The following is a 57,671-nucleotide window of genomic DNA, read 5'->3' as shown; positions in this document are numbered from 1 at the left end:
CCAGGCTGCGGGAGCGGGCCAGGATCGCCCGCGACATGCACGACTCGCTCGGCCACGACCTGGCACTGATCGCGGTCAGGGCCGCCGGGCTCGAGCTGTCGCCCGGGCTGGACGAATCCCAGGTCAGGGCCGCGGGACAGCTACGCGAGGCCGCCTCGGACGCCACCGAGCGGCTGCGCCAGATCATCGGCCTGCTCAGCGAGGGACCGGCCCCGCTGACGCCGCCGGACGAGGACGTGCGCGCGCTGGTGGAGCGGGCCCGCGGCTCGGGCATGTCCATCGCGCTCGAGGTGACCGAGCCCGTACCCGCCCTTGCCCACGGGGTGGTCCAGGAGGCTCTCACCAACGTCGCCAAGCACGCCCCGGGCGCTCCGGTGACCGTCGAGATCGCGCCGCGCCGCATCGCGATCCGCAACGGCCCGCCCACCCGCCGTCCTGGCAGGCCGGGTGGCGGCCTCGGGCTCGCGGGCCTGCGCGAGAGGGTACGGCTGGCCGGCGGAACCCTGGCCGCGGGCCCCGCCGAGGGCGGCTACGCGCTAACCGTCGAACTGCCGGACGATCTTCCTTAGCCCCTCCACCACGTCCGCGCCCGACGGGGCGCGCTCGGGGTCGTTGAGCCACTGGGACATCACGCCGAACAGCAACGCGAGCTGCACGGAGCCGACCTGGTGGCCCTGCTCCATGCCCAGGCCCTCGCGCGCCTCACGCTGGCCCGCGACGAGCTGCTCGCGCAGCTCGGGGGAGTGCTCGGCCTGGACCATGGCCTCCACGCTGGCCGCCCACAGCGTCCTGTGCTCGTTGAGAGACTTGATCATCTGCGTCCACATGGTCTCGTAGCGCTGCGCGGGTGACGCGTCCGGGTCGTCCATGGCCCGCAGCGCCGCGTTGACCTCGTCGCTCCACTCCCGCATGCCCTCCACCAGCGCCATGTTGAGCAGCGCCTCACGGGAGCCGAAGTGGTAGCCGATGGCCGCCATGCTCACGCCCGCCGCCGCCGAGATGTCCCTGACGGTCGTGCGGGCCCAGCCCTTCTCCTCCAGGCAGCGGCGTGCCCCGGCGATCAGATCCTCGCGATTTCCCACGTCGGAACCTTAGCACGCACGCCTCAGACAAGCGTCTTGCGCATATGCGCAAATCGCGTCTATGGTGATCCCATCACCGACTTCGAGAGGACATGTCATGCGCATCCTGATTTCCGGAGGCAGCGTCGCCGGCCCCGCCCTGGCCTACTGGCTCAACCGCCACGGGCACGAGACCACGCTGGTCGAGCGGGCTCCCGGCGTCCGCGACGGCGGCGCCGCCATCGACTTCCGCGGCACGGCGCTCGACGTGCTCGAGCGGATGGACCTGCTCGGCACCATGCGCGAGCACCAGACCCGGATGGACTCGATGTCGCTGGTCGACGACTCGGGCAAGGTCGTCGCCACGCTCCCCGACGAGGCCATCTCCGGCGACCTGGAGGTGCTCAAGGCCGACGTGACCCGCATCCTGTACGAGGCGACCCGGTCGCAGACGGCCTACCTCTTCGACAACACCGTGACCAGGCTCGACCAGACCGACTCCGGCGTGACGGCCGGCTTCGAGAGCGGGCCTTCGCGCGAGTTCGACCTGGTGGTCGGCGCCGACGGGCTGCACTCGGCGGTGCGCCGCCTGGCCTTCGGCCCCGAGTCGGACTACCTGCGCCACCTGGGCATCTACGGCGCGCTGTTCACCACCGGCAACTTCCTCGACCTCGACCACGCCGGGCTGATGTACAACACGCCGGGCCGCAGCGCGCTGGCCTTCGCCGCCCGCGGCAACACCGAGCTGCGGGTCGGGCTGTCGTTCGTCGCCGACGGCCTGGCCTATGACCGGCGCGACAGGGAGCAGCAGAACGACCTGGTCGCCAAGGCCTACGCCGACGCGGGCTGGGAGGTGCCGCGGCTGCTCGAGGCGATGCGCGGGGCGAAGGAGTTCTTCTTCGACTCCTCCAGCCAGGTCGTCATGGACCGCTGGTCGGCCGGGCGGGTCGCGCTGCTCGGCGACGCCGCCTACTGCGCCGCCCCCACCTCGGGCCGCGGCACCTCCCAGGCGTTGATCGGGGCCTACGTGCTGGCCGGCGAGCTGGCCGCCGGCGACGGCCACGCCGCCGCCTTCGACCGCTACGAGCAGGTCATGCGGCCCTACGTCGAGCGCAACCAGGCGCACGGGCGGGCCGCGGCGCGCTTCTTCTTCCAGCAGCCCGACGACGACACCGTCGAGGCGCTGGGCGAGGAGGTCGACGACACGGTGGACCTCCCGGACTACCTCGGCACCACCGCCCGCCGGGCGTAGGCGGTGAAGGCCCCGTCGCTAGCGACAGGGGGCGACCGGAGGGCCGATCTCCCCGTCGGGGGAGAAGAGGCGCTCGTCCAGGTGGTCGAGGGCCAGGCAGGCCGCGCCGAGGACGACGCAGTCCGCGCCGAGCGCCGACGTGCGGATGTCGGGGACGTGCAGGCAGTGCGGTTCGAGGGCCCGCCTGAGCGGGCCGAGCAGCACGTCGGCGGAGCGGGAGAAGCCGCCGCCGAGCACGACGAGCTCCGGGTCCAGGGTGAGCACCATGGCGGCCGTGCCGATCGCCAGGTCGCCGGCGTACCGCTCGACCGCCGCCAGGGCCCGAGGGTCGCCCCTGCGCGCGGCGGCGAAGACCACGGCGGCGGCGTCCTGCGCGGGTGTGTCCACGGCGACCGGGCAGCTTTCGAGGTGCTCGCCCATCGTGCGCCAGCCGGTCACGTCCAGCAGCCCGACCTCGCCCGTGGCGCCGGTGAATCCGTGGTGGAGCGTTCCGTTGATGATCAGTGCGGCGCCGGGGCGGCGGCCCGCGTGCAGGTAGACCAGGTCGCGCACCCCTGAGGCCACGCCGAGGCGCTGCTCGGCCAGCGCGGCCAGCTTGCTGTCGTTCTCCAGCAGTACCGGGCAGGAGAAGTCCGCGCACAGGTAGCCGATCAGGTCCACGCCCGCCCAGTCGGGCAGCGTCTCCACCTGCGTGATCCTGCCCTCGCGGTCCACCACGCCGACCGTGCCCACGGCCACCGCCCAGATGTCGGCGTAGGTGAGCCCGGCGGCCAGCAGGGCGGCCTCGACCGCCCGGGTGACGGCGGCCAGGCGGGCGTCCTTGGTGGTCCCGGCGCCGGCCGAGGTGCGGCCGCTGGCCACGGCGTGCCCGTCGAGGTCGGCGACGGTCGCCAGGATCTTGTGCACGCCGATGTCGAGGCCGAGCACGTGCCCGGTGTCGGCGCGGAAGCGGTAGCGGCGGGCGGGACGGCCCATGACGCCCGGCGCGGGCTCGACCTCGGCCACCCAGCCGCGCTCGCGCAGGTCGGTGACGACGTCGCCCATGGAGGCGCGGGACAGCCCGGTCAGCCCGGCCAGCTCGGTCAGCGTGAGTGGCTGCGGGGCCGAGCGCAGGGCGCGGATGCCGCCCAGCGCGTTCAGCCGGCGCAGCCGCTGCAAGTCCCCGCCCTGCACTCGTCCTCCACTAATCATGGGCTCCACAGTATGTCTGCGATCTGTTCGCAAATCTAGGCATTGACCCCGAGGCCCAGAAGATGCTTATTTATGGAATCCAACATAAGTAAGTCGGAGTTGATCGCATGCCAGTCAGCATCGCCGTCGTGGGGGCGGGTATGCGCGGCCAGATCTACGCCAGGAACGCCGTCGTGGACGGCAGGGCGCGGATCGTGGCCGTCGCGGAACCGGATCCGGCCAGGAGGGCGGCCTTCGCCGCCGAGTTCGACGTGCCCGCCGAGGGATTGTTCGAGGGATGGGCGGAGCTCGCCGCGGTGCCCAGGCTCGCGGACGCCGTGGTCATCGCCACGCAGGACCGCCTGCACGAAGGGCCCGCGGTGGCCTTCGCCGACCTGGGATACGACCTGCTGCTTGAGAAGCCGCTGGCGCCCACGGAGGCGGAGGCCAGGCGGATCGTGGCCGCCGTCGAGCGCAACGGCGTCGTGTTCGCCGTCGGCCACGTGCTGCGCTACACGCCCTATACCAAGCTGCTGAAGTCCGTCGTGGACGGCGGCAGGCTCGGCTCGGTCGCCAGCGTGCAGCATCTGGAGCCGGTCGGCTGGTGGCACCAGGCGCACTCGTTCGTGCGCGGCCAGTGGCGCAGGGCCGACGAGTCGGGGCCGATGCTGCTGACCAAGTCCTGCCACGACATCGACTGGCTGCTGTACGTCCTCGGGCAGAAGCCGCAGCGGGTCGCCTCGTTCGGCGGCCTCGTCCACTTCCGCCAGGAGAACAAGCCGCAGGGCGCGGGGGAGCGCTGCGTGTCGTGCGCGGTCGAGCCCGGCTGCCCGTACTCGGCCAAGCGCCTCTACCTCGGTTGCCTGGGCGACCCACGCAAGGAGTTCTGGCCGCTGGCGGCCGTCACCGCCGACGCGACCGAGCGGGGCGTGCTCGCGGCGCTCGAGAGCGGACCGTACGGCAAGTGCGTCTACACGACCGACAACGACGTGGTCGACCAGCAGGTCGTGATCATGGAGTTCGCCGGGGGAGCGACCGTGTCGTTCACGATGACGGCCTTCACCCCGCTCGAGCACCGCAGGACCCGCGTCTTCGGCAGCCACGGCTACGCCGAGGGTGACGGCAGGACGGTCAGGGTCGTCGACTTCCGCGACGGGTCGGAGGAGGTGCTCGACTCGCGGACGGTCATGGGCGCCTCGGCCGCCGACGGGCACGGCGGCGGCGACGGCGGGCTGACCGCGGCCTTCCTCGACGCGGTCGAGGCCCGCGACCAGCGCGTCCTCGGCGGCGACGCGGCCGACGCGCTGGCCGGGCACCTGGTCGTCTGGGCCGCCGAGCGCGCCCGCGCGACAGGGACGGTGCAGGCCCTGTGACCCCCGGCGCGCCCAAGCTCCCTCACCCGCGGGCGGCGACAGACGCCCGGCTCCCGGCCCGGATGGCCAACCTCAGGAGGGCACCATGAGAAAGTTACCGTTACTCGCCCTGCTCACGGCGGCGCTGGTCGCCGGGTGCTCCGACGGCGGCCAGAGCGGTCCGCCGAAGGCGACGGGCTCCTTCGACCCCGCCAAGCCCGTCACGCTCACCTGGTGGACCGGCCAGATCGAGGACGGCGAGAAGCTGCTCGAGGGGCTCGCGGCCGAGTTCCACGCCAAGCACCCGAACGTGACGATCACCACCTCCTCCGGCGCGCCCAGCACCGACAAGCTGCTGGAGAAGCTGAGCGCGGGCTTCGCGGCCGGCGACTACCCGGACATCTCCTACGCCTTCGGCGCGTGGGCCACCAAGCTCGCCGCCAGCGGCAAGGCGCTGGACATCACCGACAAGGTCCGGCAGCCCGACGTGAAGTGGGACGACATCCCACAGGCCGCCCAGAAGACGGTCACGATCAAGGGCAAGGTCATCGGCTTCCCCGCCCTGATCGACGACATCGGCATCCTCTACAACAAGAAGCTGTTCGACCGGGCCAAGGTGGCCTACCCGACCAACGACTGGACCTGGGAGCAGTTCGCCGACGCCGCCAGGAAGCTCACCGATCCGGCCAAGAAGCAGTACGGCACGGCCTGGCCGGTCGACGGCGGCGAGGGCACGGTGTACCCGTTCTGGCCGCTGCTGTGGCAGCACGGCGGCGACATCCTCGACGCGGAGGCCACCAAGGCCACCTTCGACTCCGACGCCGCCGTGCAGGCGGCCACGATCCTGAAGACGATGGCCGTCACGGACAAGAGCGTCTACCTCGACCAGACCGCCACCAAGATCCAGCCCCTGTTCAACTCGGGCAACATCGCGATGTTCCTCACCGGCCCCTGGTCGAGCAACCCGAGCAAGAAGGCGGGGATCGACATCGGCGTGTCGTTCCTGCCGGGCGTCAACGGCGACCACCAGACCATCGCCGGGCCCGACTTCTGGGCCCTGCTCGACCACCAGGACCCCGCTCGGGCCCACTGGGCCTACGAGTTCGTCAAGTGGGTGACCGAGCCCGAGCAGGACTCGCGCTTCAGCGCGATCGCCGGGTCGCTGCCGCTGCGTGTCTCCGAAGGCGAGACCGCGGCGTTCAAGCAGCGGCTGCAGGACGACCCGACGCTGCAGGTCTATTTCGACAACCTGAAGAACGCCAGGAACCTGCGCCCGTCCATCGGCAGCTACACCGAGGTCTCCCAGGAGGCGGCCAACGGGCTGATCAAGGTGCTGGTGCAGGGCGCGGACCCGAAGCAGGCGCTGACCGAGGCCGCGCAGAAGGCCACCTCCGCGCTGGACGAATGATGTTCAGGAAAGGGCTCATCGGGTGGGGGTTCGTCCTGCCGGGGTTGCTGGTGATCGCCGCGATGCACCTGTTCCCCGCGGCCTGGGCGTTCCTCATCTCCCGCCAGAAGACCGACAACATCACCCCGGCCACCGACGTCGGATGGCGCAACTACGAAAAGATGATCAACGACCCGTCGGTGTGGGCGGCCGTGCGGCACACGCTGTTCTACACCGTGCTCTACGTGCCGGGGTCGATCGTCATCGGGCTGCTGCTCGCGGTGGCGCTGAACAGGAAGATCCGCTTCATCGGCTTCTACCGGACGTGCGTCTTCATCCCGTTCGTCGCCTCCACGGCCGCGCAGGGGATCCTGGCCGACTATGTCTTCGATCCCGCCTTCGGCGGTGCCAACAACGTGCTGCGGTTGCTCGGACTGCCGCAGCAGCAGTTCATGGAGAGCCCCTCGCAGGCCATGATCGTGCTGTGCGCGGTCGGCCTGTGGAGCTCGGCCGCCTTCAACGTCGTGATCTACCTGGCGGCGCTGCAGGACGTGCCGAAGTCGCTGACCGAGGCGGCCATGATCGACGGCGCCGGGCGCTGGCGGGCCTTCCGCAGCGTCGTGGTGCCGCACCTGGCGCCGGTGACGGTCTTCGTGGCCGTGTGGCAGACGATCCAGTCGCTTCAGCTGTTCGACCTGGTCTTCGTCACGACCAAGGGGCAGCCCGCCGACTCCACGACCACGATCGTCTACTACATCTACCGCGTCGCCTTCGAGCGGCTGCGCTACGGGTACGGCTCGGCGCTGGCCTACGGGCTGTTCGCCGGGACGTTCCTGGTGACGCTGGCCATCGTGGTCTACTCGCGCCGGCGCAGGGAGGCGTTCTGATGACCGCCGTGCGGACCAGGTCCGCCGTCGTGACGGTCCCCGCGGCCACGAAGACGAAGTGGCGGCTGCCGTTCAGCCCGTGGCACCTGCTGCTCATGCCGACCGCGCTGGTCTTCGTGCTGCCGCTGGTGTGGATGGTGCTGACCTCGCTGATGTCGCCCGGGCAGATCCAGCGGTACCCGCCGCCGTTCCTGCCCGACGGGATCCACCTCGACGGATACGTCAGGCTCTTCTCCGAGCAGCCCGTGCTCATCTGGGTGCGCAACTCGCTGATCGTGGTGGGCTGCGCGCTGGTCGGGCAGCTCGTGCTCTGCTCGCTGGCCGGGTACGGCTTCGCCAGGCTGAGGTTCCCCGGGCGCGGCGTGTCGTTCATGCTGCTGCTCGGCACGATCATGATCCCGGTCCAGCTGCTGATGATCCCGGCCTTCATCATGTTCTCCCGCGTCGGGATCGCCAACACGCTGGGCGCGGCCATCGTCCCGTGGCTGTGCTCGGTGTTCGGGATCTTCCTGATGCGGCAGTTCTTCCTCTCGCTTCCCGCCGAGCTGGAGGAGGCCGCGATGATCGACGGCTGCGGGCGGGTACGGGCGTTCGTCCGGGTCGTGCTGCCGTCGGCCAGGCCCGCGCTGGCCACGCTCGCCGTGTTCGCGCTGCTCGGTTCGTGGAACGACCTGATCTGGCCGCTCATCGGGATCAACAACCCGGCCTGGTACACGCTGCAACTGGGCATCGCCCAGTTCTCCGGCACCCACCGCACCGACTGGTCGCTGCTCATGGCCGGCAACGTGGTGGCGACCCTGCCGATGGCGCTCGGCTTCCTGTTCGCCCAGCGCCACTTCGTGGCCACCATGTCCTTCTCCGCGATCAAGGGCTGAGCCATGGCCGACTACAGAACCGCGGTCCCGTCCGACGAATCCGGCATCCTTTCCGTCTGGGCCGAGTCCTTCCCCGGCGCGCTCGAGGCGGTGCGCGCCGACTGGGAGGCGGTGCCGGAACGTGACTCGCGCACGTTCGTGGCCGCCGACCCCTCGGGCGTGCTCGCCGTGGTCCTCTACGTCCCCCGCCTGCTGCGCTCCTCCTCCGGGGCGCCGGTGCGGGTGGGCGGCGTGGGCGCGGTCGCCACCCGTACGGACGCGCGCCGGCGCGGACACGCGCGACGGCTGCTCGAACTGGCCCTGGAGGCGATGGCCCGTGACGGGTGCGCCTGGTCGTTGCTGTTCACCGGCAGCCCGCAGGTCTACACCTCGCTGGGCTGGCGCACGTTCCCGCTGCGCGAGCGTACGGCGGAGCCGCCCCACCCGGCGCCACCCGCCGACGGGGTGCGCCCGGTTCCGATCGTGCGGTGGCGGACCCTGGCGCCGATCCACGCGGCCTTCAACGCCCACCGGCCGCTGACCGCGGTGCGCGGCCCGGTGGACTGGACCCGCGGCGTCGGCCGCCGCCTGGGCCCGCCCGCCCGGCTGTTCGCCTACGCCGACCGCGGCTACGTCGCGCTGGCCGACCGCGGCGAACGGCTGGAGCTGACCGAACTGGCGGTCCTCGACGAGGAGGCCGCCTGGGCGCTGGCCCGGCACGCCGCGTCGCTGGCCGGCGGCCGCCCGGTCACGATCCGCTGCCCCAGGGACCCACTGACCGAGCCCGCTCTCCGCCGTGCCTTCGGAGCCCTGCGCCCAGGAAGGGACGAAGGCATGGCCAGACCCGTGCACGCCGGAGCCGCCGAGATCGACGCCCTGGTCCGCGCGCCAGAGGCCACGTTCTGGCTCGCCGACGGCTTCTGACCGTGATCGTTCATGCCGCGGCGGCTGATCGCCGGGGTGGCGTTCACCGGCCCGAAGGGCTGACCCACAAGGCTTTCCTCCCGAAATATCCCCCTATTTAGGAGTCTGTGTGCATTCCGCCCGCAAGTGGATCACTGTCGCCTTAGGAGTCACTCTGGCCACGGTGGCCTCACCCGCCGCCCAGGCCAAGCCGGAGCCCGTGGACGTCCAACTGCTGTCGATCACCGACTTCCACGGCTACATCACCCCGCAGAACAACGTGGCCGACGGCACGATCAAGGACCCGTCGGGCACGAACCTCGTCGTCGGCGGCGCGCCGTACCTCGCGACCCATCTCGCCAAGTTGAGGGAGGGGCACGAGAACACGGTCACCTTCTCCGCCGGTGACAACTTCAGCGGCTGGCCCACCGAGGTCTCTTTCCACGCCGACGAGCCCACGATCGAGTTCCTCAACAAGATCAAGCTCGACTTCACGACTGTGGGCAACCACGAGCTCGACCGGTCGCTGGAGTTCCTGCGCGACCACATGGGCAAGGGGCAGTGCTTCGGCGAGATCGGCGTCGACAGCTGCTTCACCGATTCGGACGGGCGGCGCTTCCACGGCGCCGACTTCGAGATCTCCACGGCCAACATCACCAGGAAGGGCGAGACGCGCCCGGTGCTCAAGCCGTACGTGATCAAGTACTTCCGCGGGATCCCCGTCGGGTTCATCAACCTGACCACCCCGACCACGGTCGGCGGCTCCACCTCCTACCAGCCGTCGCTGGACAACCTGCCGCTGGTGGAGACCGCGAATCACTACGTCGACGTGCTCAAGCGGCGCGGCGTGAAGGCGATCGTCGTCAATGTCCACGAGGGCGGCACGACCAAGGACGACCTGTACGACCGCTGCGTGAACCCGAGCGGGCCGGTCATCGACTTCGCCAAGCAGGTCTCGCCCGAGGTCGACGCGATCGTCACCGGGCACTGGCACGCACCGTTCAACTGCATGGTGCCCGACCCTGACGGCAACCCCCGCCCGGTCGTCGAGGCCGCCTACCACGGCAAGCTGATCAACGAGATCAACCTGAAGCTCGACCCGCGCACCCGCGACGTCATCCGCTCGGCCACCACCTCGGTGAACCACCCCGTCACCCGGGACGTCGTCCCCGACCCGGCCATGGTCCACCTGGTCGACTACTGGAACGCCAAGAAGAACGAGACCTACGCCAAGCCGTACGGCACGATCACCGGCGACCTGACCAGGACGCGGGACGCGACGGGACAGAGCACGCTCGGCAACACCGTGGCGGACGCGGAGTACGCCGACTCGCAGCGGACGCCCGGCGGCCAGGCCGACCTGGCCATGGTGGCCGTCGCCCCGGCCAAGGGCTCCAACTCCCTGCGCGGCGACCTGCTGTTCGCCAAGGGCGCCAACCCCGCCGACAGCGACGGCACCGTGCTCATGGGCGAGTCGTGGGCGGCCTGGGGCTACGCCAACCCGGTGCTCACCGTCACCGTCAAGGGCTCGCAGCTCGAGCAGGCCCTGGAGCAGCAGTGGCAGACGCAGGCCAACGGCACCGTGAAGTTCGCGCCGCTGGCCGTGTCCAAGAACGTCCGCTTCTCCTTCGACGCGACCAGGCCCGTCGGCGACAGGATCAACCCCGCGGATGTGATCATCAACGGGCAGCCGCTCGACACCGGCAAGGACTACCGGCTCGCCGCACTGGCCTACACGCTGCTCGGCGCCGACGGCTACGCCGCCTTCGCCGGGTACACCGACGCGGTGCGCGGCAACCGCGACTACGAGGCGATGCGGGAGTACCTGCGCCAGGGCACGGTGACCCCGCCCGCCCTGGACCGCGCGGTGCCGCTGTCCTAGCTCCCTCGCACGGGGGATGAGGTTCCCCTGACGGCGGGAGGGTCTCGCGGGCGCCGGGGAGCACGCTCGGAACATGACGACACCTCCCAAAGCCGGAATCGGCCGGGTCACGGCGGCGATCGTGGCGATCGCCGCCATGCTCCCCTACCTCACCCTCAAGATCCTCTGGATGACGGGCAGTTCGATCGGCGTCTCCGACCCGGCGCTGATGGGCTCCTCGACGATGCTCGGGATGAACGCCATGACGTTCGGCATGGACGCCGTCGCCCTGGTGCTCGCGCTCGGGTTCACCATGCGCTGGGGCATGCGGCTGCCCGGCTGGCTGGTGCTGCTGCCGCTGTGGGTGGGGATCGGGCTGCTGGCCAACATCCTGGCCAGCGCGCCGATCAGCATCCTCGTCGAGGGCTCGGCGATCTTCGCCGGCGGCGGGCCCATCGCGCCGTGGATCTACATGATGGTGTACGGCGGATTCATCGGGCAGGGCATCGGGCTCATGGTGGCGTTCGCCCTCTACGCCCGCGACCGGTGGCCGAACCTCTCGCTGCGGATCCAGCCCTTCCACCACGTCGTCGGCTGGGGTGCGCTCGTGGTGGCCTGCGCGGTCGGCGGGACCCGCGTCTCCTGGGCGCTGTCGGGGGAGCGGTTCGTGACCGCGATGCAGGACGGGGTCCAGGGCGTGCTCGGCATCGCCGGGGCCGTCTGCCTGGTGGTGCTCTTCCGCGGCGGCCGGCCGTACTGGTGGCTGCTCGTCGTGGCCTGGCTGGGGTCGGGGATCATGTTCGCCAACAGCCTCTACGCCGAGATCGTGGGCGCGGTCGGCGGGCCGTTCGGCTCGGGGTCGGCGAGCACGACGGCACGGCTGGTGGAGCTGTTCGCCCTGCTCACCGGCCTGGTGATGGGCCTGGCGGGCGCGTTCGCGCTAGGCGTGCGCGATGTGCAGGCGGTGCAGCAGCCGCTTGAAGGCGAAGATGGAGAACGTGATCGCCAGCCCGCTCATCACGGCCACCGCTGAGGTCCGCAGCAGCATGAACGTGCCGAGCGACTCGTGCAGCGCCAGCCAGATGCTCACCGTCGAGTTGGCCAGCAGCACGAACGCCCACAACAGCGTGATCCGCGCGAAGAACCTGCGCACCCGCTCGTGCCGGAGCACCGCCGACGGCAGGTGGATGTAGTCGAGCGTGAGCTTCTGCACGAGCGGCCTGTTGAACCGGACGCTGGCCAGGAACGCCATGCTGATGCAGATCGTGCCCAGCTCCGGCTGGATGAAGTAGATCACCCAGCTTCCGGTCCAGAACCCCACCGCGGCCCGCGCCGTGATCGCGATCGCCGCCAGGATCATCGTCGCGGGAATCCTGATCCGCCTGACCAGCCGGTAGATCAACCCCAGATAGACATACCCCACCGCCGCCGCCAGGGCCCCCTTGAGCCCCAGCACCGTGAGCGCCGCGTAGAAGACCGCGAGCGGGGCGACCACGCCTTCGAGCAGCTTCGGTACGGCCTGCCGCGCGAGAGCGGCGAGCCGGGGCAGTTGTATCGGGGGATGGTTCAAGACAGCTCCGCAGTCAACTAACCAGGCATGCGGGGATACGTACCGGTGGCCTACCGTACCCGACACCCGAACATGCGACTGCCCCTTTTGACGCGCTCCAAGCGGTGAAAGTTGCACATTCTTCCCTTTTGCGGATCATCCGGCCGGTGACAGAGCTGCCTGACAGCCATAATCTTTGCGAGTCAAAGCAGATACACTCCGTGGTCAAACAACAGCGAAGGGTGAGGTGTCCGTGGCTGGCGAAGGCATTCTCCGCTTCGGCTCCATCCACTGCGCCACCAACGTCCTGCGCACGGCCCCCACCGGCGTGCGCTGGTGGCGCTGATCTTGTCGTAGGTGTGCGCTACCTTCACGGCTGCCGGCTTGATCATCACGCCACGCTGGTGGCCGTGGAAAGGGGACTGCGCATGACTGAGGCACTCGAGCTGCACGTGTCGAGCAGCCGCGGCCGCTATGACCTGACGGCGGCCGCCGCCGGCGACGGTGTGCTCGAGGTCGAGGTGCTGTGCGGCAACGGCAACGGCGAGCTCGTCGCGCAGCTGAGCGGCACCGTCCCCGCCGCCGACCTGGCCGTGCTCGGCCGCCTGTTCAGCGCGGCCGCGGTGGCCGCCAAGGCCGACTCGCCGTTCTCGTCGCTGGAGGAGCTGCGCGCCAGGCCCGCCTGACAGGTCGCTGCCAGGCGACTGCCAGGCGGCTTCGGGAGCGTAGGGGGCATGACCTACGCGATCGAAGCCGAAGGGCTTGTGAAGCGGTACGGCGACAAGGCCGCGCTGGACGGGGTCGACCTGCGGGTCCGGGCGGGCACCGTGCTGGGGGTCCTGGGGCCGAATGGCGCGGGCAAGACCACGGCGGTGCGGATCCTGGCGACGCTGGCCGCCCCTGACGAGGGCCGCGCCCTGGTGGGCGGGTTCGACGTGACCCGGCAGGCCGCCAAGGTGCGGCGGCTGATCGGGCTGACCGGGCAGTACGCCTCGGTGGACGAGAAGCTCACCGGCACCCAGAACCTGGTGATGATCGGGCGGCTGCTCGGCCTGTCCCGCGCCGCCGCGAGAAGCCGGGCGGCCGAGCTGCTCGAGCGCTTCTCCCTGACCGAGGCGGCCGCCAAGCAGGCCGGCGCGTACTCGGGCGGCATGCGCAGAAGGCTCGACCTGGCCGTCAGTCTGGTGAGCCGGCCCCGGATCCTGTTCCTCGACGAGCCGACCACCGGACTGGACCCGCACGCGCGCAACGAGCTGTGGGACGTCGTCAGGGAACGGGTCGCCGACGGCGTGACCGTGCTGCTGACCACCCAGTACCTGGAGGAGGCCGACCAGCTGGCCGACGACCTGCTGGTCATCGACAACGGCAGGGTGGCCGCCAGCGGCAGGCCGGACGAGCTCAAGGCGCTGGCCGGCGGCCACCGCCTCGACGTCAAGCCCCTCAGGCAGGACGACGTCCGGCGGGCCGCCGCGATCCTCGGCGTCGAACCCGCCGACGACGGGCTGCTGACCATTCCTGTCCACGACCTCGCGGTGCCGCCCGCCGTACTCAGGAAGCTGGACGAGGCCGGGATCGTGCTCGCCGAGCACGCGCTGCGCCTGCCCTCGCTCGACGACGTGTTCCTCACGCTCACGGGGACGAGCAAGACCCTGACAGGAGCCGACAAGTGATCACCCAGAGCCTCACCCTTGCCTGGCGCAGCCTGATCCCGCTGAAGAACAGCCCGGGACAGCTGATCGGCCTGCTGATGCAGCCCGTGTTCATGATCGTGGTGTTCGTGTACCTGTTCGGCGGCTCGGGCGGCGACCGGGAGGGCGCCGTCATGTACATGCTGCCCGGCGTGCTGACCCAGGTGGCGCTGATCTCCACGATCGGCACCGGCATGAACCTGGCCACCGACATCGGCAACGGCGTTTTCGACCGGTTCAGGACGATGCCGATCGCCAGGATGGCGCCGCTGGCCGGGCGGATCCTGGCCGACCTGCTGACCCTGCTGATCACGATCACAACGTCGCTGATCATTGGTTATGTCGTCGGATTCCGGATCCAGACGGATCCGGTGCAGGCGCTGGCGGGGATCGGGCTGCTGGTGCTGTTCGCGATGGCGCTCAGCTGGGGCTCGGCCTGGATCGGGCTGAAGGCCAAGTCGGTCACCTCGATGCAGGGCATGGCCACCGCGGTGATCCTGCCGCTCACGTTCGGCAGCAGCGCCTTCATCCCCGCCACGCAGATGCCCGGCTGGCTGGCCTGGTGGATGGGCGTCAACCCCATCTCGCACCTGGCGGGCGCGCTGCGCGGGGCCATGGTGGGCGGCCCGTACGCCGTCGACGCCTGGATCACGCTCGGCTGGACAGCCGCCCTCGTCGCCGTCTTCGCCCCCCTCGCCCTTCGCGCCTACAACAGGAGAGTCAAGTGATCACCTCTGCCGAGACCATGACCACCCGCGACGGCGTCGAGCTCGTCGCCACGCTGTGGCGCCCCGCCGCACACGGCCGCTTCCCCGTCCTGCTGTCCAGGACCCCGTACGGCAGGGCCGAGCAGGCCGCCGGTTTCCACCTGAACGTGGCCCGCCTGGTCGAGGCGGGATACGCCGTGGCACTCCAGGACGTGCGCGGCACCGGCGACTCGGCAGGCCGTTTCGAGTTCCTCGCCCACGAGGCGCAGGACGGCCACGACGCTGTCCGCTGGGCGGCCACCGCCCCGTGGTCCGACGGGAACGTCGGCATGTACGGGGACTCCTATCTGGGCATCACCCAGTTGCTCGCCGCCCAGGAGCAGCCGGAAGGCCTGCGCGCCATCGCGCCGCACGTCACCCCCGCGGGCCTGTACGAGATCGCCTACCGGCACGGCATCCCCCACCTGAACGTGACGCTGACCGTGGCGTACGTCGCCTTCGGCCTGAACGAGCTGCAGCGCCGCGTCGCCCGCGGCGAGGCGGACCCGGAGGAGCTGGACAGCTACACCGCGGTCATGCTGTCGCCCGAGCACGCCGAGCGGGACCCGATCGGCGACCAGCCGCTCCTGGCAGAGCTCGCCCCGTTCTTCGCCGAATGGATGAACAACCCGGACCCGCGGGCGGAGCTGTGGCGGCGGGCGGTCGTCGAGCACGACAGGATCCGCGTGCCCGCGCTGATGAGTACCGGCTGGTACGACTACTTCGCCGAGGACACGATCGCCCACTTCCAGCGGTTCGACGACCGGTCACGGCTGATCTTGGGCCCGTGGACGCACTTCACCCACGACAGGGAGATCTTCGGCCGCGACTACGGCGACCTGGCGAGCCAGGACGCGATCGACTGGACGGGGATCCACCTCGACTGGTTCGGACACTGGCTGCGCGGCGAGCCGATGCGCGACCAGGACAGGGTCCGGTACTTCGTGATGGGCGGCGACGAGTGGCGCACCGCCCGGCACTGGCCGCCGCAGGAGGTGCGCCGCGTGCTCCACCACCTCGGGCAGGACGGGACTCTCGGCACCACGCCGAAGAACGGCAGCAGGGAGTTCGTCAGCGACCCCGGCGACCCGGTGCCCACGCTCGGCGGCGCGGTGATGGTCTTCGACGGGTTCGGCCCGCTGGACCAGCGGCCGCTCGACGGGCGGACCGACGTGCTGCGCTACCAGACGGAGCCGCTGGCCGAGGCGGTCGAGGTCGCGGGCCCCGTGGAGCTGGTCGCGCGCGTCTCCACCTCGGCCAGGTCGGCGGACCTCGCGGCCAAGCTGATCGACGTGCACCCCGACGGCCGGGCGGAGCTGCTGATAGACGGGATCGCCAGGGTCGGCGAGGGCGGCGAGGTCAGGGTGGCGCTCGGCGAGATCGCGAACCGGTTCCTGCCGGGCCACCGGATCCGGGTGGACGTGGCGGGCTCCAACTTCCCGCGGTTCGCCAGGAATCCGGACAAGGGCACCACCACGCTCCACGCGCCGTCCTACCTGGTGCTGCCGATCAGCTCGTAGACCTCCGCACGGGTCATCGCGCGGCCCCGGCCGTGCAGCAGCTCGAACCGCTCGGAGCCCAGGGACTGCCGGGCCGACTCCGCCCCGGCGAGGGTGCCGGGCGCCTGGTCGGCGGGCTCGGCGGCGGCGGACGCGCCGAACAGCACGGCCGCCCGCTCGGCGTCGCCGGCGGCCTGCTCGGCCAGCGCGAACCCGGCCAGCACGGTGGACAGCATCGGCAGGTCGGGGTTGTCGCCCAGCTTGCCCAGAGCGATCCCGTGCTGTTCGAGCGCCGGTCCGACGTCGCCGAGCTCGGCCAGGACCCGCCCGTACCCTTCGTGCACCGCGGCCACGAACTGCGGCACCGGCGGCGCGTCCACCAGCAGCGTGATCATCTCCTCGAACCCGGCCCGGGCGCCGGCCAGGTCGCCCCGCGCCGAGGCCAGCCCGCACTCGGCCAGCCCCAGCTGGATCAGCGCGAACACGGGCGTGTCGGCGTCGGCCATCGACCGGCACCTGGCCAGGTCGGCCGCGGCGCCCTCCAGGTCGCCGGCCTGGACGCGCAGCGAGGCCAGCCGGGTCAGCGTCGAGATCCGCTCCATCGGGCTGACCCACTCGAACGTCAGCGACCCGGCCTCCGCGATCAGATCGTCGGTGGGCGCCCCCCTGGCCGCCCGCCTGAGAGCCAGCCCGAGCAGCGCCTCGCTCAGCCCCCACCGGTCGCCCAGCTTCCTGAAGATGGCCGCGGCCTGCTCCAGGTTCTCCTCGCTGTGCCCGCCCGGCGGGCCGATCATCCTCGCGCACGCCGCCAGCCACAGGTCGTCGGACTCGGCGTAGCGGCGGGTCAGCTCGGCGGCGTACTCGTTCTGCTGCGAAGCCGCGGCCATCACGAGCTGGCTGATGAGCAGCAGCGGGTGCACGGGCCCCTCCCGCTCGGCCGCGTCGATCAGCTCCTCCATCTCTGTCCACAGCCGCTCCATGGCGCCCTTGTCGCTGATCAGCTCGCCGAACAGGCTGATCCCGTAGGCGAACCGGCACGCCGCGTACGCCCGCACCAGGCCCTCCGGCGGCCGGTTGCCTGCCAGCTCCATCGCCTTGGTGGCCCACGCCGCCGACTCCTGGTGGTAGCCGCCCATCCACCAGAACCAGGTCAGCGCCGCGCACAGCCGCAGCATGATCTCGACGTCGCCCGTTTCGTGCGCCCAGTGCAGCGCCGCCGCCCAGTTGTCGCGCTCGGCCGTCAGCCGCTCCATGTGCTCCAGCTGCGCCGCCGTCCGCAGCTCGGGCACCGCGCGCTCGGCCAGCTCCATCAGGTCTACGGCGTGGCGGCGCCGGAAGTCCGCCTCCTCGCCCGACTCCGCCAGCCGCTCGAGCGCGTAGGCGCGGATCGTCTCCAGCATCGTGTAGCGGCCCGCCGCCGAGACCTGGACCAGCGACTTGTCGACCAGCGCGCCGAGCACGTCGGGCGTGGCGTCGCACACCGCCTCCACCGACTCGAGCACGGCGCCGCCCGCGAAGACCGCCAGGCGCCGTGCCAGCGTCCGCTCCTGCCCGTCAAGCAGGTCCCAGCTCCACTCGACCACCGCGCGCAGCGTCTGCTGGCGTGGCAACGCCGTCCTGCTGCCGCCCGTGAGCAGCCGGAACCGGTCGTCGAGCCGGTCGGCGAGCTGCCTGGCCGTCATCGTGCGCAGCCGGGCGGCGGCCAGCTCGATCGCCAGCGGCATCCCGTCGAGCCTGCGGCACAGCGACACCACGGCGTCGGTGTTCCCGGCGTCGAGCGCGAAGTTCGTCGCCCGGTCGAGCAGCAGCCGCACCGCCGGGAATCCGGCGGCCAGCTCGGGCGGCCCGCCCACCGGCGGCAGCTCGAGCGACGGGATCGGGGCGAGCCGCTCGCCGGGCACGTTCAGCGGTTCCCTGCTCGTGGCCAGCACGCGCAGGCCCGGACAGTCGGTCAGCAGCGACTCTGCCAGCGTGGCGACCGCGCCGATCAGGTGCTCGCAGTTGTCCAGCACGATGACCGCACGGTGCTGGCCGAGCGCTTCCGCCACCCGGGCCGACGGGCCGTCGGGGCGCCAGGTGGAGTCCGGGTGGAGGCTGGGTGCCGATTCGCGCAGGCCGAGCGCGTCAAGCACCGCGGCGGGCACGCCGTCGGGGTCGGTGACCGGTGCCAGCTCGACGATCCAGCCGGGCGTCATGCGCAGCGCCGCCTCGGTGGCCAGGCGGGTCTTGCCCGCGCCGCCGGGTCCGACGATCGTCACCATCCTGGCCTCGCCGAGCAGGCCGGTGAGCTGGGACAGCTCGTCCTCCCTGCCGATGAAGCTGGTCAGCGGCCTGCGCAGGTTGCTCCTCGGCAGCGCGCCGTTGCCCTCCGGTACGGCCTGCCGTACCGGATCGTGGTGGGCGGACTCGCCCGCCAGGACCGACAGGTGGGCGGCGCGCAGGTCGGGGCCCGGATCGACGCCCAGCTCGTCGGCGAGCCTGGCGCGGGTCCGCTCGAAGAGCGCCAGCGCGTCTGCCTGTCGGCCGTCGGCGGCCAGCGCGCGCATGGCCAGGGCGGCCAGGCGCTCGCGCAGCGGATTGGCGGCCACCTCCGCCAGCAGGTCGAGGCCGGCCGTGCTGCCTCGCAGGAGCAGCGACTCGACGGCGGACAGGCGCTCGTCCTCCAGGGAGGCGGCCACGTTGGCCAGGTGCGGCACGGAGGTGAGCCCGGCCAGCGCGGGCCCGCGCCACAGCGCCAGCGCCGCCTCGGGATCCTGCCTGGCCAGGCGCCCGAACCGGAGCGCGTCGACGTCGTCGTCCGGGATCGCCAGCACGTACCCCCCGGGGCGGCTCTGCACCGCCTCGGCCGGCCGCAGCGCCGCGCGCAGCCGTCTGACCAGGGTCTGCAGGGCGTTGGCCGCGTTGGCGGGCGGGTCGCCCGGCCACAGCGCGTCGATCAGGCGCTCGGCGGTGACGGTGCGGCCGGCCTCGAGCGCGAGCAGGGCGAGCAGCGTCCGCACGCGGAACCCGCCGACGGCCACCGGGCCTGCCTCGCCCTCGACCTCCAGCGCCCCGAGCATGGATATCCGCACACGTCTCATCCTGCCGTGCCGGCGGGGGTGGTAGGGCTCGCGCGGCCACCCCTAGCCGCGCGAGCCGTACTCCACCACGGACCCGCTGAAGATCAGCGCCGCCAGCCCCGGCGCCAGCAGGTCCTATTTCATAGTAAACCTATGGGGAATTTGGGTAAAGACCCATCGTGAGAGTGATCGCACCCGCGCACACCAGGGCCACCGCCCACATCCTGTCCAGGTTGAACCAGGCCCTGCGCAGGATCTTCAGCCCGACCACCTCGTAGACGACCAGGGCGATCGTGCCCGCGACCACGAACATCGCCAGCGTGTGCAGTGCCGCCACGGCCAGGCCGCCGGTCAGCATGTGATGGTGACCCGCGACGCTCTGGCTGGTGAAGACGGGCAGCAGCATGAGCCCGGCGCCGTGCGCCGAGGACATCAGGAACGACCACGCGGCCAGCTGCGGCAGCGTCAGCCGCATGCCCACCCAGCGGAAGTGCCGCTTGGACAGCAGCCGCCACAGGCCGAACCCGACCAGCACCACGCCGCCGCCGATCGACAGCACGCTCCCGGTGACCAGCGAGCCGGTGGCGCTGACCACGAGCGCCACCGCGGCCACCGAGGCGAGATGGCCGAGCGCGATCACCGGGATCGACTGCAGCAGCAGGTCGCGGCTGCGTTCCTGCAGGCCGCGGGCCACGGCGAAGAGCCAGCCCATGGCCGGGTTCAGGCCGTGGAAGGCGCCGAGGAGCAGGACGGCCGCGATCGTCACGGGTAGCAGTAGGAGTCAGAGGAGGCGTCCCCGCCCTGCAGGCGCACCTGGTGCAGGCGCAGGCCGCGGAAGTCGTCGCCGTGCGGGAAGAAGTTCTTGTCGAAGGTGAAGCCGTCGGCGTCTACCCTGGCCAGCCAGGCGCCCACCCCCTCCGGGTAGAACTGGTCGTCCCACGCGCCGTAGAGCGAGTTGGTGAAGTAGACCCGCTTGCCGTCGCGGCTCACCTCGACCATCTGCGGGCCGCCGCTGAGAGGCTGATCCAGCGACGGATGCGCATTTTTCCCGACAATGCCGCCTATGCGGAGGCTGCCGATCTCCACCGGCTTGTACGGGTCCGAGACGTCGTACTGTTTGAGCTCGCCCGTGCCCCAGCAGGAGACGTACAGCCGCTGGTCGTCCACGGACAGGTCGATGTCGGTCACCAGCGGCGGCACGGCGCCGAAGGGTTGCAGGATCGGCGGCAGGTCCGCGGGATCGGCCGGCTCCGCGGGGATCGTGATGACCTTGCGGGCCTGCCAGCGGTCGTCCTCGCGGAACCACAGCCACACCGACGCCGACAGGTCCTCCACGCTGACGACCACGCCGACGAAGCCGTACTGCTTGGTCGGGTCGTGCGCGGGCCGCAGCTCCAGGGTCATCTGGTGCTGGTCGCCCAGGTCCACCTCCTGGACGTGGCGGCGCTTGCGCAGGTCCCAGAAGTGCAGCTTGTGGCCGTACTTACGGCCCAGCAGCAGCTCGCCGACCAGCCCGTCCTCGATCATCGACGGCGTGCCCCATTCGGAGCTGACCAGCACGTCGTAGTTGAGGTGCCACCAGAAGTCGTAGGCGAGGTACTGCGGCCCGCGGTCCATCTCCCACCGCCCGAGCACCTCGAAGGAGGTGTGGTCCAGGATCGCGATCCCGCCTGGGCCGTCCTCGCCGTTGGCCCCGCCCAGCGCCGAGACGTACAGTCCCTCGGGGCCGCAGTGCACGGTGTGCGGGCGGGAGTACCCGGCCCGCTTGGCCAGTTCCTCCGGCTCGATCACCTTGACCAGCTCAGGGCTTACGCGGTCCTTGGTGTCGTAGATGTGGATACGGGATGACCTGATCCCGGGCACGACCAGGTAGCGGCGCTCGACGTGCGGGTGCGGCGCGTATGGGCACAGCGCGCTGCTGCACGCGTTCCAGCCGAAGTGGTGCAGCTCGTTGCCGGTGGTGGGCAGATCGGTCCACCCCGTGACCTGGCCGGTGTCGGTGTCGACTACGGCTATGGCGTCGGGTTTTTGCGCCTGTCTGTCGAAGGCGACCACATAGGCGCGCTTCTCCGCGGGCGCCTCGGCTGCGTCCCTTGGAGAGGGATAAAACGTTGGGTCCGGAGTCCAGAGCGTCATGCTTCACACATATTCATCGATTACCTACTCGGTCAACAGGTTTGTAAAGAGGTTTACAGTCTTGGGCCTTTATGATGAATTCAGGAAATGACGGCACAAGGGACCTGCGATCCCCGGTTCTCCCAGGTCGCGGAGGAATTCGAGCGGAACCTCGCCGACCGTGGTGAGGTGGGCGCCTCGGTGTGCGTGATCCTCGACGGCGAGGTCGTCGTCGACCTGTGGGGCGGCCAGGCCGCACCCGGCGAACCCTGGCGGCGCGAGACCCTCGGGCACGTCTGGTCCTGCACCAAGGGCGCCACCGCACTCTGCGCGCACCTGCTTGCCGCGCGCGGCGAACTCGACCTCGACGCGCCGGTGACCCGCTACTGGCCCGAGTACGGCGCGCGGGGCAAGAGCGGCACGCTGGTCAGGCACTTACTCGCGCACCAGGCGGGGCTCCCCGCGCTGCGGGAGCCGCTGCCGCCCGGGGCCTTCTTCGACTGGAAGCTCATGGTCGAGCGCCTCGCGGCGGAGGAGCCGTTCTGGGAGCCGGGCACCAGGCACGGCTACCACGGCCTCACCTTCGGGTTCCTCGTGGGCGAGGTCATCAGGCGGATCAGCGGGCGGTCGCTGGGCACGTTCTTCCGCGAGGAGGTGGCCGAGCCGCTCGGGCTTGAGTTCTGGCTCGGGCTGCCCGAGTCGGAGGAGGGACGGGTGGCGCCCACGATCCCGGCCGACCCTCCGGCCGAGCCGCCCTCGTTCTACCTGCGGGCCTTCTCCGACCCCGGGTCGGCGCAGGCGCTGCTGCTCGCCAACACCGGCGGGTACATGGCCGAATCCGACACGCGCGAGGCGCACGTCGCCGAGTACGGCGCGATCGGCGCGATCACGAACGCGCGCGGGCTCGCCGGGATGTACCGGCCGCTGGCCGAAGGGCGCCTGCTGCCGGTCGAGCAGCGGACGATCATGTCCACCACGGCCTCGGCGGGCACGGACGCGGTGCTGCTCGTGCCGACCCGCTTCGCGCTCGGCGTCATGCGGTCGGTGGACAACCGGTACCTGCCCGCGGCCGACAGCGAGGGCGCGATGATGTCGACCACGGCCTTCGGGCACTCGGGCATGGGGGGCTCGGCCGGATTCTGCGATCCTCCCGCGCGGCTGGCGTTCGGTTACACGATGAACAAGCAGGGTGCGGGGCTGGGCATCAACCCGCGCGGGCAGGCGCTGGTGGATGCGACATATCGGTCACTCGGGTACGACCAACTTGGGGGAGGAATCTGGTATCGGTCCTGAAATATCGTGGGATCCATGTTCTTCGGCATCATCGACATCTGGAAATATGTCGTCGGCGCGTTCCTGATCATCCTGCTGCCGGGACCGAACTCGCTGTACGTGCTGAGCCTGTCCGCACAGCGCGGCGTCCGCCAGGGCTACACGGCGGCCGCCGGGGTCTTCCTCGGCGACACGGTCCTCATGCTGCTCACGGCCGCGGGCGCCGCCTCGCTGCTCAAGTCGAGCCCCATCCTGTTCACGATCGTGAAGTACGCGGGCGCGGGTTACCTCGCCTACATCGGCTTCCAGATGATCCGCTCGGCCTGGCGCTCCTGGCGTCATCCCGAGACGCTGCAGGCCGAGCCCGTCGAGGTGCCGAAGGCCCGCCCGTTCCGCAAGGCGCTCACGATCAGCCTGCTCAACCCGAAGGCGATCCTGTTCTTCCTCTCCTTCTTCGTGCAGTTCGTCGACCCGGGCTACAGCACTCCCGCCCTGTCGTTCCTGATCCTCGGCGCCATCATCCAGGTCTTCAGCGTTCTGTACCTCACGACGCTCATCTTCGGCGGCACGTTCCTCGCCGGCCAGTTCCGCGCCCGCAGGAAGCTCTCGGCCGGGCTCACCTCAGGAGTCGGCGCCCTCTTCCTGGGCTTCGGCGCCAAACTGGCCACCAGTTCCCTGTCCTGAGGGGCGCCGGTCCACGTGGGCGGCGAGGGCGGAGGCGGCCAGCACGTTCCCGTGCTCGGTCGCCTGCCGGAGTACGACGACGGCCTCTCCCGTCCGCCCCGAGGCGGACAGGAGGTCGGCCAGGGCCAAGGGCGCGGCGAGGTTGCCCGCCGCGACCTGCCGGCGCAGCAGGGCCTCACCGAGCTGGTCGACCGAAGCCCTCGGGCCCACGCTCACGGGGAGATCGCTGTTGGCCGAGGCCCGGCGCCGCCACATGGCGGCCTGCTCCGTCAGGCCCGCCCGATCGTAGAGTCCCGCCAGGCTCCACATCGCGTGGCGGTTGCCGGACTCGGCGAGCGGTTCCCACAGCCTGCCCGCCTTGTGCGGCTCGCCCTTGCGTTCCAGAAGGCCGGACAGCGCGGGGAGGGCTCTGGAATCACCGCCCTCCACCATCTGGACCAGCCACAGCTCCGCCTCCGCGACGGCGCCCCGCCGTTCCAGCGTCGCCGAGAGCTCGATGGTGCCCTCCACGTCGTGCAGCGCGGCGACCCTGCGCAGCCACGTCTCGGCCTCGGCCTGCTCGCCGATCTCGTCCAGGGTCCTGGCCAGTTCCCTCATGGCGAGCACGTCCCCGGCGGAGGCGGCGCGCCGCCAGACCTCGCACGCCGCGCCGCCCTGGCCGGTCCGCAGCAGGAGGGCGCTGAGCTGGCGCATGGCATGCGGGTCTCCTTCCCGCGCCGCCTCGCGCCACAACGCGTACGCCTCCTGGGGGCGGCCCAGCTTCTGGAGCAGCCGGGACGCCTCGCTCCTCGCGGAGGGCTCGCCCCGCACGGCCGCCGCGTGCAGGACCTGGTAGGCGTCCTCCGGCCTGCCCATCTCCTCCAGCCGCGTCGCCAGTCGCTTGGCCGCCGCCAGGTCTCCCTGCTCCGCCGCGGCCGCGAGCCACGACTCGGCTTCCTCGGGACGCCGGGCGCTGTCCAGCTTGTCGGCCAGTACCCACATGGCGTTGACGTCGCCGGCCTCGGCCGCCGGGCGCCAGAGCTCGGCGGCCTCGACGGCCCGTCCCGCCTTCTCCAGCTTCTCCGAGCGCGCCCACAGGTCGTACACGTCGTCGGTGTCGGCGCGAGGGCGGCGGGTGACGTGATCCGTCCACCGTTCGGCCTCCCGCAGCGAGCCACCGAGCGCCTCGATGAGCCGCTGCAGCTGGCGCCCCCGCTCGGCGCCGGAGACCAGGCGGTGCACGGTGGTGTGGCTGACCTTCATCCGGGTCGCCAGCCAGCGGATCGACGGGTTCCCGACCGAGGCCCTGAGCTGCGCGAGATACGCGACCAGGTCGCGTTCCGCGCCCTCCCAGGTTCTGGCCACCGCGCGTAACCGGGCGAACCTCGCGTTCACCGCGGGGCTGGTCGTGCCGAGCAGCGCCGCGATCTCCTCGACGGTGTAGCCCTCGCTCCTGAGGATCACCATCCGGGCGTTGGCGGGTCCCATCTTCCTGAGGATCTCGATCGTGGTCAGCCGGCGCTCGGCGATCTCCTCAGGGTCGGCCGCGTTATCGGGCCCCGCTTCGGCGACGGGGAGCTCGCGCCTCTCCCTGGCCGCCTCCGAGACGCGCGACCTGGTGAGGCGGACGATCGAGGCCCTGATGTCACTGCTGGATCGCAGGGTCTCCCACCGCTCGTACGCCGCCAGCATGACGTCCTGGATCAGATCCTCGTCCGGGTCCCCGTCGAGCGCCTCGGTCACCCAGCGCATGCCGAGCGGGCAGAAGTCGCCGAAGTCGAAGGGGATCCTGACGCCCTCGCGCAGGCTCTGCTCGGCCAGGCCACGTCTCACCGACCACTCCTCCGGGTCGGCGGAGCAGGCGATCGCGATCGCCCTGAGCAGCGGAACGGAGGGCAGCGAACGGCCCGCGAAGGCCTCCGACAGCGCGGCGGGACTGTAGAACGTCGTCGCGCCGAGGCTGCGCAGCGACGGTTCGCCGGCCTTCAGCCTGAGGAGCCGGAGTTCGCGCACGAACTCGTGGATGACGTGCGGTCCCGCGATCGGGGCGTGGACCGGGTTCCTGCGTCCCTCGCGCTCGCTTCTGGCGCGGTGTTCCATGAGGGCGCGCAGATGGTGCTGGCCCTGCGAGGTCAGCCGGTAGTAGCGCCGTCTCGGCCCTCGCTGGTCCTGGTCGGAGATGTCCCATGCGCTGCTGACCCAGCCGTGTCTCTCCAGGCGGGACAGGACGGGGTACACCGTGCCCGTCGGGCGCCGGGTGGTCTGCGCGATCTCCAGGCCGTAGACCTCCCCGCCGCTCGCACCGGCGAGGGCGTGCAGGATGTCGAGGGTCGCCGCTGTCAGGCGAATCGTCATGGACACCGACCGGAGCCTTCTATCTATGTAGAGATAGCGGACCGTGTTCAGCCCGAGCGACTAATCTGTGGGGAGAGCAGAACGAGGTGAAGACCCGCCCAGGGGAAAACTGTCACGAGTCTCCACCTCGCCTTACTGCGTCGCCGCGTGGCTGGCCCGCGGGCTCCTGGTTAGAGCCCGTGCCAGCCGTCGCGGACGACCTCGAAGAGCCTGATCGCCACGAGCGCGACAGTGCTGAGCTTGGTCGCCCGTCTCAAGACGCGGCGGAGGCGACTGCGCGCCCGTCGTTTCCTCTGGGCGTCGGACTCCGACCTTTCGCACGGCTCGTCGCCGTCTGCCGAATCGGGCATTCGCCTAACCTGCTTCCTGCCGGATGGCAGCCCCCCGGGGGACCCGCCATGCTGCGATCGGCTCCGGCAGGAGCGGTCCTGCCTAAGGGTAGCCGCTTGATCCCACAAATGCGGTCAAAGGCAACATCAGCCACATAGGTCTTGAGATTCGGCGATTCACGCCCGCGCTGCGGCGGCGAGAGGCTCGACGCGGTAGGGGACCACCGACGACAGGGTGATGACCGTGGTGCTGCGCCGTACTCCGGGGATGGCCAGCATGTGGTCGATGACCTGCTGGATGTGTTCGTGGTCGCGCCCCGCGACGCGGCACCACACGTCTCCGGGGCCCGTCACGATGTAGGCCTCGAGGAGCTCGGGGATCGCCGCGAGCGCGCGGGAGATCTCCGTACGGCCGGCCTGCTCGACCTCCAGCGTGGTGAACGCCTGCACCGGGTGGCCGAGCGCGGCGGGGGAGAGGCTGGGGCCGAAGTCGGTGATCACGCCGTCGGCCACCAGGCGGTCGAGGCGGGCCTGGACGGTGCCGCGGGCGACGTTCAGCAGGCGCGCCAGCTCCAGCAGCCCGGCGCGGGGCCGCTCGCGCACCAGGCGGAGGATGCTCAGGTCGAGCTCGTCGAGCCCATGACGACGTGCTGGCATATCGACACCTAAAGACGGCTATAGCTGTAAAAATGACAGTATAAACCGTCGTGTGTTGTCAGGCTGGACAGCAGCGCAGAACACTGGCGGGCATGCACAAGTACCCGTTCGTCGCTTACCGGCCCGAGCGCTACCCCGAGGACGAGATGGTCAAGCGCGGCCGCGAGTTCTACGAGCTCGTCGACCGCCGCCGCAGCGTCCGCTTCTTCTCCGACGAGCCGGTCCCGCGCGAGTGCGTGGAACTGGCCGTGCTGGCCGCCAACACCGCGCCGTCGGGCGCGCACCAGCAGCCGTGGACGTTCGTGCTGGTCGGCGACCCCGCCACCAAGCGCCGCATCAGGGAGGCCGCCGAGGTGGAGGAACGGCAGAACTACGAGGGCGGCCGCCTGCCGCAGGAATGGCGCCAGGCGCTGGCCCCCTTGGAGACCGGATCCGACAAGTCCTACCTGGAGACGGTCCCGTGGCTGGTGGTGTGCTTCGCGCAGAAGTACGGCACGCGCCCCGACGGCACCCGGGTCAAGCACTACTACGTCAACGAGAGCGTCGGCATCGCCTGCGGCCTGTTCATCACGGCGCTGCACACGATGGGCCTGTCCACGCTCACCCACACGCCCAACCCGATGGCCTTCCTCAGCGACATCTGCGAGCGCCCGCCCAGCGAGCGGCCCTACATCCTCTTCCCCGTCGGCTACGCGGCGCCCGACGCGGAGGTGCCGGACCTGACCCGCAAACCCCTGGACCGGGCCCTGGTGAGCCGGCCGTAAAGTTGGGCCTTTTTCGGTTGGCGTTTGTTCTTCACCCTCGGTGCAGGCACGTGTCAAGCACCCACGAGGAGGGCACAGTGAGACGCCGATTAGCCGTGCTGGTAGCCGTTCTGGGGTTGTTCTGCCTGACCGGCATCAACCCCGCGGCCGCCGCGGAACCACCCGCCAACAAGCAGTATCGGGTCCAGGGCCCCGCGGACGCGCGGCAGCGCAGCGCCGTGGCCGCCACCGGAGCCGCCATCGAAGAGGTGACCAAGGACTCGGTCCTGGTCACCGCCACGGAAGCCGAGGCCGCCGCGATCAAGAGGCTCGGCTTCCGGGTCGCGGAGGTGCCGCGCCCGTTATCCCCGTCCGCCGCCGCGACACCCTTTGACTTCCCGCCGGCGGACTCGGGATACCACAACTACGCGGAGATGACCGCGGACGTGAACGCGCTGGTGGCCGCGCATCCGACCATCGCCAGCAAGTTCACCTACGGCACGTCCTACGAGGGCAGGCAGCTGATCGGCATCAAGATCAGTGACAACGTCGGCACCGACGAGAACGAGCCCGAGGTGCTCTTCACCGCTCACCAGCACGCCCGTGAGCACCTCACGGTCGAGATGGCGCTGTACATCATGCACCTGCTCGCCGACAACTACGGCTCCGACGCTCGCATCACGAACCTGGTCAACAGCCGAGAAATCTGGATTCTGCCGGACCTTAACCCGGACGGCGGCGAGTACGACATCGCGACGGGCAGCTACCGGTCGTGGCGCAAGAACCGCCAGCCCCCGAACGGCACCGACCTGAACCGCAACTGGGCCTACAACTGGGGCTGCTGCGGCGGTTCCTCCGGCTCGACCTCCAGCGAGACCTACCGCGGGACCGCCGCCGAGTCGGCGCCCGAGGTCAAGGCCACCGCGGACTTCGTGCGCAGCCGCGTCGTGAACGGTGTCCAGCAGATCAAGACGAACATCGACTGGCACACCTACAGCGAGCTCGTCCTGTGGCCGTACGGCTACACCTTCGACGACACCGGTCCTGGCCTGACCCAGGACGACCACGACGCGTTCGCCGCGCTCGGCCAGAACATGGCCTCGACCAACGGCTACACCCCTGAGCAGGCCAGCGACCTGTACATCACCGACGGCACCATCGACGACTGGCTCTGGGGCGTCTACAAGATCTTCAGCTTCACCTTCGAGATGTACCCGACCGGCGCCAACCCCGGCTTCTACCCGCCGGACGAGCAGATCGTCCCGCAGACGACGCGGAACAAGGAGGCGGTGCTCCGCTTCCTTGAGTACTCCGACTGCGTCTACCGCATCATCGGTAAGGAGTCCCAGTACTGCGGCACCGGCACCCCGCCCACGACCGTCTACTCCGACAACTTCGAGACGAACACCGGCTGGACCACCAACCCGTCGAGCACCGACACGGCCACCACGGGCCAGTGGGAGCGCGGCGTCCCCCAGGCGACGAACTCCTCCGGCGCCAAGCAGCTCGGCACCACGGTCAGCGGCACCAACGACCTGGTGACGGCACGCCTGGCCGGCGCGTCCGCCGGTGACAACGACATCGACGGCGGCGTCACCTCGATCCAGTCGCCGCCGATCACGCTGCCGAGCACGGGCACGCTGACACTGTCGCTGTCGTGGTACCTCGCGCACGGCTCCAACGCCACCAGCGCGGACTACTTCAGGGTCAGGGTCGTCGGCAACACCACGACCACGGTGTTCCAGCAGGCCGGCGCGGCCTCCAACCGCAACGGCGCCTGGGCCGTGGCCACCGCCAACCTCACCTCCTACGCGGGCCAGACGGTCCGCATCCTCATCGACGCCGCCGACGCGGCCTCGGCCTCCCTGGTCGAAGCCGGGGTCGACGACGTCAAGATCACCCAGCAGCAGTAGACCCCGCTCCACCCCGCCCCGCCGCACGCCCCACGCGCGACGGGGCGGCGTGCTTCTCGGCCACGACACGTACGGCAAGCCGCCCCGATCGCCGTTACGGAGCGACCGTACCCCGGCACGCTGGGTTTCGACACGGGGTCGAATTGGGTCTTGTAAGGCATCCCTGTCAAGGCTACGATCGCGGCAACTGTTAGGAAACTTTCTTAAAAGAAATCATGAATCGGGACAGTGATGGCTCGATCACCTCCGGATATGCCGGTTGCTAGCTGCGAAAACGGATGACTCTCACCGCGACGCGAGTTACCGGTCGTGGACACCCCCCTGAGTTCCCCAGCCATGGGAGCGATCATGCGGCGCAGCCGTCCCTTACTCACCCTGACTGCTCTGGCAAGCCTCCTCCTCGCCCTCCTCGTCCCCGGCTCGGCGCACGCGGCCACTCCCAGGGGAACCGAGGTCGCGCGGACACTCGCGGCGGTAGCCGCCTGGCAGCCGTGGACCGCGTACGCCACCGGCGCGCACGTCACCTACAACGGCACCGAGTACGAATGCATCCAGGGACACACCTCCCAGCCCGGCTGGGAGCCCCCGAACGTCCCCGCCCTGTGGAAGCCGGCCACCGGAACCCCCGGTGACACGACCAAGCCGAGCGTCCCCGCCAACCTCAGATCGCCCGCCCAGGGCAACACCACGATCGACCTGGCCTGGAACGCCTCGACCGACAACAGCGGCTCGATCAAGGAGTACCGGGTCTACGAGGGCACGACGCTGGTCAAGACGAGCACGACCACCTCCACCCAGGTCACCGGGCTGAGCCCGAACACGAGCCACACCTACACGGTCACCGCGGTCGACCCGTCGAACAACGAGTCCGACAAGAGCGCCCCGGTCACCGCGACGACCACCAACACCGGCGGCGACACCACCAAGCCCACCGTCCCCGGCAACCTGCGCTCGCCCGCCCAGTCCACGATCACGATCGACCTGGCCTGGGACGCCTCGACCGACAACAGCGGCTCGATCAAGGAGTACCGGGTCTACGAGGGCGCGACGCTGGTCAAGTCGAGCACCACGACCTCCACGCAGGTCACCGGGCTGAGCCCGAACACGAGCCACACCTACACGGTCACCGCGGTCGACCCCTCCAACAACGAGTCCGCCAAGAGCGCCCCCGTCACCGCCTCCACCAAGCCGGACACCGGCGGCGGCACGTACAACAAGGTCGGATATTTCGTCCAGTGGGGCATCTACGGCCGCGGCTACCTGGTGAAGAACCTCGACACGACCGGGGCGGCCGCCAAGCTCACCCACGTCAACTACGCCTTCAGCAACGTCAACGCCAGCTCACTCACCTGCATGAACGGCGTGGACAAGGCCACCAGCCCGAACCCGCAGGACCCCAACCAGGGCGACGGCGCCGGTGACGCGTGGGCCGACTACGGCAAGGGCTTCTCGGCGGGCGAGTCCGTCGACGGCCAGGCCGACGCGTGGGACGCCAAGCTGGCGGGCAACTTCGGCCAGCTCAAGAAGCTCAAGGCGAAGTACCCGAACCTGAAGACGCTGATCTCGATCGGCGGCTGGACCTACTCCAAGTACTTCTCCGACCTGGCCTCCACCGACGCCAGGCGCAAGGCCTTCGTCAAGTCGTGCCTCGACATGTACATCAAGGGTGACCTGCCCGCCTACTCGGGCCGGGGCGGCCCGGGCGCGGCGGCAGGCGTCTTCGACGGCATCGACGTCGACTGGGAGTGGCCGGGCGCCGAGGGGCACCCGGGCAACCACGTGAGCCCGAACGACAAGGCCAACCTGACGCTGCTGCTGCAGGAGTTCCGCACCCAGCTCGACGCGCTCGGCGCGACGACGGGCAAGCACTACCTGCTGACCGCGTTCACCCCCGCCGACCCCGTCAAGATCGACGCCGGCTGGGACCTGTCGAAGATCTTCAACTCTCTGGACTTCGCCAACGCCCAGGGCTACGACTTCCACGGCGCGGGCAGCGACAACTCCTGGGAGCCCAACCGCACCGGTCACCAGGGCAACCTCTACCTGGACACCGACAGCCCGTACAACCCGGACTTCTCCGTCGACAAGGCCGTCCAGAAGTACCTGGACGCCGGCGTGAACCCGCGCAAGCTGACCATCGGCCTGGCCTACTACGGCCGCGGCTGGCAGCAGGTCACGGACGGCGGCAAGTTCGGCGAGTGGCAGGACGCGCACGGCGCGGCCCCGGGCCAGTTCCAGGAGGAGGCGGGCACCCGCGGCTACAGCAACCTGCTGGCCAGCGTCCCGAACTGCACGATCCGCCACGACGAGCAGTCGATCGCCACGTACTGCTTCACCGGCAACGGCGGCCAGTGGTGGTCCTTCGACGACCCCTGGTCCATCGGCAAGAAGACCGCCTACATCAAGGCCAAGGGCCTGCTCGGCGCCATGATCTGGGAGATGTCCGGCGACCCCGGCGTCCTCACCACGGCGCTGGACTCGGGCCTGCGCTGACACCCCCCGACCGGCCCGCGCCGCCTCCGCGGGCCGTGCCGTACGGCTTGCGTTCTCACCCCCCGGCGCAAGCCGTACGGCACGCCACTCCGTGAAGGAACCACCGTGAAGTTACGCGCATTGTCGTGGGCCCTCGCGCTCACCCTCATCGCGCTGTTCGCCTCTCCCGCCGTGGCGGCCGGATCGCCCACCGCCACCTTCACCAAGACCTCCGACTGGGGCTCCGGCTTCGAGGGCAAGGTCACCATCGCCAACGGCGGCTCGACCCCGCTGAGCTGGAACGTCCAGTTCGACGTCCCCGCCGGCTTCTCCATCCCGTCGGCGTGGGACGCCCAGCTGTCGCGCAGCGGCCAGCACTACACCTTCACCCCGCCGTCCTGGGCGGGCCCGCTGGCCCCCGGCGCCTCGGCGTCGTTCGGCTTCAACGGCAGCCCGGGCAACTTCCCCGGCATCACCAACTGCACGCTCAACGGCGCCCCCTGCGGCGGCGGCCCCTCGCAGCCCGGCGTCCCCGGCGCCCCCGGCGCCGTCAGCGCCACCTCCACCACCTCGTCGATCTCCCTGTCCTGGGGTACGGCCAGCGGCACGGTAACCGGTTACCGCGTCTACGAGGGCACCGCCGTGAAGGCCACCGTGGCGGGGACGAGCGCCACGATCTCCGGGCTCGGCGCCTGCGAGACCCACACCTACACGGTCAAGGCCTACAACGACGTGGGCGAGTCGGCGGGCACCTCCACCACCGCGACCACGGCGGGATGCACCAGCGGCCCGCTGCCCCGCCACTTCCTGACCGGCTACTGGCAGAACTTCGTGAACCCGGCGACCCCGCTCAAGCTGTCGGCGGTGCCGAGCGAGTACGACCTGATCGCCGTCGCCTTCGGCGAGTCGACCAGCACGCCGGGCCAGGTCGGCTTCGCCCTGGACCCCGGCCTGTCGAGCGCGCTCGGCGGCTACACCGACGCCCAGTTCAAGGCCGACGTGGCGGCGCTGCACCAGCGCGGCAAGAAGGTGATCCTGTCGGTCGGCGGCGAGAAGGGCAACATCCAGGTCTCCAGTTCGGCGGCGGCCACCGCGTTCGCCGACTCGCTCTACGCCCTCATGCAGAGCTACGGCTTCGACGGCGTGGACATCGACCTGGAGAACGGTCTCAACGCCACCGCGATGGCTCAGGCGCTGCGGTCGCTGCGGGCCAAGGCGGGCTCCGGGTTGATCATCACGATGGCGCCGCAGACCATCGACATGCAGTCGACCGGGACCGAGTACTTCAAGCTCGCGCTGAACATCAAGGACATCCTCACCGTCGTCCACACGCAGTACTACAACTCCGGCGCCATGCTTGGCTGCGACCAGGCGCAGGCCTACGGGCAGGGCACGGTCAACTTCATGACCGCGCTGGCCTGCATCCAGCTCGAGAACGGCCTGCGTCCCGACCAGGTGGCCCTCGGCCTCCCCGCGGGACCCGGCGCGGCCGGCGGAGGCGTGGTGTCGCCCGCCCTGGTCAACCAGGCGCTCGACTGCCTGGCGCAGCGCACGGGCTGCGGCTCCTTCGTCCCGCCGCGCACCTACCCCGACATCAGGGGAGCCATGACCTGGTCCATCAACTGGGACGCCAGCAACGGCTGGAACTTCTCGAAAACCGTCAAACCCCACCTCCAGGGAATGCCATGAAATTTCGCTACAAAGCCCTGTATTTACTGACCGTCGTCGCCCTCGGCGCCACCGGCCTGGCGAGCGCGGCCGCGACCGCCCAGGCCTCCGCCCCGGCCCGGGTTGTGACCGCCCAGGTCGCCGCCTACGCGGCCTGGGCGCCGTGGACCGCCTACAGGGTCGGTGACCGGGTCACCTACAACGGCGCCGACTACGAGTGCATCCAGGCCCACACCTCCCAGCCGGACTGGACGCCGCCCGCCGTACCGGCGCTGTGGAAGCCCGTCACCGGCGGAGGCGACACCCAGAAGCCCAGCGTGCCGGGCAACCTGCGCTCCACGGGCACCACGTCCTCCAGCATCTCGCTGGCCTGGAACGCCTCCACCGACAACGTGGGCGTGACCGGCTACGACGTGTACCGCGGCGGCACCAAGGTCACGACGGTCACCGGCACCTCCTACACCGACACCGGGCTGACCGCCTCGACCAGCTACACCTACACGGTCAACGCCCGCGACGCCGCGGGCAACGTCTCCGACCCGAGCTCGCCGCTCACGGCCTCCACCTCGGGCAACAGCGGCGCCCCCGGCCAGCCGGGCGCGGCCACCGCCACCTCGACGAACACCTCGATCTCCCTGTCGTGGGGGGCCTCGAGCGGCACGGTGACCGGTTACCGCGTCTACGAGGGCGGTACCGTCAAGGCCACGGTCACCGGGACCAGCGCCACGATCTCCGGGCTCGGGGTCTGCGAGAACCACACCTACACGGTCAAGGCCTACAACTCGGTCGGCGAGTCGGCCGGGCGTGACGTGTCGGCCACCACCACCGGCTGCACCGGCGGCGGCACCAAGCTGCCCGGCGCGCCGTACCTCTACATGGGCTGGGGCAACCCGCCCGCGCCCGGCACGGTGATGGACGCGACCGGCGTCAAGTCGTTCACGATGGCGTTCATGCTGTCCAGCGGCGGCTGCAACCCGGCATGGGACGGCCAGCGCCCGCTGACCGGCGGCGCCGACCAGCAGGCCATCAACGCGATCAAGGCCAAGGGCGGCAGCGTCCAGATCTCCTTCGGCGGCTGGCAGGGCAACAAGCTCGGCCCGAACTGCTCCTCCGCCTCGGCCTTCGCCGGCGCCGTGCAGCAGGTGATCAGCGCGCTCGGCCCCGCGGTCGTGGACTTCGACATCGAGAACACCGACGAGATGGAGAACGAGACCGTCCAGGACCGGATCCTCGGCGGCATCAAGATCGTCAAGCAGAACAACCCGAACGTGAAGGCGGTCGTCACCATCGGCACGACCACCTCGGGCCCGAACTACTACGGCACCCGCCTGATCAACCAGTCCAAGGCGCTCGGCGTGCCGATCGACAACTACACGATCATGCCGTTCGACTTCGGCGGCGGCTCGAACATGTACCAGAACACGGTCAACGCGGCCGAGGGCCTGAAGACCGCGCTGAAGAACGCCTTCGGCTGGACCGACGCCCAGGCGTACGCGCACATGGGCATCTCCGGCATGAACGGCCTGTCGGACCAGCAGGAGGTCACCAACCAGTCGACCTGGACCCAGATCCGCGACTGGGCCAACTCCAAGGGCCTGACGCGCCTGGCGTTCTGGTCGACCAACCGTGACCGCCCCTGCCCCGGCGGCGGCGTCCAGGAGGCCTGCAGCGGCATCGCCCAGGCCGACTGGGAGTTCACCAAGATCACCGCCGGCTTCTAGCGGCCCACGCGGGTACGGCTTGCGCCCCCGACCCCACGGGCGCAAGCCGTACCCCTGTCCCACCCCGGCCTTCCGGGACCCGCACCAGCTTCAGGACGGACGATGAAACCTCCTTCCCTCGCCTCCCGCGTCGCCTTGGCGGCCGTCGCCGCCGGCGTCGCGGTCGTCACCGCGCTGGCCACCACCGCACTGGCGGCCGCCCCCAGCCTGACGGGCGCCCCCCGCCCCGCCGCCGTGGCCGCCGCGCAGGCCTACGCCGCCTGGGCGCCCAACGTCTCCTACAAGGTCGGCGACCGCGTGACGTACAACGGCACCGACTACGAGTGCATCCAGGCGCACACCTCGCTGACCGGCTGGGAGCCGCCGAACGTCCCGGCGCTGTGGAAGCCCGTGGGCACCTCGACCCCGACCACGTCGCCCACCACCTCCCCGACGCCCACGCCGACCGGCACCCCGCCGGCCGTCGCCATGCCGGTCGCGCCGTACGTGGACATGGGCGCCTGGCCGACCCCGAGCCTGACCGAGATGTCCGCGGCCTCCGGGCTGAAGAGCTTCACGCTGGCCTTCATCACCGGCGCCGCCTGCAAGGCGAGCTGGTTCGGTGCCTACGACCCGCGCCAGGCCTGGGCCAAGGACCAGATCGACGCCGTCAGGGCCGCGGGCGGCCAGGTCAAGGTCTCCTTCGGCGGCGCCTCGGGCGTCGAGCTGGCCCAGGGCTGCTCGGACGTGACGGCGCTGTACAGCGAGTACAAGGCGGTCGTGGACGCCTACCGGCTGACCTACATCGACCTGGACATCGAGGGCGCGGCCCAGGCCGACGCCGCCTCGGTCGCCCGCCGCTCGCAGGCCCTGGCCAGGCTGCAGCAGACCTACCCGGCGCTGAAGATCTCGCTGACGCTGCCCGTGCTGCCCGAGGGCCTGACGGCCGACGGCCTGGCCGTGGTCCGCTCGGCCAGGGACGCCGGCGTCAACCTGGACCTGGTCAACGTGATGGCCATGGACTACTACCGCAACGCCGACTATGGCGACGCCGCGGTCCAGGCGGCCACCAGCACGTTCAACCAGCTCAAGTCGCTGTACTCCGGCAAGTCGGACGCCCAGCTGTGGCGGATGGTCGGCGTCACCCCGATGGTCGGCCAGAACGACGACGGCCGGATCTACAACCAGGACGACGCCCGCCAGCTCGTCACCTTCGCCAGGTCCAAGCATCTGGGGACGCTGGCGTTCTGGGAGCTCACCCGCGACCGCAACGCCTGCAACGGCGCCCTGTACAAGTGCACGAACATCCCGCAGGCGCCGTACGACTTCGCCAAGATCTTCGTGGGGTACACAGGATGAACCGCTCAGTCGCCATCGTGGCGGCCGCCGCGCTCGCCGGCGCCGCACTGATCGCCCGGCCCGCCGCGGCCGCCAACATCCTCACCAACCCGGGCTTCGAGAGCGGGCTGAGCGGCTGGACCTGCTCGGCGACGGCGAGCGCGCAGGCCGTGTCGAGCCCGGTCCACGGCGGGACCAAGGCCCTGCAGGCAACCCCCGCGGGCAGCGACTACGCCCGCTGCCAGCAGACCATCACCGTCAAGCCCTCCACGGCCTACCAGCTGTCGGCCTGGGTGCAGGGCAACTACGTCTTCCTCGGCGCCACCGGGACCGGCGTCAACACCAGCACGTGGGGCGCACCCGGCGCCGCGTGGACCCAGCTGAAAACCTCGTTCACCACCGGCGCGAGCACGACCAGCGTCACGGTCTACGTCAACGGCTGGTACGGCCAGGGCGCCTACTACGCCGACGACGTCGTGCTCGACGGCCCCGGCGGAGCCCCCGACACCGAGCCCCCGACGGTGCCGGGCAACCTGACCGTGGGCGGCGCCACCAACACCACCCTGACCGCCTCCTGGTCCGCCTCCACCGACAACTCGGGCAGCGTCGCCCGCTACGAGATCTCCCGCGACAACGGCACCCCTGCCGCGGTCACCGGCACCAGCCACACCGCCACCGGCCTGACCCCCAACACGACCTACGGCTTCCGCGTCCGCGCCTGCGACGCCGCCGGCAACTGCTCGGCCTACACCGCCTCGGTGTCCGGCAAGACCACCAACGACACCACGCCACCACCGAGCGACATCAGGCTCGCGCCGTACATCGACATCACGATGAGCACCCCGTCGCTGGTCAGCGCCGCGAACGCGACCGGGGTGAAGACCTACACGCTGGCCTTCGCGCTGGGCGACAGCACCGGCTGCAACCCGGCGTGGGGCGGCACCATCCCGATCGACGATCCGCGCATCATCAACGACGTCAAGGCGCTGCAGGCGCAGGGCGGCCAGGTCGTCGTGGCCAGCGGCGGCGCCCAGGGCCCCTACCTGGAGCACAACTGCGGCACCACGGCCTCGCTGCTCGCGGCCTACAAGAAGGTGCTCGACACCGTCGGCACCAACCACCTGGACGTGGACGTCGAGGCCTCCATCGACGTGAACAAGGTCAACAGCGCGCTCAAGCAGCTGCAGACCGAACGCGGCACCAAGATCTCCTACACGCTGCGCATCCAGGCCCAGGACTACGGCCTCGACCCGTTCTCGGTGCAGATCCTCCAGGACGCCGCGGCCAAGGGACTGAACGTGCTGGTCAACCCGATGGTCATGGACTTCGGCGGCACCGGCAACTGGGGCGACTCGATGATCTCGGCCGCCCAGGCCACGCTCAACCAGATGAAGTCGATCTGGCCGTCGAAGTCCGACGCCGAGCTCAAGCGCGGTCTCGGCGTCACCCCGATGATCGGCAAGAACGACACAGGGCCGGTCACCACCCAGGCGGACGCCCGCAAGCTGCGCGACTGGGCCAACGCCAACCACCTCGGCTTCGTCGGCTTCTGGTCGGTGGGTCGCGACAACGGCGGCTGCCCCAACGGCACGGTCTCCCCGACCTGCAGCGGCATCGCCCAGTCCCCGTACGAGTTCACCGGCATCTTCAAGGGGTTCACCGGATGAGGCGGCTGCGCACTCTGGCCGCGGCCTCCGCGCTGGCACTGGGGCTGACAGCCTTGCACGCCGGTACGGCTCTCGCGGCCAACATCCTCACCAACCCGGGCTTCGAGAACGGCCTGGCGGGCTGGATCTGCGCGTCCGGCGCCCAGGCCGTGTCGAGCCCGGTCCACGGCGGGACCAAGGCCCTGCAGGCCACGCCCGCGGGCAGTGACTACGCCCGCTGCCAGCAGACGCTGACCGTCAAGCCGTCCACGGCGTACCAGCTGTCGGCGTGGGTGCAGGGCAACTACGTCTTCCTGGGCGCCACCGGAGGCAGCGTCAACGTCTCCACCTGGGGTGCACCCGGATCGCAGTGGACGCAGCTGAAAACCTCGTTCACCACCGATGCGAGCACGACCAGCGTCACCGTGTACGTCAACGGCTGGTACGGCCAGGGCGCCTACTACGCCGACGACGTCAACCTCGACGGCCCGGGCGGCACGCCGGACACCGAGCCCCCGACGGTGCCGGGCAACCTGACCGTGGGCGGGGCCACGAGCACCAGCCTCACCGCGAGCTGGTCCGCCTCGACCGACAACTCGGGCAGCGTCGCCCGCTACGAGGTCTCGCGTGACGGCGGCACCCCTGCCGCGGTCACGGGTACCGGCTACACCGCCACCGGGCTCACCCCGAGCACCACCTACCGGTTCAAGGTGCGCGCCTGCGACGGGTCAGGCAACTGCTCGCCGTACGGCGCGGAGGCCGCCGGCACCACGACGGCGGGAGGCGGCGGAGGGACGCCGAAGAAGGTGCTGGTGGGCTACCTGCACGCCTCCTTCGCCAACGGGTCCGGGTACATCAGGATGGCCGACGTGCCCGCCGACTGGGACTACATCGACCTGGCCTTCGGTGAGCCCACCTCGGTCACCTCGGGCGACATCCGGTTCAACCGCTGCTCCGTCAGCGAATGCCCCAACGTCGAATCGGACGCCGACTTCCTGGCGGCGATCAAGGCCAAGCAGGCGCAGGGCAAGAAGGTGCTGATCTCGATCGGCGGGCAGAACGGCCAGGTCCAGCTGACCACCACGGCCGCCAGGGACAAGTTCGTCGAGTCCGTGGCCGCCATCATCGACCGGTGGGGGCTCGACGGCCTGGACGTGGACTTCGAGGGCCACTCGCTCTACCTCAACCAGGGCGACACCAACCTCAACAACCCCACCACGCCGGTGATCGTCAACCTCATCTCCGCGCTGAAGACGCTCAAGGCCAGGTACGGCGCGAAGTTCACGCTGACCATGGCGCCCGAGACGTTCTTCGTCCAGCTGGGCTACCAGTTCTACGGGCCGGGACCGAACGGCACCGCCGACCAGCGCTCCGGCTCCTACCTGCCGGTCATCCAGGCGCTCAGGAACGACCTGACCCTGCTCCACGTGCAGGACTACAACTCCGGCCCGATCACCGGGCTGGACAACCAGTACCACACGATGGGCGGGGCCGACTTCCACGTCGCGATGACCGACATGCTGCTCACCGGGTTCCCGATCGCGGGCAACACCGCCAACATGTTCCCCGCGCTCAACCCCGACCAGGTGGCCATCGGCCTGCCCGCCTCGCCCAACGCGGGCAACGGCTTCACCACGGTCGCCGAGGTGCAGAAGGCCTTCGACTGCCTGGCCAAGGGGACCAACTGCGGCAGCTACCGGCCGCACGGCGTCTTCCCCGGGCTGAAGGGGCTGATGGCCTGGTCGATCAACTGGGACAGGTTCAACGGATCGGAGTTCTCACGCAGCCACCGCGCCTACCTCAACGGCTTGAGCTCGTCCTGAACCAGGCGCACCACCAGCTCGTCCAGGGACAGCACCGCGTACTCCGACACGTGGTGGCGGGTGTTGTCCCCGGGCGAGCCGCCGTCGGCGCCGTAGGTGAGGAACGTGAAGCGGCCCATGGTCAGCTGGGCCAGCTGCCGGAAGACGTACTCGCCCTGGTCGTCCAGCCCGGACGAGGCGATCGGCTCGATCTTGATCCCGCGGCGGGCGGCGGCCGTGATGCTCGTGGCGTAGTCCGGCTCGTCCTGGTAGTCCAGGTGCGGCGGAGCGTCGGCGATCAGGAAGACCAGCTTGAGCGTCTCGTCGCGCCAGGACGGCTTGTCCAGCGCCTCGGCCAGGGCGGCGTTCAGGTCCTCGGGAGCGTCGCCCCCGCCGTCGGCCTGGACCTCGGCCAGCGCGCTCCTGAAGGCGTCGACCGAGGGCGTGAAGTCGGTGGTCCTGGTGACGTAGGCGTCGCCCCTGTCGCGGTACAGCGTCATGCCGAACTCCAGGTCGGCCAGGTCGTTGACGCGCTGGGCCACGGTCGCGACGGTGGCCTTGAGCCGGTCGATCTCGTCCTGCATCGAGCCCGTTGTGTCGATCAGGAACAGCACCTGCAGCCGCGGCCTGCCGGACGGCCGCGACACGGGCACCTTCGTGCTGCCCTGCTCGGCCAGCGGCACGCTCGCGTTGCCGTAGGTCACCGTGCCCTCGCCGGAGCCCGTCAGCACGGCGCGCCCGTCGGCGAACGTGCGCACCTCCCGCTGCCCGGCCCGCACGATCGCGCCGGGCAGCGGGCGGCCATCCTGGTCGACCACGGTGACGATGCGGCTCTGCCGTACGTCGATGTCGCGGACCGGGATGTTCCAGCCGGCGAACTTCTCGCGGTACTTCATGTAGTCGGCGAAGGCCACGTTGTCGTCCACGCTGCCCGCCCGCAGCCCGGAGCTGCGCTGCTGCTCCGGCGGCGTCGGCGCGTCCTTGGGCGCGGCCTCGCGGGTGTCGGCTTCCCCCGAGTAAGCCTTCGCCGGAGCGGGGGCGGACGTGTCCGTCACGGACTCCGCGCCGCATCCGGCGACCAACAGCAACGTGGCGGCGACAGCGACGTTTCTGATCATGCCGGTTTACACGGACTCGACCGCCTGATGGTTCAGCTCCGCGAGCGCCCGCGCCACCAGCGCGGCCGGAGGCGGCGTGAGATCGCAGTCGTCGCCGGGCCCGATCAGCAGCTCCACCTCCGACCGGAACCCCGCGTGACCGGGACCCGCGAGACCGGGGATCGCCAGCTGGCCCAGCGGACCGGGCACCGCCAGCACCCTGGGCGCGGGCGGGAGCGCCCACCCGCCACCGGTCAGCCGCAGCAGCGCCAGCACCGCCCGCAGCGCGCCCGGCTCGAGCCGCCCCGGCAGGATCGCGCACTGCCCGCCCGTCTTCTCCGCCGTCACGCCCAGCTCCCGCGCCAGCTTGACCGCGCGCGAGGCCGCCACCCCCGTCACCGCCTCCTGCCAGGCAGGCGTGTACGGCTCGCGCGGATCGTCATAACCGGCCGGCCAGGAGCCGGGCAGCCCGTCGCGCGCCACCCCGTACTCGGCCAGCATCAGGTCGAACACCGTGGTCACCGGCTCCCCGTCCACCCGGATCACCGGCACGCCGCGCCGCAGCACCCCGCCCTGATGCGGCACCAGCACCTCGGCGGGCTCGCCCTCGCCGTAGAGCGAGAGCCGCCCCGCGGGACCCAGGAGGTCGCCGCCGCCCGGCCGTACCAGGAACGACAGCTCGGGACGGTCGACGAAGACCGGCCGGTCCACGAAGAACTCCTTCAGCAGCACGTGCCCGGCCGCCCGCGCCAGCGCCTCGTCGGAACCGGGCCGCACCACCAGCGTCTCGTCCGACAGCCGCGCCGGATGCGGGCCGATGGCGACCACCTTCTGCCCCTTGTAACGGCCGGCGATCACCCACGGCGTGCCGGGGCGCCGGTCCTGCGCGCCCCACAGCACCACGTACGCCGCCCGCGCCCACTCCGCCGACCGCGGCCCCGCGATGGGCGGCTCATGCAGTACTGTGCCGATCAGCTCGGCCAGCGGAGAACCCGCGACCGCCGCGACCGCGCCGGGCCCGTGCGCCGCCCGCGCGTGCGCGATCGCGGCGGCGGCCAGCTCGGCCGCCTCCCGGTCGGGGATCGCGACCCGGCGCCGGCCGCGGAATGCCTGGTAGACCTCAGAGTTTCCTGTGAGTTTCGCCCAGGCGGAGACCGGTTCGAGACCCTTTCGCGCCTCGCTGTACTGCGTGAGCAGCGCCTTGTTGACCTGCGATCCCCCCATGGATGAAGTTCAGCACAACAGGTGGTGATCTATCGTGGTACGACCCGCCACCGGCGGCGTCGCATTCGGAATCGCAGGTGGCAGCACCTCAACGGGTACGGCAGGCTAGTCAACGCCATGGAATACGCAGTTCTCACGGGGATCGTCCTCGTCGCCGGTGTCGCTCTCGCCCTCATCGCCCAGTGGCGAGACTGGCGTCCGCCCCTTTGGGCCGCCGTCCTCGTGGGCGTCGGGGTCCGGGTGTTGCTGCTGTTCACCGCCGCCAACGACGCCTGGCAGCCGGTCGACTACGTCGAGAGCTTCCAGCCCGCGGGCCTGGCCGTGCTGCACGGCCAGGACCCGGTGCTGGCCAGCGAGGGCGGCTGGCACTTCCTGCCGGCCATCCCCTACGTGTACGGCGCGCTGCTGTGGATGGGCGTCCCGTGGAGCTACGCCGGGCGCCTGGTCACCGTCGTGGCCGACATCGTGCTGATCCCGCTGGTCGCCAAGCTGGCGGGCGGGCCGCGGGCGTCGCTGCGGGCGCTGCAGTACGCGCTCAACCCGCTGGCGCTGCTGGTGGCCGCGATCCATGGCCAGGTGGAGCCCGTCGCGCTGGTCTTCGGCGTGGCCGCCTTCGTCGTCGCCCGCGGCCCGGGCTCGCCCTACCGCAACGGCATCACCACCGACGTGGTGGCCAGGGTTCGCCAGGGCGTGCGCGCCTACGGCGTGCGCGGCTCGATCCCGCGGGTCGTCGGGCGCGGCGGCATGCTGCACAGGGCGCTGCTGCCTGGCACGGGCGACCGGGCGGACCTGAAGCGCGCGGTGTGGGCGGGCGTGCTGATGGGGCTGGCGCTGTCGGCCAAGAGCTGGCCGATCTGGCTCATCCCCGGCATGCTGCTGCTCCTGCCGCACCTGCGGGCCAAGATCGTGGCGCTCGTCACCACCGGCGCCGTGCCGCTGTTCTTCTTCGTCACGCTGCCGCTGTTCGCCGGCACGAAGTGGAGTCAGCTGCCCGACGTCATCAAGGTCATCCAGGACATCCGGCCGATCGTGGGCGAGTGGGGGTGGACCCCGCAGCTCACCGGGGGCGACTGGTCGCTCGAGCCGACGATGGCCAAGATCGGCACCAACCTGATCTACCTGACGCTGGTCGTGGTGGCCCTGCTGTGGCGGCGCGCCGACCCGATCGACCTGACCATCGCCATGCTGCTGGCGTTCATGGTCGTCACGCCGCGGCTCGGCGCGCAGTACCTGATGTGGTTCATGCCGTTCCTGGTGGCCCGGCCCACCCGGTTCGCCTGGCCGGCGATCATCGGGGTGTCGTTGTGGGCGGGATACGGCTATCTCTACATGACCCAGTTCGACGTCAACACCTGGTGGGCGCTGCACTCCGAATGGTCGCGCGCCTCGATCGTGCTGCTGCCGATCCTGGTCATGGCGATGCCGTGGGGCCGCCGCAAGGCGACGGCCCCGACGGTCGTCACGTCCAGGCCCACCCCGGACAAGGAGTCCGTCTCACTGGTCTAGCCGCCGGAACAGCGTGACCCACTGGTCGGGGTGCACGTACCCGACCAGTGTGTCGCGGCCGATGCCCGCCGCGGCGAGAGCCGCGTCCACGCCCCTGTAGTGCGGACGCAGCGAGGCGCGCACCGAGCCGCCCACCCCGCGGAAGCCCAGCTCGACCAGCTCCCGGTAGGCGCGGCCGTGGCGGACCAGGGGCCTGCGCCGCCGCTCGATCCGCAGGACGGCCGAGTCCACCGACGGCACCGGGTGGAAGCTGTGCCTGCTCACGCGGTCGCCGAGCCGCCAGCCGTACCAGGGCCAGGAGGCGACGGTCAGCAGGCTCCAGCGGCCGTAGTCGCCGGTGCGCTTGCGGGCGTACTCCAGCTGTGTCAGCAGCGTCGCCGAGGTCATGCCGGGCGCCCGCAGGCACCAGCCGACGATCCGCGACGTGGCCGAGTACGGGATGTTGCCCACCACGGCGAACGGCTCCCGCGGCGGGAAGGCCTGGGCGAAGTCTCCTCGCCTGACCTGGATCCGCGGGTCGTCCCTGGTGCTTCTGGCCAGTCTCGCCGCCAGCCTCGGGTCGATCTCGTAGGCGATCACCCTGGCTCCTGCCCGGGCCAGCGCCCAGGTCAGGACGCCTTCTCCGGGGCCGGGCTCCAGGATCAGGCCTTCGGGTTCGGCGGCCTTGACGATCAGGTCGAGCGCGTGCCGGTCTGTCAGGAAATTCTGTGAAAAAACGCGTCGATTGCGCGCCACAGCAGCCCTCTCGGGTCCTCGAGATGAATGGGATCTCTCGAAGGGCCCTGGGCGCGCTGATCAGCGTCTAGCGAGCCCGGGCCCCGCTGTGACGCAGCCTGATGAAGTAGGCGCCGTAACATGTCATGCCGCCAGCCTGCCGGAAAGCCTGGTGCGCCCGCCACGCGTTTTCCGCGCCTGCACGCCTTCCTGGTGCGTCGCCGCCGTTCCAGTCGTGTGTTCATATGCCTTGACGCGGTCAAGCGCTTGTTCAAAGATCGCGGATGTGGTGACCTTCGCGGAGCTCGTGGCGGCGCGGGCCGAGGACGACCGGGTCGGGTTGAGGTTCGAGGACGCGGCGTGGACGTGGCGGGAGGTGGTCGCCGAGGCCCGATCGCGCGCCGCGGAGATCCCGCGCGGGGCGCACGTCGGGGTGTTGCTCGAGAACGTGCCCGAGTACCTTTTCTGGATCTTCGGCGCGGCGCTGGCCGGGGGAGTGGTGGTGGGGATCAACCCCACGCGCCGGGGTTCCGAGCTGGCGGCGGACATCAGGCACACCGACTGCGCGTTCATCGTCACGGACGCATCCCAGGCCCGGTTGCTCGACGGGCTACCTCTGGGGGCGCCCGTCCGGCTCATGGACGAGGCCGGCGTCCCTTCTCGCCGGCGCGGCGCGGGTGGGCTGGCGGGCCGTACCGAGCCCGGGCGGGAGGATCCCCTGCTGTTGCTGTTCACGTCGGGGTCGACCGGGGCGCCGAAGGCGGTCGTGTGCAGCCAGGGGAGGCTGGCCGACATCGGCGCGTACGGCGAGCGGTTCGGGATCGGGCGGGAGTCCGTGACGTACGTGGCGATGCCGCTGTTCCACGGGAACTCGATCATGGCGAACGTGGCGATGGCGACGTACGCGGGAGCCACGATCACCCTGCGGAGGCGCTTCTCGGCCGGCGCCTTCATCACCGATATCCGGAAATATCAGGCTACGTACGTCAACTATGTGGGGCGGGCGCTGGCCTACATCCTGGCCACCCCCGAGGCGCCGGACGACGGGGACAACGCCCTGCGGGTCGCCTTCGGCACCGAGGCGTCGGCGCGGGACATGGCCGAGTTCGCGCGCAGGTTCGGCTGCCAGGTCATCGAGGGCTACGGCTCGAGCGAGGGCGCGATCTCGCTGAACAGGACGCCGGAGACCCCGCCCGACGCGCTGGGCCTGCCGCCCGAGGGGATGGAGGTGGCCGTCCACGATCAGGAGACGGGCCTGGAGTGCCCGCGCGCCGAGTTCGACGGGACCGGAGCGCTGGTCAACGGCGACGCCGCCATCGGCGAGCTCGTCGGCAGGAACGTCCGCTTCGAGGGGTACTACAACAACCCCGAGGCCGAGGCGCGCAGGATGCGCGACGGCTGGTACTGGAGCGGCGACCTGGGATACCGCGACCAGGCCGGCTACTTCTACTTCGCGGGCCGCGACCTCGACTGGCTGCGCGTGGACAGCGAGAACTTCGCCGCCGCGCCCGTCGAGCGGATCATCGCCCGCCACCCCAAGGTCGTCATGGTGGCCGTCTACGCCATCCCCGACCCGGTCACGGGCGACCAGGTGATGGCCGCCATCGAGGGCGACCTCACCCCGGACGAACTAGGAAATTTCCTGAAACGGCAGGAGGATCTCGGGACGAAGTGGGCGCCACGCTACGTCAGGCTCGTCAAGGAGATGCCGCTCACCGCCACCAACAAGGTCGACAAGCGGGGCCTGCGGAAGGAGGCCACCGCCACGACCGACCCGCTCTGGCACCGCCCGGGCAAGGAGCTGCGATACGTCCCGCTTTGAGCTGGCATTGAACTGCCTGGGGTAAACCTTGGAGCATGGACCGACCGGCCAGGGTCCTCGTCGTCGACGACGAGCCGAACATCCGCGCCCTGCTCTCCCAGACGCTCCGCCTGGTCTCCTTCGAGGTCGAAACGGCGGAGACCGGTGCCGAGGCCATCGCCGCCGCCCGCGTCTTCGCCCCCGACATCGTCGTCCTGGACGTGATGCTCGAGGACTTCGACGGCTTCGAGGTGGCCAGGCGCCTGGGCGAGCGCGTCCCCGTGCTCTTCCTGACCGCCCGCGACGCCATCGAGGACCGAGTGCGCGGTCTCACGCTGGGCGCCGACGACTACGTGGCCAAGCCGTTCAGCCTGGAGGAGGTCGTGCTGCGCATCCGCGCGATCCTGCGGCGCAGCCGTACCCAGGACAGCGGGACGGACGTGCTGCGCTACGCCGACCTGGAGCTGGACGCGGCCGCGCACGAGGTCAGGCGCGACGGCACGCTGGTGGACCTGTCGCCCACCGAGTTCAACCTGCTGCAGTACCTGCTCACCAACGCCGGCCGGGTGGTGAGCAAGGCGCAGATCCTGGACAGCGTCTGGCGCTACGACTTCGACGGCGACTCCAGCATCGTCGAGTCCTACGTCTACTACCTGCGCAAGAAGATCGACAAGTGGGAGCCGCAGCTCATCCACACCGTCCGCGGCGTCGGCTACACGCTCAGGACGCCCCGGTGAGGCCCGCCCGCTGGACCCTGCGCGCCCGGCTGGTCGTCGCGGTGCTCGGACTGACCACGATCGGCCTGGTCCTGGCCAACGTGTTCGGCATCACCCTGCTCACGGGCGACCTGATCGGCCGGACCGACGACCAGCTCACGGCCATGACCAAGGTCGTCGCCGCCAAACCGATCGTGGCCTTCGGGCCCGTGGACCGCATGCCTCCTCCCGTGGACCTGCAGACGGTGATCACCAAGCGCGTCGTGTCGAACTTCCGCATGTACACCTACGACTCGCTCGGCCGTCTCGTCGCCACGCTGCCCGCCGACGGCCAGCCGGGTCCCGACCTGGCCGAGGTGCGGTCCGGCGAGAACGGCCCCTACACCGTGCCGGGCACCTCGGGCGCGTCCTGGCGGGTCTACCGGGTCCCGTCCGCCGACGGCGGCATGGTGCTGCTGGGCTCCTCGCTGAAGGAGGTCGAGAGCACCAGGACCGCGCTGAGCGCGATCTCCTTCGCGGTCAGCGCCGTCGTGCTGCTCCTGGTCGGCCTGGCCGCCGACGCGCTGGTACGGCTCGGCCTGCGCCCCCTCACCAGGATGGAGCGGACGGCCGGCAAGATCGCCCGAGGCGACTTCGCCAGCCGCGTCCCCGCCCCCGACCCGCACACCGAACCCGGCAGGCTGGGCCTGGCGCTCAACGTCATGCTGGACAGGGTCGAGTCGGAGATCGCCGCCAGGACCGCCTCGGAGTCGCGCATGCGCCGCTTCCTGGCCGACGCCTCGCACGAGCTGCGCACCCCGCTCACCTCGGTGCGCGGCTTCGCCGAGCTGCACAGGCGCGGCGGGGACGACGACGTGGACGAGACCATGCACCGCATCGAGGACGAGGCCGCCCGGATGGGCGTGCTGGTCAACGACCTGCTCACGCTCGCCCAGCTCGACGAGGAACGCCCGCTCGACCTGGGCAGGGTCGACCTGCTCGAGGTTGCGGCCGGCACGATCCGCGACGCCCGGGTCCGGGTCCCCGACCGGCAGGTCAAGCTCGCCGGCCTCGGCGACAAGCTCGAGCCGGTCGGGCTCGCGGGCGACGAGGCCCGGCTCCGCCAGGTGGCGGCCAACCTGGTCGGCAACGCGCTCAAGCACACTCCGCCCGACGCCGCGGTCACCGTGCGCGTGGGGCGTCGCGACGGCTGGGCCGTACTGGAAGTGTCGGACGACGGGCCGGGGGTGGCTGCCGAGCACGTGCCGCACCTGTTCGACCGGCTCTACCGCGTCAGCCAGGGCAGATCCAGGGCCGACGGCGGCGCCGGGCTGGGACTGTCGATCGTGGCGGCCATCGTGCGCGCGCACGGCGGCCAGGTCGAGGTGGACACGACCCCGGGCGACGGCGCCACCTTCCGCGTGCTCCTACCGGGCTCCGAGGCGGCTCCCAGCTAGCTCCCAGCGGCGGTCGGCACATTCGGAACATGAGACGGACACTCATCGCGGCAGCCCTGCTGATAGGGGCCGCTGCCTGCGGAAACCAGCCGAACTCGACGGGCGTCGCCTCCGTCGCCAACGCCTCGGACAAACCGTCGGCGACCCCCTCGGCCGCCTCCACCGCGGACCCGGAGGAGCAGGGCAGGAAGTTCGCCAAGTGCATGCGTGACCACGGCGTCGACATGCCCGACCCGGAGCCGGGCAAGGGCATGCGGATCACCACCAAGGTCGACGGCGACAAGGACAAGTTCAAGCAGGCCATGGACGCCTGCAGGTCCCTCGCCCCGTTCAAGGACCGCGGGCAGATGTCCGCCGAGGACCTGGACAAGATGCGCGACTTCGCCAAGTGCATGCGCGAGCACGGCGTCGACATGCCCGACCCCGACCCCAGCGGCAACATGGTCATGGCCAAGAAGAAGGACACCAGGCTCGACCCGGACAACCCCGCCTTCAAGCAGGCGCTCGAGGCCTGCCGCTCGCAGATGCCGCAGATGAGGGTGAAGCAATGACCAAGGTGCACGAAGAGGACCGGCTGCGCACCCGTGCCCTCCCGCCGCGCCGCCGCCACCCGCTGCGCGTCGCCGCCTGGACGGGCGGCGCCGCGCTGCTGGCCGCCGCCGTCGCGGCCGCCGCCATCGGCTTCGGCGGCAAGGGCACGGGTACGGCTGCCGCCGCCAGAACCCCGCCCGCCACCGCCAAGGTCACCAGGACCACGCTCACCGAGACCAAGACCGTCGACGGCACGCTCGGCTACGGCGACACCCGGACCGTCTCCGCCTCAGGCCAGGGCGTGATCACCTGGCTGCCCGCCGAGGGCGCGGTCATCACCCGCGGCCACACCGTCTACAGCGTCGACGCCGACCGCCGGCCGCTGCTGTACGGGACCATGCCGCTCTACCGCACGCTCCAGGACGGTGTCTCCGGCAAGGACGTCGAGGAGCTCGAGCGGAACCTGGCCAAGCTCGGCTACACCGGGTTCACCGTGGACGAGGAGTTCACCTCGGCCACCGCGCAGGCCGTCAAGGACTGGCAGGACGACCTCGGGGTGGAGCAGACCGGCCAGGTCAGACCGGGAGACGTGGTCATCGCCTCCGGCCCCCTGCGCGTCGCCTCGCTCAAGCACGCGCGAGGCGACCAGGCGACCGGCCCCGTGCTCACCGCGACGGGCCCCACCCGCCAGGTCCTGGTCAACCTCGACGTGGTCGATGAGCACCTGGTCAAACGCGGCACGAAGGCCACCGTCGAACTGCCCGACGGCACCACGGTCAAGGGCAGGATCACCAGCGTCGGCAAGGTCGCCACCCAGACAGGCAACGGCGACGACGCCACCACCACGATCGAGGTCAAGGTCTCGGTCTCGGGGCTGAAGAAGGGCTTCGACGCCGCGCCCGTGGACGTCACCATCGTCTCCGAGCAGCGCAGGAACGTCCTGTCGGTCCCGGTCGGCGCCCTGGTGGCCCTGGCCGAGGGCGGTTACGGCGTGCAGGTCGTGCAGGGTTCGACGACCCGGTACGCGGCGGTCAAGACCGGCATGTTCGCCGACGGCCAGGTTGAGGTGACCGGCGTCGACGAGGGCGCCACCGTGGCGGTGCCCAAGTGATCGTCGAACTCCACGACGTCCGCAAGGACTACGGCGAGGTCGCGGCCCTGCGCGGCGTCTCCATCGGCATCGAGTACGGCGAGCTGGTCGCCATCGTGGGCCCGTCGGGATCCGGCAAGTCGACCATGCTCCACATGATCGGCACGCTGGACCGGCCGACCTCGGGGACCGTCAGGATCGCCGGGCACGAGGTCGCCGGGCTGACCGACCGGCAGCTGTCGGCGCTGCGCGCCGGCTCGATCGGCTTCGTCTTCCAGCAGTTCCACCTCGCCGCCGGCGTCTCGGCGCTGGACAACGTGGCCGACGGCCTGCTCTACGCCGGCCACCCGCTGCGCGAGCGGCGACTGCGGGCGCTGGACGCGCTGGAACGGGTCGGGCTTGGGCACCGGCTCGGCCACCGCCCGCACGAGCTGTCGGGCGGCGAGCGCCAGCGCGTCGCGATCGCCCGCGCCGTGGCGGGCGAGCCGGACCTGCTGCTGGCCGACGAGCCCACCGGCAACCTGGACTCCCACTCCGGCGCCGGCGTGATGGAGCTGCTGCGCGGGCTGCACGCCGCCGGCACCACCGTGCTCATCATCACCCACGACCGCGACATCGCGGCGGGCCTGCCCCGGCAGGTCGAGATGCTCGACGGGCAGGTGCTCACATGACGGCGCTCACCACTGCCCGCCTGCGTCCCCGCGACGTCGTCCGCGTCGGCGGCAGCGGCCTGCGCGCCAGGCCGCTGCGGGTGTTCCTGTCGGCGCTCGGCATCGCCATCGGCATCGCCGCCATGCTCGGCGTCGTCGGCATCTCCGCCTCCAGCCAGGAGGACCTGAACCGGCAGCTGCAGGCCCTGGGCACCAACCTGCTCAAGGTCTCACCCGGCCAGACGCTCTTCGGCGACAGCTCCCACCTGCCCGCCGAGGCCGAGGGCATGGTGGGTCAGATCGGGCCCGTCACCGCGGTCACCGCCACCGGCCAGACCACGGCCAAGGTGTACCGCAACGACCACATCCCGGCCGCGGAGTCCGGCAGCATCTCGGTCTTGGCCGCCCGGCTCGACCTGCTGCGCGACGTCAGCGCCGGGCTCGCCGGCGGAGCCTGGCTGAACGTGGCCACCCACCGCTACCCGGCCGTCGTCCTCGGCGCGAAGGCGGCAGACCGGCTCGGCGTCGTCCACGCCGGTCCCGACCAGCGGGTCTGGCTCGGCGGGCAGTGGTTCACCGTGGTGGGCGTGCTGGCGCCCGTGGCGCTGGCGCCCGAGCTGGACAGCGCGGCCCTGGTCGGCTGGCCGGTGGCCGAATCGCGGCTGGGCTTCGACGGGTATCCGACCACGATCTACACCAGGGCCGCCGAGGACCAGGTCACCGCGGTCCGCGACGTGCTCGCGGCCACGGCCAACCCGGAGAAGCCCAACGAGGTCCAGGTCTCCAGGCCGTCGGACGCGCTGGCCGCCAAGCAGGCCACCGACGCCACGCTGAACGCGCTGCTGCTCGGGCTCGGCGGGGTCGCGCTGCTGGTGGGCGGCGTGGGCGTGGCCAACACCATGGTCATCTCGGTGCTGGAACGGCGGGCCGAGATCGGGCTGCGGCGCTCGCTCGGCGCCACGCGCGGGCAGATCCGGCTGCAGTTCCTGGCCGAGTCCCTGCTGCTGTCGGCCATCGGCGGGATCGGGGGTGTGGTCCTGGGGATCGGCGTGACCTGGAGCTACGCGACGTTCCAGGGCTGGCCGTCCCTCGTGCCGATCTGGGCGATGGTCGGCGGGGTCCTGGCCACGCTGATCATCGGCGGGCTGGCCGGCTTCTACCCGGCCGTCCGGGCGGCCAGGATGTCGCCCACCGAGGCCCTGGCCACACCGTGACCGATTCCTACAAGAGGCGGCGGGCGGGTCCCCGCTAGCGTCGCCACATGGACGTTTTCCCGCGAGCGGCGACATATCTGCAGCTCAACGCCAGGCTGATCGACCGGCTCCGCTTCGAGGCGCTGTTCTCGGGCGGATCGCGCGAGCGCGTGCTCAGCGTGCTGCGCGGCTACCAGAACGCCGACGGTGGGTTCGGCAACGCGCTCGAACCCGACCTGCGCGGTGCCGCCAGCCAGCCGGAGCCGGTCGAGGTGGCGTTCTGGATCCTGGACGAGCTCGACGCCTTCTCCGACCCCATGGTCCCCGCGGCCTGCGACTACCTGGCCTCCGTCACGGCCAAGGACGGCGGCGTGCCGTTCGTCCTGCCCTCGGTACGCGACATGCCGCGGGCACCCTGGTGGGAGACCGAGGACGACCCGCCGGGCAACCTGGTGCCGACGGCGTCGCTGGTCGGCCTGCTGCACAAGCACGGCGTCGAGCACCCCTGGCTCGGCCCGGCCACCGAGTTCTGCTGGTCGGCCATCTCCCGCATCACCGAGACCACGCCGTACGAGGCGCGCGCCGTGGTGACCTTCCTCGACCTGGTGCCCGACCGGGATCGGGCGCTGGCCGAGTTCACCCGGTTGAAGGAGGCGATCCTGGCCACGGTCACCTTCGACCCCGCCGCCTCGGGCCACGCCCACTTCCCGCTCGACTACGCCCCCGCGCCGCTGCGGCTGCCGCTCTTCACCCCCGAGGTGATCTCCCAGCACCTCGACGTCCTGGAGGCCGGCCAGTCCGCCGACGGCGGGTGGGGTGGGAACTGGCTGATGTGGACGCCTGTCGTGGCCCACGAGTGGGGCGGGTACGTCACCGTGCTCCGGCTGAAGACCCTGCGGGCGTACGGGCGTTCTGTCGGTGGCGGAGCATAGCCTGGCCATGTGTACACCGAGAGGCCGCCGGAGCCCGCGCTGGCCGATCGGATCGCCTGCCTGTGGCACCAGGTGTGCGAGGCCGACGGCACCCACCTCGTGGTGCCCGACGGCTGCGTCGACCTGATCTGGGGTCCCGACGGCCCGCACGTCGCGGGCCCCGACACCGGGCCGATGCCCACGCGGATGCGCGCCGGCGACACCTACACCGGGATCCGCTTCAAACCCGGCGCCACCGGCCTGGTCTTCGGCGTCCCCCTCACCGAGCTCCGCGACCAGCGCATCCCCGCCACCGCGCTCGCCGCCCTCACCACTCCCCTCCTCACGGACCCCGCGGCCCTGGAGCCCCTGACCTCGGCTCTCGCCGAGCCACCCGACCCCCTCGCCCTACCGTTCACAGCCCTGCCCGCCCCGCTCGCCGCTCTGGCCGCCACGTCGCCCGACGGCCATGCCGCTCCTGGCTTCCCGTCGCCCGATGGTCACGCGGTTCTTGGCGTCGCGTCGCCCGATGGCTCCGCTGCTGTTGGCGCCGCGTCTCCTGGCGGCCTCGTCGCTCCCGGCGTGTCCGCGCTTGCCGTCTCTGCCTGGACGCCCCCTGGCTCTGCTGCCCTGGCCGCCGAGGGTCCCAGAGGCGGGCCGGCCGCCCTTCTCGGGGTGCCGAGATTGCCGGGGCTCGACGCGGTGGGTGCCGCGCGGCTGCTGGCGATGAAGGCCGCCGTCCTCGCCCGGCTGCGCGACACCCCGCCGTCGGACCCTGCCGCCCCGGCGATCGCGGCGGCGCTGCGGGCCGGGCGCACGGTCGCCGAGGTCGCATGGGACCTCGGCTACAGCGAGCGCCAGCTGCACCGCCGCACCCTGGCAGGCTTCGGCTACGCGCCCAAGACCCTGCAGCGCATCGTCAGGTTCCAGCGCGCCCTGCGCCTGGCCCGCTCCGGCGTCCCGCTGGCCGAGGTCGCCGCCTCCAGCGGCTACACCGACCAGGCCCACCTCTCCCACGACGTCAAACGCCTCAGCGGCGTCTCCATGACCCACCTCGCCGCCTGACCTCGTCGGCCGGTACGGCAAGCCACGCCGACACCGTGGCCCGCCGTACCCGCTCAGGACGGACGCGGCAGGCCATGCCGACACCGTGGCCTGCCGTACCGCCTCAGGACGGATGCGGCAAGCCACGCCGACACACTGGCCTGCCGTAGCGCCTCAGGATGGACGCGGCGCGCCAGGGGCGGTCGGCGCGACGGGGCACCAAGCCTCGCAACCAGGCACACCCGGCACACCAGGAACGCCCGGGATGTCGGCCCTGGAAGGGGCGGCGGGCGGGCGGGGCAGGCGCGCCCCGCCGGGCAGCAGCGGCTCGCAGGCGCGGACGGCGGCGTCGTACTGCCGCGAGACCGGATCCACCCGCGTCCCCGACAGCTCGATGGACACCTGACCGGTCGCCGAGACGGTCACGTCGGGAAAGTCCGGCAGGCCGTGCGACCGCATGCACTGGACGAACGCCGCGGTATCCCCTGACGCGGGAGTATCCCCTGAGGCCGTGGCGGCCAGGCCACCACCGGTGACGACCGCGACGCCCAGCAGGGCGGTGACGAGCTTGAGCATGATGTCCTCCTCGGATCGGTTGACCCCAGGGAAGCGGCCGGCCGGTTACAGCCCGGGAACAGTTACGCCCCCGTAACCGGGCGAAGGTCACCATGGCGGCATGAGGGTGCTGATCGTGGAGGACCACGCGGAGCTCGCCGAAACCGTGGCGACCGGGCTGCGCCGCGAGGGCATGGCCGTGGACGTCTCGCTGGACGGCGAGGCCGCGCTCTACCGCGCCTGCGTCAACCGGTACGACGTCGTCGTGCTCGACCGCGACCTGCCCGGCCTCCACGGCGACGACGTCTGCCGCGCCCTGGCCTCCGAGGGCAACCCGGCCAGGGTCCTGATGCTCACCGCGGCGGGCACCATCGAGGACCGTGTCGAGGGGCTGGGTGTCGGGGCCGACGACTACCTGCCCAAGCCGTTCGCCTTCGCCGAGCTGGTGGCGCGCGTGCGGGCGCTGGCCAGGAGGTCGCACCCCGCGCTGCCGCCGGTGCTGGAACGCGGCGGGCTCCGGCTCGACCCGGCCAGGCGCGAGGCGTCCCGCGACGGGCGGCCGCTGGCGCTGAGCCCGAAGGAGTTCGCCGTGCTCGAGCTGCTGCTGTCCGCCGGGGGAGCGGTCGTCTCCGCCGAGCTCCTGCTCGAACGGGCTTGGGACGAGGCCGCGGACCCGTTCACCCAGACGGTCAAGGTCACGATCAGCCGGTTGCGGCGCAAGCTCGGCGACCCGCCGCTGATCGAGAACGTGCCGCAGGCGGGATACCGGATCTGATGCGCACCGTCCGATTCCGGCTGACCCTGGTCTACAGCGTCCTCTTCCTGGCGACCGGGATCCTGCTCGTCGCGCTCATCTACCTGCTGGCCGCGCACCTGCCCGCCGCCGCACCGCCCGCGCCCGACCTGTCCGGCTCGCCGATCACCGTGCCCGAGACCTGGATGGACCGCCAGCGCGAGGCCGACCTGAACCGGCTGCTCGCCGGCTCGGCCATCGCGCTGGGCGTCATGGCCTGCGCCTCGGTCGGCTTCGGCTGGGTGATGGCGGGGCGGGTGCTGCGGCCGCTGGCCGGCATGACGGCGACCGTACGCAGGATCTCGGCCGACCGCCTCGACCGGCGCCTGGCCGCGACCGGGCCGGACGACGAGCTGAAGGAGCTGTCCGACACCTTCGACGACCTGCTCGGACGGCTGGAGGCGGCCTTCGCCGCGCAGCGCCGCTTCGTCGCCAACGCCTCGCACGAGCTGCGCACCCCGCTCACGCTGCAGCAGGCCATGGTCGAGGTGGCGCTCGCCGACCCGGATCCCGACGTCACGACGATGCGCGCCACCTTCGAGCGGCTCCTGGCCTCCTGCGGGCACCAGGAACGCCTCATCGACGCGCTCCTCACCCTGGCGCGCGGCCAGCAGGGCCTGTCGACCAGGCACGACGTCGACCTGGCCGCGATCGCCGCCCAGGTGGCCGGCCACTCGCCCGACCTCGTCCCCACCGTGGTCTCGGGCGACGCCGCGCTGATCGAACGCCTCGTCACCAACCTCGTCGACAACGCCCGGCGCTACAACGTCCCCGGCGGCTGGGTGCGCGTCTCCACCCGCGACCGCTCGCTCACCGTCGTCAACAGCGGGCCGCCCGTCCCCGCCGACCAGATCGCCGGGCTCTTCCAGCCATTTCGCCGCCTGGACGCCGACCGCCGCGCGGGCGCCGACGGGCTCGGCCTCGGGCTCTCGATCGTCGCGGCCATCGCCGACGCCCACGCCGCCACCGTCTCCGCCTTCCCGGGCCCGGAGGGCGGCCTCTCGATCACGGTCACTTTCCCTTCGGCTCCGGTACGGCCCGCCGTACCGTTCGTGGGGGCTCGCCCGAGATGAGGGCGGCCGCCCAGGTCGCGCTCGGATCGCTGTCGACCAGGATGGCCCGGGTGAGCAGGCTCAGCGGGATCGCCAGCAGCGCGCCCAGCGGGCCGAGCACGAACGCCCACACGATCAGCGACAGGAACGTCATCGTGGTCGACAGCCCGACGGCGTCGCCGAGGAACTTCGGCTGGATGAACGACTGGATGACGACGTTGATCGCGACATAGGCGGCGATGACGAGAAGCATCTGCTTCGGCCCGCCCTCCAGCAGCGCCAGCGTCGCGGGCGGGATCAAGCCCAGGACGAAGCCGATGTTCGGGATGTAGTTCGTGATGAGCGCCAGGACACCCCAGAGCAGGGGCAGCGGGACTCCGAGGATGTAGAGCGCGGCGACGTCCAGCGCCGAGCAGATCAGGCCGAACACCGTGGAGACGATCAGGTAGCGCCGCGTCTTCTGCGCGAAGTCGTTCAGCGCCGTCACCAGCTCGCCGTGCCCCGAGGCGATGATCCTGGCGGTGGCCGGTGCATCGAGGCTCATCGCCAGCAGCAGCACCACGATCAGGAACAGGCTCGACAGCACGTTGAGCAGGCTGGTCAGCAGGCTCTGCGCCAGGCCGATCACCTTCGTCGGATCGAAGGACTGGATGGCCTTGTTGAGCTGGTCGTTGCTGATGCCGTGCTCGATGGCGAAGCGCTGGGCCAGCGTGACCAGGCCCTGGAACTGCCGGGTGTAGCCGGGCAGGATCGTCGCGAGCTGGGTGGCGGCGAGCGTCAGCACGGCCACCATTCCGAGCAGGACGAGCACCACGATCGTGAACGGCACGGCGATCTGCACCCATTTGGGGGCCTGCTTGCCTTCCAGCCATCTGCGCACCGGGGAAACGGCGATGACCAGGACCAGAGCGAGGACGACGGGACCGAGGATGGAGGCGACCTCGCGCATTCCGAAGAGGGCGATCACCGCGCCGGCGATCCCCAGGAGGACGATGAGCGCTCTGGGCACCGGACGATCGTTCACGAACCGTACATACCCCCATATCCGCCGATTTGACGGTTGCGGAGGCTGTACATAGAGTTCACCAGTCCCGTCCGGGCAATGAAGATCGTCCGGGGCCCTGTTTGACAGGCTCCGAAGTTCGGAGTAAGTTAGAAGGGTTGCTCCGGAGACGGGGCAGGATCCCATTCCTGCAGCTAGAACCGGCTGGTGTCAATTTGACACTGACCGGGACGGCGGTAAGGTTTAGGAACAAGAACAAAGACGAAATGAACGCCTCTCGCGGTTCTGGGGAGTACGCGTCCGTTTCTTGAGAACTCAACAGTGTGTTAAAAGCCAGTGCATGATTTTCATGCAACACCTCGTCTAATTTGGCGAAGTATTGCTGGGTTTCAAACATCTTTTGGAGAGTTTGAT

49 protein-coding genes (1 of these 49 running past the window's edge) are annotated in these 57,671 nt (G+C 70.8%); 36 read left to right on the top strand and 13 right to left on the bottom strand.

Annotated features, from left to right (window positions below; translation table 11 throughout):
* Positions 1-569, top strand: the 3' portion of a protein-coding gene (locus tag KIK09_RS58645; RefSeq protein WP_214326126.1) for a sensor histidine kinase. The gene continues 553 nt to the left of window position 1, outside the view; only the last 569 of its 1,122 coding nucleotides appear in the window; its start codon lies off the left edge, out of view; the stop codon is at positions 567-569.
* Here KIK09_RS58645 and KIK09_RS47280 read toward each other — a convergent pair.
* On the bottom strand, positions 537-1,082 hold the full coding sequence (locus KIK09_RS47280) for a TetR/AcrR family transcriptional regulator (RefSeq protein WP_214326125.1): 546 nt from the start codon (positions 1,080-1,082) through the stop codon (positions 537-539). The two genes, KIK09_RS58645 and KIK09_RS47280, sit on opposite strands and share 33 nt — an antisense overlap.
* Positions 1,083-1,179: 97 nt before the next feature.
* Here KIK09_RS47280 and KIK09_RS47275 point away from each other — a divergent pair, with 97 nt between their 5' ends.
* Entirely contained in the window at positions 1,180-2,313 is a 1,134-nt protein-coding gene (locus tag KIK09_RS47275; protein ID WP_214326124.1) for an FAD-dependent monooxygenase, read from the top strand.
* 18 nt (positions 2,314-2,331) lie between these two features.
* Here the strand turns inward: KIK09_RS47275 and KIK09_RS47270 are convergent, their stop codons facing one another.
* On the bottom strand, positions 2,332-3,504 hold the full coding sequence (locus KIK09_RS47270) for an ROK family transcriptional regulator (protein ID WP_214326123.1): 1,173 nt from the start codon (positions 3,502-3,504) through the stop codon (positions 2,332-2,334).
* 107 nt (positions 3,505-3,611) lie between these two features.
* Between KIK09_RS47270 and KIK09_RS47265 the strand changes: the two genes are divergently transcribed.
* The 7 genes from KIK09_RS47265 (at position 3,612) to KIK09_RS47235 (ending at position 11,760) form a co-directional block, all read left to right on the top strand.
* On the top strand, positions 3,612-4,856 hold the full coding sequence (locus KIK09_RS47265; protein ID WP_214326122.1) for a Gfo/Idh/MocA family protein: 1,245 nt from the start codon (positions 3,612-3,614) through the stop codon (positions 4,854-4,856).
* Between the two features lie 85 nt (positions 4,857-4,941).
* On the top strand, positions 4,942-6,243 hold the full coding sequence (locus KIK09_RS47260) for an ABC transporter substrate-binding protein (protein ID WP_214326121.1): 1,302 nt from the start codon (positions 4,942-4,944) through the stop codon (positions 6,241-6,243).
* Positions 6,240-7,109: a carbohydrate ABC transporter permease gene (locus KIK09_RS47255; protein ID WP_214326120.1), complete on the top strand. Its 870-nt coding sequence runs from the start codon at positions 6,240-6,242 to the stop codon at positions 7,107-7,109. The genes KIK09_RS47260 and KIK09_RS47255 overlap by 4 nt, the downstream gene beginning before the upstream one ends.
* The gene (locus KIK09_RS47250; protein ID WP_214326119.1) at positions 7,109-7,984 is read left to right on the top strand and encodes a carbohydrate ABC transporter permease; all 876 of its coding nucleotides are present in this window, start codon (positions 7,109-7,111) and stop codon (positions 7,982-7,984) included. Before KIK09_RS47255 ends, KIK09_RS47250 begins: the two co-directional genes overlap by 1 nt.
* Positions 7,985-7,987: 3 nt before the next feature.
* Positions 7,988-8,887, top strand: coding sequence for a GNAT family N-acetyltransferase (locus tag KIK09_RS47245; RefSeq protein WP_214326118.1), 900 nt, complete (start codon positions 7,988-7,990; stop codon positions 8,885-8,887).
* A gap of 109 nt (positions 8,888-8,996) precedes the next feature.
* On the top strand, positions 8,997-10,748 hold the full coding sequence (locus KIK09_RS47240; protein ID WP_214326117.1) for a bifunctional metallophosphatase/5'-nucleotidase: 1,752 nt from the start codon (positions 8,997-8,999) through the stop codon (positions 10,746-10,748).
* Between the two features lie 73 nt (positions 10,749-10,821).
* The gene (locus KIK09_RS47235; RefSeq protein ID WP_214326116.1) at positions 10,822-11,760 is read left to right on the top strand and encodes a hypothetical protein; all 939 of its coding nucleotides are present in this window, start codon (positions 10,822-10,824) and stop codon (positions 11,758-11,760) included.
* Here the strand turns inward: KIK09_RS47235 and KIK09_RS47230 are convergent.
* Entirely contained in the window at positions 11,668-12,297 is a 630-nt protein-coding gene (locus KIK09_RS47230; protein ID WP_214326115.1) for a VC0807 family protein, read from the bottom strand. The two genes, KIK09_RS47235 and KIK09_RS47230, sit on opposite strands and share 93 nt — an antisense overlap.
* A 232-nt stretch (positions 12,298-12,529) precedes the next feature.
* On the opposite strand from KIK09_RS47230, the gene KIK09_RS47225 reads away from it, so the two are divergent.
* The 5 genes from KIK09_RS47225 to KIK09_RS47205 all read left to right on the top strand — a co-directional run bounded on the left by KIK09_RS47225 (position 12,530) and on the right by KIK09_RS47205 (position 16,230).
* Positions 12,530-12,622 (top strand): protein-arginine deiminase domain-containing protein, encoded by a 93-nt coding sequence (locus tag KIK09_RS47225; RefSeq protein WP_214326114.1) that lies wholly within the window; start codon positions 12,530-12,532, stop codon positions 12,620-12,622.
* 82 nt (positions 12,623-12,704) lie between these two features.
* Positions 12,705-12,962 carry a hypothetical protein gene (locus KIK09_RS47220; protein WP_214326113.1) on the top strand — a complete coding sequence of 86 codons (258 nt, stop codon included), beginning with the start codon at positions 12,705-12,707 and terminating at the stop codon, positions 12,960-12,962.
* A 48-nt stretch (positions 12,963-13,010) separates the two neighbouring features.
* The gene (locus KIK09_RS47215; protein ID WP_214326112.1) at positions 13,011-13,946 is read left to right on the top strand and encodes an ATP-binding cassette domain-containing protein; all 936 of its coding nucleotides are present in this window, start codon (positions 13,011-13,013) and stop codon (positions 13,944-13,946) included.
* Positions 13,943-14,692, top strand: coding sequence for an ABC transporter permease (locus KIK09_RS47210; RefSeq protein ID WP_214326111.1), 750 nt, complete (start codon positions 13,943-13,945; stop codon positions 14,690-14,692). Before KIK09_RS47215 ends, KIK09_RS47210 begins: the two co-directional genes overlap by 4 nt.
* Complete coding sequence (locus KIK09_RS47205; protein ID WP_214326110.1) at positions 14,689-16,230, top strand: CocE/NonD family hydrolase; 1,542 nt, start codon at positions 14,689-14,691, stop codon at positions 16,228-16,230. Before KIK09_RS47210 ends, KIK09_RS47205 begins: the two co-directional genes overlap by 4 nt.
* Here KIK09_RS47205 and KIK09_RS47200 read toward each other — a convergent pair.
* The 3 genes from KIK09_RS47200 to KIK09_RS47190 form a co-directional block, all read right to left on the bottom strand.
* Positions 16,203-19,280 (bottom strand): AfsR/SARP family transcriptional regulator, encoded by a 3,078-nt coding sequence (locus KIK09_RS47200; RefSeq protein ID WP_214326109.1) that lies wholly within the window; start codon positions 19,278-19,280, stop codon positions 16,203-16,205. The two genes, KIK09_RS47205 and KIK09_RS47200, sit on opposite strands and share 28 nt — an antisense overlap.
* A 139-nt stretch (positions 19,281-19,419) precedes the next feature.
* Positions 19,420-20,034, bottom strand: coding sequence for a hypothetical protein (locus tag KIK09_RS47195; RefSeq protein WP_214326108.1), 615 nt, complete (start codon positions 20,032-20,034; stop codon positions 19,420-19,422).
* Positions 20,031-21,404, bottom strand: coding sequence for a selenium-binding protein SBP56-related protein (locus KIK09_RS47190; RefSeq protein WP_214326107.1), 1,374 nt, complete (start codon positions 21,402-21,404; stop codon positions 20,031-20,033). Before KIK09_RS47190 ends, KIK09_RS47195 begins: the two co-directional genes overlap by 4 nt.
* Positions 21,405-21,491: 87 nt before the next feature.
* Between KIK09_RS47190 and KIK09_RS47185 the strand changes: the two genes are divergently transcribed.
* Together KIK09_RS47185 and leuE are read left to right on the top strand one after the other, a co-directional pair.
* Positions 21,492-22,676 (top strand): serine hydrolase domain-containing protein, encoded by a 1,185-nt coding sequence (locus tag KIK09_RS47185; RefSeq protein WP_214326106.1) that lies wholly within the window; start codon positions 21,492-21,494, stop codon positions 22,674-22,676.
* Between the two features lie 15 nt (positions 22,677-22,691).
* Entirely contained in the window at positions 22,692-23,339 is a 648-nt protein-coding gene (leuE, locus tag KIK09_RS47180; protein ID WP_214326105.1) for a leucine efflux protein LeuE, read from the top strand.
* Here the strand turns inward: leuE and KIK09_RS47175 are convergent.
* Both KIK09_RS47175 and KIK09_RS47170 read right to left on the bottom strand, forming a co-directional pair.
* Entirely contained in the window at positions 23,277-25,673 is a 2,397-nt protein-coding gene (locus KIK09_RS47175) for a helix-turn-helix transcriptional regulator (protein WP_214326104.1), read from the bottom strand. The genes leuE and KIK09_RS47175 overlap by 63 nt on opposite strands.
* Positions 25,674-26,179: 506 nt before the next feature.
* Entirely contained in the window at positions 26,180-26,659 is a 480-nt protein-coding gene (locus tag KIK09_RS47170) for an Lrp/AsnC family transcriptional regulator (RefSeq protein ID WP_214326103.1), read from the bottom strand.
* Between the two features lie 92 nt (positions 26,660-26,751).
* Between KIK09_RS47170 and KIK09_RS47165 the strand changes: the two genes are divergently transcribed.
* The 8 genes from KIK09_RS47165 to KIK09_RS47130 all read left to right on the top strand — a co-directional run bounded on the left by KIK09_RS47165 (position 26,752) and on the right by KIK09_RS47130 (position 39,962).
* Complete coding sequence (locus tag KIK09_RS47165; RefSeq protein WP_214326102.1) at positions 26,752-27,423, top strand: nitroreductase family protein; 672 nt, start codon at positions 26,752-26,754, stop codon at positions 27,421-27,423.
* 77 nt (positions 27,424-27,500) lie between these two features.
* Positions 27,501-29,315, top strand: a complete 1,815-nt coding sequence (locus tag KIK09_RS47160) for a M14 family metallopeptidase (RefSeq protein ID WP_214326101.1) — start codon at positions 27,501-27,503, stop codon at positions 29,313-29,315.
* 348 nt (positions 29,316-29,663) lie between these two features.
* On the top strand, positions 29,664-31,808 hold the full coding sequence (locus KIK09_RS47155; protein ID WP_250574937.1) for a glycosyl hydrolase family 18 protein: 2,145 nt from the start codon (positions 29,664-29,666) through the stop codon (positions 31,806-31,808).
* A 105-nt stretch (positions 31,809-31,913) separates the two neighbouring features.
* Positions 31,914-33,476 (top strand): chitinase, encoded by a 1,563-nt coding sequence (locus KIK09_RS47150; protein ID WP_214326099.1) that lies wholly within the window; start codon positions 31,914-31,916, stop codon positions 33,474-33,476.
* The gene (locus KIK09_RS47145; protein WP_214326098.1) at positions 33,473-35,176 is read left to right on the top strand and encodes a carbohydrate-binding protein; all 1,704 of its coding nucleotides are present in this window, start codon (positions 33,473-33,475) and stop codon (positions 35,174-35,176) included. The genes KIK09_RS47150 and KIK09_RS47145 overlap by 4 nt, the downstream gene beginning before the upstream one ends.
* A gap of 102 nt (positions 35,177-35,278) precedes the next feature.
* Positions 35,279-36,514 carry a carbohydrate-binding protein gene (locus tag KIK09_RS47140; RefSeq protein WP_214326097.1) on the top strand — a complete coding sequence of 412 codons (1,236 nt, stop codon included), beginning with the start codon at positions 35,279-35,281 and terminating at the stop codon, positions 36,512-36,514.
* Entirely contained in the window at positions 36,511-38,160 is a 1,650-nt protein-coding gene (locus tag KIK09_RS47135; protein ID WP_214326096.1) for a carbohydrate binding domain-containing protein, read from the top strand. Before KIK09_RS47140 ends, KIK09_RS47135 begins: the two co-directional genes overlap by 4 nt.
* Positions 38,157-39,962 (top strand): chitinase, encoded by a 1,806-nt coding sequence (locus tag KIK09_RS47130; RefSeq protein WP_214326095.1) that lies wholly within the window; start codon positions 38,157-38,159, stop codon positions 39,960-39,962. The genes KIK09_RS47135 and KIK09_RS47130 overlap by 4 nt, the downstream gene beginning before the upstream one ends.
* Here the strand turns inward: KIK09_RS47130 and KIK09_RS47125 are convergent.
* A complete protein-coding gene (locus KIK09_RS47125) occupies positions 39,935-41,059 on the bottom strand; it encodes a vWA domain-containing protein (RefSeq protein ID WP_214326094.1) in 1,125 nt (374 codons plus the stop codon). The genes KIK09_RS47130 and KIK09_RS47125 overlap by 28 nt on opposite strands.
* A 6-nt stretch (positions 41,060-41,065) precedes the next feature.
* On the bottom strand, positions 41,066-42,262 hold the full coding sequence (locus KIK09_RS59730) for a molybdopterin-dependent oxidoreductase (RefSeq protein ID WP_214326093.1): 1,197 nt from the start codon (positions 42,260-42,262) through the stop codon (positions 41,066-41,068).
* Between the two features lie 117 nt (positions 42,263-42,379).
* Between KIK09_RS59730 and KIK09_RS47115 the strand changes: the two genes are divergently transcribed.
* Complete coding sequence (locus tag KIK09_RS47115) at positions 42,380-43,768, top strand: putative hexosyltransferase (protein WP_214326092.1); 1,389 nt, start codon at positions 42,380-42,382, stop codon at positions 43,766-43,768.
* Here KIK09_RS47115 and erm read toward each other — a convergent pair.
* On the bottom strand, positions 43,757-44,503 hold the full coding sequence (gene erm / locus KIK09_RS47110) for an ErmE/ErmH/ErmO/ErmR family 23S rRNA (adenine(2058)-N(6))-methyltransferase (RefSeq protein ID WP_214326091.1): 747 nt from the start codon (positions 44,501-44,503) through the stop codon (positions 43,757-43,759). The two genes, KIK09_RS47115 and erm, sit on opposite strands and share 12 nt — an antisense overlap.
* A gap of 265 nt (positions 44,504-44,768) precedes the next feature.
* Between erm and KIK09_RS47105 the strand changes: the two genes are divergently transcribed.
* The 9 genes from KIK09_RS47105 to KIK09_RS60375 are packed head-to-tail and all read left to right on the top strand — an operon-like array spanning position 44,769 to position 53,875.
* Positions 44,769-46,304 carry an AMP-binding protein gene (locus KIK09_RS47105; RefSeq protein WP_308164726.1) on the top strand — a complete coding sequence of 512 codons (1,536 nt, stop codon included), beginning with the start codon at positions 44,769-44,771 and terminating at the stop codon, positions 46,302-46,304.
* 35 nt (positions 46,305-46,339) lie between these two features.
* The gene (locus KIK09_RS47100) at positions 46,340-47,020 is read left to right on the top strand and encodes a response regulator transcription factor (protein WP_214326089.1); all 681 of its coding nucleotides are present in this window, start codon (positions 46,340-46,342) and stop codon (positions 47,018-47,020) included.
* Positions 47,017-48,435: a sensor histidine kinase gene (locus tag KIK09_RS58635; protein ID WP_214326088.1), complete on the top strand. Its 1,419-nt coding sequence runs from the start codon at positions 47,017-47,019 to the stop codon at positions 48,433-48,435. The genes KIK09_RS47100 and KIK09_RS58635 overlap by 4 nt, the downstream gene beginning before the upstream one ends.
* Positions 48,436-48,464: 29 nt before the next feature.
* Positions 48,465-48,986, top strand: a complete 522-nt coding sequence (locus KIK09_RS47090) for a hypothetical protein (protein WP_214326087.1) — start codon at positions 48,465-48,467, stop codon at positions 48,984-48,986.
* Positions 48,983-50,077 (top strand): peptidoglycan-binding protein, encoded by a 1,095-nt coding sequence (locus tag KIK09_RS47085; protein WP_214326086.1) that lies wholly within the window; start codon positions 48,983-48,985, stop codon positions 50,075-50,077. The genes KIK09_RS47090 and KIK09_RS47085 overlap by 4 nt, the downstream gene beginning before the upstream one ends.
* A complete protein-coding gene (locus KIK09_RS47080) occupies positions 50,074-50,727 on the top strand; it encodes an ABC transporter ATP-binding protein (RefSeq protein WP_308164725.1) in 654 nt (217 codons plus the stop codon). The genes KIK09_RS47085 and KIK09_RS47080 overlap by 4 nt, the downstream gene beginning before the upstream one ends.
* On the top strand, positions 50,724-51,920 hold the full coding sequence (locus KIK09_RS47075; RefSeq protein ID WP_214326085.1) for an ABC transporter permease: 1,197 nt from the start codon (positions 50,724-50,726) through the stop codon (positions 51,918-51,920). The genes KIK09_RS47080 and KIK09_RS47075 overlap by 4 nt, the downstream gene beginning before the upstream one ends.
* Before the next feature lie 47 nt (positions 51,921-51,967).
* Positions 51,968-52,831, top strand: a complete 864-nt coding sequence (locus tag KIK09_RS47070; protein ID WP_214326084.1) for a hypothetical protein — start codon at positions 51,968-51,970, stop codon at positions 52,829-52,831.
* Between the two features lie 9 nt (positions 52,832-52,840).
* Complete coding sequence (locus KIK09_RS60375; protein WP_308164724.1) at positions 52,841-53,875, top strand: DUF6597 domain-containing transcriptional factor; 1,035 nt, start codon at positions 52,841-52,843, stop codon at positions 53,873-53,875.
* A 153-nt stretch (positions 53,876-54,028) separates the two neighbouring features.
* Here the strand turns inward: KIK09_RS60375 and KIK09_RS47060 are convergent, their stop codons facing one another.
* A complete protein-coding gene (locus KIK09_RS47060; protein ID WP_214326083.1) occupies positions 54,029-54,430 on the bottom strand; it encodes a hypothetical protein in 402 nt (133 codons plus the stop codon).
* A gap of 100 nt (positions 54,431-54,530) precedes the next feature.
* On the opposite strand from KIK09_RS47060, the gene KIK09_RS47055 reads away from it, so the two are divergent.
* Together KIK09_RS47055 and KIK09_RS47050 are read left to right on the top strand one after the other, a co-directional pair.
* Positions 54,531-55,184 (top strand): response regulator transcription factor, encoded by a 654-nt coding sequence (locus KIK09_RS47055; RefSeq protein ID WP_214326082.1) that lies wholly within the window; start codon positions 54,531-54,533, stop codon positions 55,182-55,184.
* The gene (locus KIK09_RS47050) at positions 55,184-56,275 is read left to right on the top strand and encodes a sensor histidine kinase (RefSeq protein WP_214326081.1); all 1,092 of its coding nucleotides are present in this window, start codon (positions 55,184-55,186) and stop codon (positions 56,273-56,275) included. The genes KIK09_RS47055 and KIK09_RS47050 overlap by 1 nt, the downstream gene beginning before the upstream one ends.
* Here the strand turns inward: KIK09_RS47050 and KIK09_RS47045 are convergent.
* Positions 56,214-57,278: an AI-2E family transporter gene (locus tag KIK09_RS47045; protein WP_308164723.1), complete on the bottom strand. Its 1,065-nt coding sequence runs from the start codon at positions 57,276-57,278 to the stop codon at positions 56,214-56,216. The two genes, KIK09_RS47050 and KIK09_RS47045, sit on opposite strands and share 62 nt — an antisense overlap.
* Positions 57,279-57,671 lie beyond the last annotated feature (393 nt).

This window comes from Nonomuraea sediminis (assembly GCF_018531495.1).
Classification (GTDB): Bacteria; Actinomycetota; Actinomycetes; order Streptosporangiales; family Streptosporangiaceae; genus Nonomuraea; species Nonomuraea sediminis.
This window is presented reverse-complemented; position numbering and strand designations above follow the sequence as displayed.

What these genes read in the sequence shown, in the direction of transcription:
- KIK09_RS47060 (WP_214326083.1), bottom strand. Translation starts at nt 54,430, where the DNA reads ATGCTCAAGCTCGTCACCGCCCTGCTGGGCGTCGCGGTCGTCACCGGT.
- KIK09_RS47255 (WP_214326120.1), top strand. Translation starts at nt 6,240, where the DNA reads ATGATGTTCAGGAAAGGGCTCATCGGGTGGGGGTTCGTCCTGCCGGGG.
- KIK09_RS47070 (WP_214326084.1), top strand. Translation starts at nt 51,968, where the DNA reads ATGGACGTTTTCCCGCGAGCGGCGACATATCTGCAGCTCAACGCCAGG.
- KIK09_RS47170 (WP_214326103.1), bottom strand. Translation starts at nt 26,659, where the DNA reads ATGCCAGCACGTCGTCATGGGCTCGACGAGCTCGACCTGAGCATCCTC.
- KIK09_RS47165 (WP_214326102.1), top strand. Translation starts at nt 26,752, where the DNA reads ATGCACAAGTACCCGTTCGTCGCTTACCGGCCCGAGCGCTACCCCGAG.
- KIK09_RS59730 (WP_214326093.1), bottom strand. Translation starts at nt 42,262, where the DNA reads ATGGGGGGATCGCAGGTCAACAAGGCGCTGCTCACGCAGTACAGCGAG.
- KIK09_RS47270 (WP_214326123.1), bottom strand. Translation starts at nt 3,504, where the DNA reads ATGATTAGTGGAGGACGAGTGCAGGGCGGGGACTTGCAGCGGCTGCGC.
- KIK09_RS47155 (WP_250574937.1), top strand. Translation starts at nt 29,664, where the DNA reads ATGCGGCGCAGCCGTCCCTTACTCACCCTGACTGCTCTGGCAAGCCTC.
- KIK09_RS47055 (WP_214326082.1), top strand. Translation starts at nt 54,531, where the DNA reads ATGAGGGTGCTGATCGTGGAGGACCACGCGGAGCTCGCCGAAACCGTG.
- KIK09_RS47145 (WP_214326098.1), top strand. Translation starts at nt 33,473, where the DNA reads ATGAAATTTCGCTACAAAGCCCTGTATTTACTGACCGTCGTCGCCCTC.
- KIK09_RS47185 (WP_214326106.1), top strand. Translation starts at nt 21,492, where the DNA reads ATGACGGCACAAGGGACCTGCGATCCCCGGTTCTCCCAGGTCGCGGAG.
- KIK09_RS47275 (WP_214326124.1), top strand. Translation starts at nt 1,180, where the DNA reads ATGCGCATCCTGATTTCCGGAGGCAGCGTCGCCGGCCCCGCCCTGGCC.
- KIK09_RS47235 (WP_214326116.1), top strand. Translation starts at nt 10,822, where the DNA reads ATGACGACACCTCCCAAAGCCGGAATCGGCCGGGTCACGGCGGCGATC.
- KIK09_RS47050 (WP_214326081.1), top strand. Translation starts at nt 55,184, where the DNA reads ATGCGCACCGTCCGATTCCGGCTGACCCTGGTCTACAGCGTCCTCTTC.
- KIK09_RS47265 (WP_214326122.1), top strand. Translation starts at nt 3,612, where the DNA reads ATGCCAGTCAGCATCGCCGTCGTGGGGGCGGGTATGCGCGGCCAGATC.
- KIK09_RS47250 (WP_214326119.1), top strand. Translation starts at nt 7,109, where the DNA reads ATGACCGCCGTGCGGACCAGGTCCGCCGTCGTGACGGTCCCCGCGGCC.
- KIK09_RS47215 (WP_214326112.1), top strand. Translation starts at nt 13,011, where the DNA reads ATGACCTACGCGATCGAAGCCGAAGGGCTTGTGAAGCGGTACGGCGAC.
- KIK09_RS47190 (WP_214326107.1), bottom strand. Translation starts at nt 21,404, where the DNA reads ATGACGCTCTGGACTCCGGACCCAACGTTTTATCCCTCTCCAAGGGAC.
- KIK09_RS47085 (WP_214326086.1), top strand. Translation starts at nt 48,983, where the DNA reads ATGACCAAGGTGCACGAAGAGGACCGGCTGCGCACCCGTGCCCTCCCG.
- leuE (WP_214326105.1), top strand. Translation starts at nt 22,692, where the DNA reads ATGTTCTTCGGCATCATCGACATCTGGAAATATGTCGTCGGCGCGTTC.
- KIK09_RS47220 (WP_214326113.1), top strand. Translation starts at nt 12,705, where the DNA reads ATGACTGAGGCACTCGAGCTGCACGTGTCGAGCAGCCGCGGCCGCTAT.
- KIK09_RS47090 (WP_214326087.1), top strand. Translation starts at nt 48,465, where the DNA reads ATGAGACGGACACTCATCGCGGCAGCCCTGCTGATAGGGGCCGCTGCC.
- KIK09_RS47140 (WP_214326097.1), top strand. Translation starts at nt 35,279, where the DNA reads ATGAAACCTCCTTCCCTCGCCTCCCGCGTCGCCTTGGCGGCCGTCGCC.
- KIK09_RS47135 (WP_214326096.1), top strand. Translation starts at nt 36,511, where the DNA reads ATGAACCGCTCAGTCGCCATCGTGGCGGCCGCCGCGCTCGCCGGCGCC.
- KIK09_RS47130 (WP_214326095.1), top strand. Translation starts at nt 38,157, where the DNA reads ATGAGGCGGCTGCGCACTCTGGCCGCGGCCTCCGCGCTGGCACTGGGG.
- KIK09_RS47075 (WP_214326085.1), top strand. Translation starts at nt 50,724, where the DNA reads ATGACGGCGCTCACCACTGCCCGCCTGCGTCCCCGCGACGTCGTCCGC.
- KIK09_RS47175 (WP_214326104.1), bottom strand. Translation starts at nt 25,673, where the DNA reads ATGACGATTCGCCTGACAGCGGCGACCCTCGACATCCTGCACGCCCTC.
- KIK09_RS47260 (WP_214326121.1), top strand. Translation starts at nt 4,942, where the DNA reads ATGAGAAAGTTACCGTTACTCGCCCTGCTCACGGCGGCGCTGGTCGCC.
- KIK09_RS47125 (WP_214326094.1), bottom strand. Translation starts at nt 41,059, where the DNA reads ATGATCAGAAACGTCGCTGTCGCCGCCACGTTGCTGTTGGTCGCCGGA.
- KIK09_RS47245 (WP_214326118.1), top strand. Translation starts at nt 7,988, where the DNA reads ATGGCCGACTACAGAACCGCGGTCCCGTCCGACGAATCCGGCATCCTT.
- KIK09_RS47115 (WP_214326092.1), top strand. Translation starts at nt 42,380, where the DNA reads ATGGAATACGCAGTTCTCACGGGGATCGTCCTCGTCGCCGGTGTCGCT.
- KIK09_RS47100 (WP_214326089.1), top strand. Translation starts at nt 46,340, where the DNA reads ATGGACCGACCGGCCAGGGTCCTCGTCGTCGACGACGAGCCGAACATC.